48 protein-coding genes (1 of these 48 running past the window's edge) are annotated in these 57,671 nt (G+C 38.7%); 21 read left to right on the plus strand and 27 right to left on the minus strand.

All coding sequences use genetic code 11. From position 1 onward, the window contains the following. The 7 genes from Q1R07_RS04435 to Q1R07_RS04465 all read left to right on the plus strand — a co-directional run. On the plus strand, window positions 1–967 hold a 967-nt coding region (locus Q1R07_RS04435), incomplete at its 5' end, for a hypothetical protein (protein WP_300486386.1). A 181-nt stretch (window positions 968–1,148) separates the two neighbouring features. Continuing rightward, a complete protein-coding gene (locus Q1R07_RS04440) occupies window positions 1,149–1,997 on the plus strand; it encodes a zinc-dependent peptidase (protein WP_300486388.1) in 849 nt (282 codons plus the stop codon). 175 nt (window positions 1,998–2,172) lie between these two features. Then, a complete protein-coding gene (locus tag Q1R07_RS04445) occupies window positions 2,173–3,231 on the plus strand; it encodes an efflux RND transporter periplasmic adaptor subunit (protein ID WP_300486390.1) in 1,059 nt (352 codons plus the stop codon). Window positions 3,232–3,262: 31 nt separating this feature from the next. Beyond that, window positions 3,263–6,340 carry an efflux RND transporter permease subunit gene (locus Q1R07_RS04450; protein ID WP_300486392.1) on the plus strand — a complete coding sequence of 1,026 codons (3,078 nt, stop codon included), beginning with the start codon at window positions 3,263–3,265 and terminating at the stop codon, window positions 6,338–6,340. A 2-nt stretch (window positions 6,341–6,342) separates the two neighbouring features. Continuing rightward, window positions 6,343–7,644, plus strand: coding sequence for a TolC family protein (locus tag Q1R07_RS04455; protein WP_300486394.1), 1,302 nt, complete (start codon window positions 6,343–6,345; stop codon window positions 7,642–7,644). 91 nt (window positions 7,645–7,735) lie between these two features. Beyond that, complete coding sequence (locus Q1R07_RS04460) at window positions 7,736–8,155, plus strand: CBS domain-containing protein (protein ID WP_300486396.1); 420 nt, start codon at window positions 7,736–7,738, stop codon at window positions 8,153–8,155. A gap of 71 nt (window positions 8,156–8,226) precedes the next feature. Beyond that, window positions 8,227–9,246 (plus strand): T9SS type A sorting domain-containing protein, encoded by a 1,020-nt coding sequence (locus Q1R07_RS04465; RefSeq protein WP_300486398.1) that lies wholly within the window; start codon window positions 8,227–8,229, stop codon window positions 9,244–9,246. 55 nt (window positions 9,247–9,301) lie between these two features. Here the strand turns inward: Q1R07_RS04465 and rpe are convergent, their stop codons facing one another. From rpe to Q1R07_RS04480, 3 genes are all read right to left on the minus strand, one after another. Then, the gene (rpe, locus tag Q1R07_RS04470; protein WP_300486400.1) at window positions 9,302–9,964 is read right to left on the minus strand and encodes a ribulose-phosphate 3-epimerase; all 663 of its coding nucleotides are present in this window, start codon (window positions 9,962–9,964) and stop codon (window positions 9,302–9,304) included. Between the two features lie 231 nt (window positions 9,965–10,195). Continuing rightward, window positions 10,196–11,059 carry a sigma-70 family RNA polymerase sigma factor gene (locus Q1R07_RS04475; RefSeq protein ID WP_020212501.1) on the minus strand — a complete coding sequence of 288 codons (864 nt, stop codon included), beginning with the start codon at window positions 11,057–11,059 and terminating at the stop codon, window positions 10,196–10,198. A gap of 225 nt (window positions 11,060–11,284) precedes the next feature. Continuing rightward, window positions 11,285–12,244: a hypothetical protein gene (locus Q1R07_RS04480; protein WP_300486403.1), complete on the minus strand. Its 960-nt coding sequence runs from the start codon at window positions 12,242–12,244 to the stop codon at window positions 11,285–11,287. A gap of 103 nt (window positions 12,245–12,347) precedes the next feature. On the opposite strand from Q1R07_RS04480, the gene Q1R07_RS04485 reads away from it, so the two are divergent. Both Q1R07_RS04485 and Q1R07_RS04490 read left to right on the plus strand, forming a co-directional pair. After that, window positions 12,348–13,109 (plus strand): hypothetical protein, encoded by a 762-nt coding sequence (locus tag Q1R07_RS04485; RefSeq protein ID WP_300486405.1) that lies wholly within the window; start codon window positions 12,348–12,350, stop codon window positions 13,107–13,109. A gap of 3 nt (window positions 13,110–13,112) precedes the next feature. Continuing rightward, window positions 13,113–13,724 (plus strand): CDP-alcohol phosphatidyltransferase family protein, encoded by a 612-nt coding sequence (locus tag Q1R07_RS04490; RefSeq protein ID WP_300486407.1) that lies wholly within the window; start codon window positions 13,113–13,115, stop codon window positions 13,722–13,724. 53 nt (window positions 13,725–13,777) lie between these two features. Here the strand turns inward: Q1R07_RS04490 and Q1R07_RS04495 are convergent, their stop codons facing one another. From Q1R07_RS04495 to Q1R07_RS04530, 8 genes are all read right to left on the minus strand, one after another. Further along, entirely contained in the window at window positions 13,778–14,971 is a 1,194-nt protein-coding gene (locus tag Q1R07_RS04495; protein ID WP_300486409.1) for a DUF4249 domain-containing protein, read from the minus strand. A gap of 150 nt (window positions 14,972–15,121) precedes the next feature. Then, window positions 15,122–16,840, minus strand: coding sequence for a hypothetical protein (locus Q1R07_RS04500; protein WP_300486411.1), 1,719 nt, complete (start codon window positions 16,838–16,840; stop codon window positions 15,122–15,124). Further along, window positions 16,837–18,033, minus strand: a complete 1,197-nt coding sequence (locus tag Q1R07_RS04505) for a DUF4249 domain-containing protein (RefSeq protein ID WP_300486413.1) — start codon at window positions 18,031–18,033, stop codon at window positions 16,837–16,839. Before Q1R07_RS04505 ends, Q1R07_RS04500 begins: the two co-directional genes overlap by 4 nt. A gap of 15 nt (window positions 18,034–18,048) precedes the next feature. Beyond that, window positions 18,049–20,826, minus strand: a complete 2,778-nt coding sequence (locus tag Q1R07_RS04510; RefSeq protein WP_300486414.1) for a TonB-dependent receptor — start codon at window positions 20,824–20,826, stop codon at window positions 18,049–18,051. Continuing rightward, complete coding sequence (locus Q1R07_RS04515) at window positions 20,826–21,575, minus strand: hypothetical protein (RefSeq protein ID WP_300486416.1); 750 nt, start codon at window positions 21,573–21,575, stop codon at window positions 20,826–20,828. The genes Q1R07_RS04510 and Q1R07_RS04515 overlap by 1 nt, the downstream gene beginning before the upstream one ends. Before the next feature lie 174 nt (window positions 21,576–21,749). Then, a complete protein-coding gene (locus Q1R07_RS04520; protein WP_300486418.1) occupies window positions 21,750–23,909 on the minus strand; it encodes a polyribonucleotide nucleotidyltransferase in 2,160 nt (719 codons plus the stop codon). A 154-nt stretch (window positions 23,910–24,063) separates the two neighbouring features. After that, window positions 24,064–24,333, minus strand: coding sequence for a 30S ribosomal protein S15 (gene rpsO, locus Q1R07_RS04525; RefSeq protein WP_300486419.1), 270 nt, complete (start codon window positions 24,331–24,333; stop codon window positions 24,064–24,066). A gap of 107 nt (window positions 24,334–24,440) precedes the next feature. After that, a complete protein-coding gene (locus tag Q1R07_RS04530; protein ID WP_300486421.1) occupies window positions 24,441–24,896 on the minus strand; it encodes a GAF domain-containing protein in 456 nt (151 codons plus the stop codon). A 70-nt stretch (window positions 24,897–24,966) separates the two neighbouring features. Here Q1R07_RS04530 and xrtF point away from each other — a divergent pair, with 70 nt between their 5' ends. The 9 genes from xrtF (at window position 24,967) to Q1R07_RS04575 (ending at window position 34,034) form a co-directional block, all read left to right on the plus strand. Then, window positions 24,967–25,524, plus strand: coding sequence for an exosortase family protein XrtF (xrtF, locus tag Q1R07_RS04535; RefSeq protein ID WP_300486423.1), 558 nt, complete (start codon window positions 24,967–24,969; stop codon window positions 25,522–25,524). Further along, window positions 25,499–25,942, plus strand: coding sequence for an exosortase F system-associated protein (locus Q1R07_RS04540; protein ID WP_300486425.1), 444 nt, complete (start codon window positions 25,499–25,501; stop codon window positions 25,940–25,942). Before xrtF ends, Q1R07_RS04540 begins: the two co-directional genes overlap by 26 nt. A gap of 42 nt (window positions 25,943–25,984) precedes the next feature. After that, window positions 25,985–26,842: an ATP cone domain-containing protein gene (locus Q1R07_RS04545; protein WP_300486427.1), complete on the plus strand. Its 858-nt coding sequence runs from the start codon at window positions 25,985–25,987 to the stop codon at window positions 26,840–26,842. Window positions 26,843–26,845: 3 nt separating this feature from the next. Beyond that, the gene (locus tag Q1R07_RS04550) at window positions 26,846–28,204 is read left to right on the plus strand and encodes an MBL fold metallo-hydrolase (RefSeq protein WP_300486429.1); all 1,359 of its coding nucleotides are present in this window, start codon (window positions 26,846–26,848) and stop codon (window positions 28,202–28,204) included. Window positions 28,205–28,248: 44 nt separating this feature from the next. Then, the gene (locus Q1R07_RS04555; RefSeq protein WP_300486431.1) at window positions 28,249–28,671 is read left to right on the plus strand and encodes a hypothetical protein; all 423 of its coding nucleotides are present in this window, start codon (window positions 28,249–28,251) and stop codon (window positions 28,669–28,671) included. Between the two features lie 66 nt (window positions 28,672–28,737). After that, on the plus strand, window positions 28,738–30,981 hold the full coding sequence (locus Q1R07_RS04560; protein WP_300486433.1) for a TonB-dependent receptor: 2,244 nt from the start codon (window positions 28,738–28,740) through the stop codon (window positions 30,979–30,981). 15 nt (window positions 30,982–30,996) lie between these two features. Next, complete coding sequence (locus Q1R07_RS04565; protein ID WP_300486435.1) at window positions 30,997–31,335, plus strand: cation transporter; 339 nt, start codon at window positions 30,997–30,999, stop codon at window positions 31,333–31,335. A gap of 549 nt (window positions 31,336–31,884) precedes the next feature. Continuing rightward, window positions 31,885–32,430 carry a helix-turn-helix transcriptional regulator gene (locus Q1R07_RS04570; RefSeq protein WP_300486437.1) on the plus strand — a complete coding sequence of 182 codons (546 nt, stop codon included), beginning with the start codon at window positions 31,885–31,887 and terminating at the stop codon, window positions 32,428–32,430. A 293-nt stretch (window positions 32,431–32,723) separates the two neighbouring features. Next, entirely contained in the window at window positions 32,724–34,034 is a 1,311-nt protein-coding gene (locus tag Q1R07_RS04575; protein WP_300486439.1) for a hypothetical protein, read from the plus strand. A gap of 39 nt (window positions 34,035–34,073) precedes the next feature. Here Q1R07_RS04575 and Q1R07_RS04580 read toward each other — a convergent pair whose 3' ends face one another. The 16 genes from Q1R07_RS04580 to Q1R07_RS04655 all read right to left on the minus strand — a co-directional run bounded on the left by Q1R07_RS04580 (window position 34,074) and on the right by Q1R07_RS04655 (window position 52,570). Further along, a complete protein-coding gene (locus Q1R07_RS04580; RefSeq protein ID WP_300486441.1) occupies window positions 34,074–36,464 on the minus strand; it encodes a hypothetical protein in 2,391 nt (796 codons plus the stop codon). Between the two features lie 91 nt (window positions 36,465–36,555). After that, the gene (gene groL / locus Q1R07_RS04585) at window positions 36,556–38,187 is read right to left on the minus strand and encodes a chaperonin GroEL (RefSeq protein ID WP_136402231.1); all 1,632 of its coding nucleotides are present in this window, start codon (window positions 38,185–38,187) and stop codon (window positions 36,556–36,558) included. Between the two features lie 43 nt (window positions 38,188–38,230). Continuing rightward, window positions 38,231–38,506 (minus strand): co-chaperone GroES, encoded by a 276-nt coding sequence (locus Q1R07_RS04590; protein ID WP_300486444.1) that lies wholly within the window; start codon window positions 38,504–38,506, stop codon window positions 38,231–38,233. Window positions 38,507–38,647: 141 nt separating this feature from the next. Continuing rightward, complete coding sequence (gene secG / locus Q1R07_RS04595) at window positions 38,648–39,052, minus strand: preprotein translocase subunit SecG (RefSeq protein ID WP_300486445.1); 405 nt, start codon at window positions 39,050–39,052, stop codon at window positions 38,648–38,650. An 11-nt stretch (window positions 39,053–39,063) separates the two neighbouring features. Further along, entirely contained in the window at window positions 39,064–40,053 is a 990-nt protein-coding gene (locus Q1R07_RS04600) for a tetratricopeptide repeat protein (RefSeq protein WP_300486446.1), read from the minus strand. Between the two features lie 18 nt (window positions 40,054–40,071). Beyond that, on the minus strand, window positions 40,072–40,575 hold the full coding sequence (locus tag Q1R07_RS04605; RefSeq protein ID WP_300486447.1) for an LptE family protein: 504 nt from the start codon (window positions 40,573–40,575) through the stop codon (window positions 40,072–40,074). 4 nt (window positions 40,576–40,579) lie between these two features. Further along, window positions 40,580–41,845 carry a sigma-54 dependent transcriptional regulator gene (locus Q1R07_RS04610; protein WP_300486449.1) on the minus strand — a complete coding sequence of 422 codons (1,266 nt, stop codon included), beginning with the start codon at window positions 41,843–41,845 and terminating at the stop codon, window positions 40,580–40,582. 48 nt (window positions 41,846–41,893) lie between these two features. After that, the gene (miaB, locus tag Q1R07_RS04615; protein ID WP_300486451.1) at window positions 41,894–43,339 is read right to left on the minus strand and encodes a tRNA (N6-isopentenyl adenosine(37)-C2)-methylthiotransferase MiaB; all 1,446 of its coding nucleotides are present in this window, start codon (window positions 43,337–43,339) and stop codon (window positions 41,894–41,896) included. A 130-nt stretch (window positions 43,340–43,469) separates the two neighbouring features. Next, entirely contained in the window at window positions 43,470–44,762 is a 1,293-nt protein-coding gene (locus Q1R07_RS04620; RefSeq protein WP_300486452.1) for an HlyD family efflux transporter periplasmic adaptor subunit, read from the minus strand. A gap of 17 nt (window positions 44,763–44,779) precedes the next feature. After that, window positions 44,780–46,975, minus strand: a complete 2,196-nt coding sequence (locus tag Q1R07_RS04625) for a peptidase domain-containing ABC transporter (protein WP_300486453.1) — start codon at window positions 46,973–46,975, stop codon at window positions 44,780–44,782. A 160-nt stretch (window positions 46,976–47,135) separates the two neighbouring features. Beyond that, the gene (gwsS, locus tag Q1R07_RS04630) at window positions 47,136–48,209 is read right to left on the minus strand and encodes a grasp-with-spasm system SPASM domain peptide maturase (protein WP_300486455.1); all 1,074 of its coding nucleotides are present in this window, start codon (window positions 48,207–48,209) and stop codon (window positions 47,136–47,138) included. After that, window positions 48,206–48,412, minus strand: a complete 207-nt coding sequence (locus Q1R07_RS04635) for a hypothetical protein (protein ID WP_300486457.1) — start codon at window positions 48,410–48,412, stop codon at window positions 48,206–48,208. The genes gwsS and Q1R07_RS04635 overlap by 4 nt, the downstream gene beginning before the upstream one ends. Next, the gene (gene gwsG, locus Q1R07_RS04640) at window positions 48,405–49,373 is read right to left on the minus strand and encodes a grasp-with-spasm system ATP-grasp peptide maturase (protein ID WP_300486458.1); all 969 of its coding nucleotides are present in this window, start codon (window positions 49,371–49,373) and stop codon (window positions 48,405–48,407) included. Before gwsG ends, Q1R07_RS04635 begins: the two co-directional genes overlap by 8 nt. Window positions 49,374–49,378: 5 nt before the next feature. Then, window positions 49,379–50,392 carry a hypothetical protein gene (locus tag Q1R07_RS04645; protein ID WP_300486459.1) on the minus strand — a complete coding sequence of 338 codons (1,014 nt, stop codon included), beginning with the start codon at window positions 50,390–50,392 and terminating at the stop codon, window positions 49,379–49,381. Between the two features lie 56 nt (window positions 50,393–50,448). After that, window positions 50,449–50,655 (minus strand): hypothetical protein, encoded by a 207-nt coding sequence (locus tag Q1R07_RS04650; RefSeq protein WP_300486461.1) that lies wholly within the window; start codon window positions 50,653–50,655, stop codon window positions 50,449–50,451. Between the two features lie 349 nt (window positions 50,656–51,004). Next, window positions 51,005–52,570 (minus strand): vitamin K epoxide reductase family protein, encoded by a 1,566-nt coding sequence (locus Q1R07_RS04655; protein ID WP_300486462.1) that lies wholly within the window; start codon window positions 52,568–52,570, stop codon window positions 51,005–51,007. 348 nt (window positions 52,571–52,918) lie between these two features. Between Q1R07_RS04655 and topA the strand changes: the two genes are divergently transcribed. From topA to gldK, 3 genes are all read left to right on the plus strand, one after another. Then, entirely contained in the window at window positions 52,919–55,441 is a 2,523-nt protein-coding gene (topA, locus tag Q1R07_RS04660; protein ID WP_300486463.1) for a type I DNA topoisomerase, read from the plus strand. Window positions 55,442–55,444: 3 nt separating this feature from the next. Beyond that, complete coding sequence (locus Q1R07_RS04665; protein ID WP_300486465.1) at window positions 55,445–56,596, plus strand: formimidoylglutamase; 1,152 nt, start codon at window positions 55,445–55,447, stop codon at window positions 56,594–56,596. Window positions 56,597–56,759: 163 nt separating this feature from the next. Then, a protein-coding gene (gldK, locus tag Q1R07_RS04670; RefSeq protein ID WP_300486467.1) for a gliding motility lipoprotein GldK crosses the window boundary here: on the plus strand, window positions 56,760–57,671 show its 5' portion. It continues 489 nt past the right edge of the window; 912 of the gene's 1,401 nt are visible here — the first part of the coding sequence; the start codon lies at window positions 56,760–56,762; its stop codon lies beyond the right edge, outside the window.

Here is a 57,671-nt window from a genome sequence, read left to right on the forward strand (position 1 = left end):
ACTCCTGATTTTATTTATAGGTTGCGAGCTGAAAGAGAAAGTTGTAAGCCATACAAAAAAAATAAAAGTAAGGGAAGCGATTCTGGAAAAATGGTTTGATCAAAAGAAACTTTCAACGGCTTCTAACAAAAGGTATTCCGGAGAGGACTTGTCAAAAATGTTCCGGGAAAGTCACGCTTACAAGTCGCGCTGTTTTGAACGTAGGAATACTATTGAATCACCTACTGATAGACATTCAAACCACTGTTTAAAAAGTTTAATTCCGGATCAGAAACGGCTAAATAACGAGTCGCATTGTAACCAACTTAATGACTTGTTTAAGAGTGTTAAATTTAAAAAAGCGATTCGATATTTGAAAATGCCTCAAGTACTGGATGGCGTAAAGGAACAAGGTTTTAATTTGTCTGTAAATGAAAAGAAAAGTCTTGTAGTATCGGAAGTGCCCGAAAAAAATACAGGAAGTAATCATGTCAACTATTCGAAATGTCCCTTATTATTTGGTGGGATACATTGTCATCTTAAAAGCTATTATGCAATGTTTTCGGCTACCGATCTCTTTATGTTGGATAAATTCTATTCCGGACATAATTTTATCAGAAACAATGGAAACCGCGATCCATCACTGCCCGTTCATTTACTGGTTTCTAATATCGGCGTTTATGCGATATCGGCTGATAATCTTCAGACCTTAGAAAAACTAAGAGAAATTTATTCGAATAATGTTAGAAGAAAAAACTTTAGACAAAGTTTAGAAAAGAAGTATAAAAAAATAGAAAATAAGAGTTTTCCTGTAAGAAATTACCAAAATGCATTTTTAGAGTTCTTACACGAAAATGATCTGGAAATTTCGTTGTATAAAGCCAATAATGAGCTAACAAGTTGGCATAAATTAGTACTTAAAGTAGATTCAGGGTCAAAGACAATTGCAAAAAGCACTTATCTAAAACAATCTTGTGATTGCTTGTAAATGGAACTGTTGTAAAGGTGGAAACCATTACAAAGCAACCTTCTTTTTAATCGGATGCAAAATCAATTTTCGGGAAAACAGGGAGTACAAAGAGAAACAATAACGTTTGATAGAAACAAATAAAAATCATTTCTTTGTAAGAATCAGTAAAAACTCCTTTTTAAATTTCTTGATCATTGCTATGAAAGCGCTTTATTTTTTGGTTGCGGCTTCCGCGGAGGAAGATGATTTGATCGTGATGTGGAGTGCTATGGCGATTGTTCTGATGATCTTGTTGGTGTATGGTATCCGATTGGTCGAACTGTTTTATGCCTATTTTTTTAAAAAGCCTTTTTACGTCCATTTTTATCTTTTTCCACAGCAATTAACCGATAAAGAATTGTTTGTGCTACAAACTCAATTTCCGTTTTACCGGAAGTTATCGCCAAAATACCAGGTCTATTTTGAACATCGTGTCAAACGTTTTATCTCAAAATACCAATTTATCGGTCAGCAAGGGCAATCGATCACCGAAGAAGTTAAAGTATTGATTGCTGCAACTTCGGTGATGCTCACTTTCGGGATGCGCAACTACCTGTATACCGTTTTTACTAAAATTGTAGTCTTTCCGTCAAAATATTATTCGGCATTAAATCAGGCGTATCATATAGGGGAATTTAATCCGGCATTAAAAACAATCGCTTTTTCCTGGGAAGATTTTGTCGCCGGTTATCAGGATGCGCACGACAACCGCAATCTGGGATTGCATGAATTTACTCATGCGCTACATTTTCAGTGTGCTAAAAGCAATCATGTGAGCGCCATACTATTTGAAAAAATGTTTGCAAAAATCTTACAGGAATTAAAAAATCCGGAGTATAGTGAGCAAATCCGGGAATCGGGTTATTTTAGGGAATACGCTTTTGAAAACCGATATGAATTTCTGGCCGTATTGTTGGAACACTTTTTTGAAACCCCGGAAACATTCCGCGATCATTTTCCGATAGTATATGATCATATAAAAAAGATGATTAACTTTAGAGAACGCTAAGATAGGGTTGAAAAAACAACAAAAAGATGCCGAAATGTTGTGACTACATTATCAGATATTTAAAATTCTAAAAATAGTGTTAAATTAAATTTAATGTAGGGACGAATACAGCATTTAAAAATTAGCTTTGTTGTTTATACAAATAAAGCAATACAAAAAACTACATTACGATACTATGAAAGGTAAACATATTGTATATCTCGTTCTGATTATAGTGTTGGGCGGAATGATATTCTATCGCGTTTCGGCCAATAAAGAAAAAGGGGATGGCGGTAAAAAAGGCGAAGGTAAAAACGCTACAAAAGTCTCCGGAATTGTGTTGAAACCACAAGTGTTTTCCGATAATTTATCCCTGTCGGGTTCCATTGAAGCGAACGAACAGGTGGAAATCAGAAGTGAAGTTTCCGGAATCGTGGAGAGTATCAATTTTAACGAAGGAACCCCGGTAACACAGGGACAGGTGTTATTTAAAATTAACGATAGCGAACTTCGGGCACAACTGGCGCAGGCCAAAACCCAACAGGCATTGGCTGCCGAAAACGAAAGAAGAGCCCGCTTGTTATTGCAAAAAGAAGCCATCAGTCAGGAAGAATACGATACGGCCAACGCCACACTGCGTTCTACTCAGGCGCAAACGCAACTGATCCAGGCACAATTGGCCAAAACCAGTGTAAAAGCACCTTTCTCCGGAAAAATAGGATTACGGGCGATTTCAAAAGGAACCTATGTAACGCCAACAACCGTAGTGGCGAACCTGGTCAACATGAGTCAGGTGAAAATCACCTTTTCAATACCGGAAAAATACGCAACCCAAATGAAAAAGGATGCGACTATTTCGTTTACGATAGCCGGATCAAAAGATGTCTTTAAAGCCAAAATATATGCCATCGAACCGGGTGTGGACGTTTCGACCCGAACCCTTCAGATGCGCGCACTGGCACAAAATCCGGATGGGAAATTATTACCGGGAACCTATGCCGATGTTGCACTACCGCTGGAAAGCATTAACGATGCCTTGTTGGTGCCAACCGAAGCGTTGATTCCGATTCAGAACGGTAAAAAAATATTTATAGCCGAAAAAGGTAAAGCCAAAGAAGTTGTTGTAGAAACCGGACCGCGAACAGCCAAAGATATCCTGATCACATCGGGCTTGAAAACGGGCGACACGGTATTGACCAGTGGTGTGATGACACTTAAAAACGATATGCCGGTTAAAGTTGCGATCAAAAACTAATGCGAAGCCTCACCTATTAAAGCACTGAAACATGAGTTTATCTACGACAAGTATCAAAAGACCGGTTTTAACGATCGTAATCAACCTGATGTTGATATTGTTCGGAATCATCGGATATACCTATCTGGGCGTACGGGAATTTCCTTCGATCGACCCGGCGCAGATATCCGTTCGAACCAGTTATACCGGAGCTAATGCCGATATTATTGAGTCGCAAATTACCGAACCGCTCGAAAAAGCGATCAACTCGATCGACGGTATTCGAAATATCACTTCCTCAAGTAACCAGGGGAGTAGTAATATCACGATTGAGTTCAACCTTGATAAAAATCTTGAAGAAGCCGCAAACGACGTAAGGGACAAAGTGTCGCAGGCGGTACGAAGCTTGCCACAGGACATCGATGCGCCGCCGGTGGTTTCGAAAGCCGATGCCGATTCGGATCCGATTATTACAATGACGGTTCAGAGTGATAATAAAAACGTACTGGAACTAAGTGATTATGCCGATAACGTGATTGCACAGCGTTTGCAAACCATTCCGGGCGTGAGTAGCGTACAGATTTGGGGACAACGTAAATATGCGATGCGTTTGTGGATCGATCCGGTAAAACTGGCGTCCTATGGTTGTACGGTTTCCGATGTGCGCGAGGCCTTAAACAAACAAAATGTAGAATTACCTTCGGGGAAATTAACCGGCGACAATACTGAGCTTACGGTAAAAACGATCGGGAATTTATCAACCGAAGAAGAATTTAATAAAATTATCATTCGTGCCAATGGTGACAATATCGTTCGTTTGAGCGACGTTGGAAAAGCCTCTTTGGAAGCCGAAAATCTGGAAACAAAACTGAGCGATTCCGGTCAGCCGATGGTTGGTTTGGCGATTATCCCACAGCCGGGAACGAATTATCTGGACATTGCCGAAAAGTTTTATGTGCAATACGACCAGCTCAAAAAAGACTTACCGAAAGATTTTAAACTGAATATCGCCATCGATAATACGGTTTTCGTTAAAAAAGCGATTTTGGAAGTAGCCGAAACCCTGTTGTTATCGGTTATCCTTGTAGTATTGATCATTTATGTGTTTTTCCGGGATTGGGCGATTGCCTTCCGACCGTTGATTGATATTCCGGTATCGCTGGTTGCGACCTTCTTTATCATGTATATTTTCGGATTCTCGGTTAACGTATTAACCCTATTGGCGATCGTTCTGGCAACCGGTTTGGTGGTTGATGACGGTATCGTAGTAACCGAAAATATCTTTAAAAAAGTAGAAGAAGGAATGTCGCCGATTGAAGCGGCTGTAAAAGGTTCGAACGAAATCTTTTTTGCCGTGATCTCGATTTCCATTACGTTGGCCGCGGTATTCTTACCGGTAATTTTCCTTGAAGGATTCGTAGGACGTTTGTTCCGGGAATTTGGAGTAGTGATCGGTGCGGCAGTATTGATATCGGCCTTTGTATCGTTAACGCTAACACCAATGTTAAATGCCTACCTGATGAAAGGTGGCGAACAGAAAAAAACAAAATTCTATAACCTGACCGAGCCGTACTTTGAAAAAATGAACAAAGGCTACGCAGCGTCATTGGTCACCTTTTTAAAGCGCAAATGGCTAAGCTTTCCGATTTTGATTGGATGTATCGGATTGATTGTATTATTCTTTAAAACCTTACAAAAAGAAACGGCACCGTATGACGACCGTAGTTATATCACCATGCGGGTAACCGCACCGGAAGGAGCTACCTACGATTATATGGATCGTTTTATGAGTGAGCTAACCGATTTGATTAATGACTCGGTACCGGAGAAAAAAGTTAGTTTGATCATTACATCACCCGGATTCGGATCGGCTTCTGTAAATAGTGGTGTGGCACGTTTGTCATTAGTAGAACCGGATCAGCGAAAAAGATCTCAAAAAGAAATCACCGATGATTTGTCGAAATGGACGCGTCAGTATTCCGAAGCCAAAGTAGCGGTTTCCGAATCGCCGACCATTGCCGTAAACCGTAGAGGAGGACTTCCGATACAATATATTATTCAGGCGCCGAACTTTAAAAAACTGGAAGAAAAAATTCCGGAATTTATGGACGAAGTGGCCAAAGATCCGACGTTCTCGATTACGGATGTAAACCTGAAATTCAACAAACCGGAGATTTATGTGAGTATCGATCGTGAAAAAGCGGAGAGTATGGGAATTTCGGTTATTGATGTAGCGCAAACTTTACAACTTTCATTAAGTGGTCAGCGTTTTGGTTATTTTATGATGAACGGAAAGCAATACCAGGTAATGGGGCAATTCGACAAAAAAGACCGTAGTGCGCCAATGGATTTGACATCGATGTTTGTTCGTAACAAAGACGGAAAGCTGATTCAATTGGATAACGTAGTGAAAATTGAAGAACAAAGTAGTCCGCCACAGCTTTATCATAACAACCGTTATATGTCGGCTACCGTTTCGGCGGGATTGGCACCGGGTAAAAGTCTTGGTGATGGTATTGATGCGATGGAACGCGTAAAAGCAAAAGTGCTGGACGATACTTTTACAACCGATTTAGGGGGAGAATCCCGTGACTTTGTGGAAAGTAGTTCGAATACATCATTCGCTTTCGGACTGGCTTTACTGCTGATTTTCCTGATTCTTGCCGCGCAGTTCGAAAGTTTTATCGATCCGTTTATTATTATTTTAACCGTTCCGATGGCGGTTGCAGGAGCCTTGTTTTCCCTATGGCTATTTGGTCAGACGTGGAATATATTTAGTCAGATTGGTACGATTATGTTAATCGGACTGGTAACGAAAAACGGTATCCTGATCGTCGAATTTGCGAACCAACTCCGGGAACAGGGTAAGAGCAAATACGATGCGATTGTAGAAGCCGCCGAATCCCGTTTGCGTCCGATTTTAATGACCAGTTTGGCCATTGCATTAGGAGCCTTACCGATCGCGTTATCGTTGGGTGCTGCTTCGCAAAGCCGTATGGGAATGGGAGTGGTAATTGTAGGAGGAACCATCTTCTCGTTAATATTGACATTATTTGTGATTCCGGCGATTTACCTGATGTGGTCGAGAGAGCGTAAACACCGCCCGGAATTTGATAATATTAAAGACTAATTATGAAACATTATCTGTTTGTTATATTCGCAATTGCAACGACAAATCTAGTAAAGGCACAGGAAATTCTGACTGCCAAGGAAGCCGTTGAGATCGCGTTAAAAAACAATTACGACATTCTGATCGCGACAAATCAGGCGAAGATCAGTGAAAAAAATGTAGGGGCTGCCAATGCCGGGATGTTGCCAAGGTTGGATGCAACGTTGACAAAGAATAATAATCAGCAAAATTCAACACAAACGCAGGCTGATGGTACACAAAGAGAATTGAATAATGCCAAGAACAATAGTTTGAACTATGGTGTTACCTTAGGCTGGACCATATTTGATGGTTTGGGTATGTTTGCACGTTATGATCAATTAAAAGAACTTGAAAAACAAGGGGAAACACAATTAAAATCGGCTATTGTGACCAAAGTGGCCGATGTGTTGTCGACCTATTACGATTTGGTACAGCAACAACAAATGCTGGCAACATTGGATACCGCCGTAGTGATTTCAAAACAACGACTACAAACAGCAGATAATCGTTATAAAATTGGAAAGGCATCCAAATTGGAAGTTTTAAATGCTCAGGTCGATCTCAATACTGATGTGACGAATCTGGTCAAGCAAAAGCAATTGTATGCGAATACCATAACGCTGTTAAACGAATTACTCGTTCGCGACCGAACCACGACGTACCGAGTTGAGGAAACGGTTCATATTGATAGCAAATTGGAATTAAAAAATTTGATGAGTCTGGCCGAAAAGCAAAACCCGGATATTCAGTTAGCTATAATTAATAAAAGGGTTGCCGAACTGGATTTAAAACAGGTAAAGGCCAATAGGTATCCTGTGATCAAATTAAATACGGGCTATAATTTTGCCGAAACGGAATCCAGTCTTGGCTTCGTTACCCAATCTTCTTCCAAAGGATTTAACTATGGATTAAGTGCGACATTGAACATCTTTAACGGGTTTTTGCAACACCGCAATGAGAAAATTGCCAACCTTCAGGTCGAAAACACACAATTCCTGTTGGACAAGCAAAAACAGAGCCTGAATACGCAATTAACAACCGTATTTCAATCGTATCTTACCAATTTGGAGTTAAAGGAGTTGGAAGAAAAAAACGAAGACATAGCGCGACAAAATCTGGATATTACGCTGGATAAATTCAAAATAGGAACGATTACTACGATAGAATTCCGAAACGCGCAGTTAAACTACATCACCGCTCGTACCCGTCATAATGCGGCGCGTTATCAGGCGAAAATTTCCGAAGTGGCTTTAAAAGAACTAACCGGGTCGGTTACATTTTAATAGGCATATAGTAGGTGACAGAATATGATTTTTGTCAATGTTTTTGTAATTTTATTGGACTAAATTAGTTCATAATCAAAAACATATAGCTATGAAACATCGTGTTCCTGTATCGTCTATTATGACTAAAAATGTGGTTAAACTCAACCTTACGGACGATTTGACCAAAGCCGAAATGCTTTTCAAAAAAAATAACATCAGACATATCCCGGTGGTAAATGGAAATGCCATTATCGGGATGCTGAGTTATACCGATCTGTTGCGAATTTCGTTTGCCGATGCAATTGACGACGACGACGAAATTATCGATATTACCGTTTATAATATGTTTACCATAGAGCAGGTGATGGCCAAAAAACTGGTTACCATTTCTCCGGATACGACCATTAAAGAAGCAGCCGAAATATTGGCAGCAAAAGAATTCCATGCTTTACCGGTAGTTGAGGGAGATTTACTGGTTGGCATCGTTACTACAACTGATTTAATTAAATATTTAATTAATCAATATTAAATTTTATTAAAAACAATATAATATTCAAAATAATTGTTAATTTTAATTGATCAAACAATTAATTGGATATTATGAAAAAAACTACTCAAAAGAAATTTTTGGCCATGTTAACACTGGCTTTAATGGGACTTACTGCTTCCGCGCAGGGGTTTTATACAAATGGCGGACTCACTACGGGAACGACAACTGCTAACGGTTCGACTACATCACCGACAGGATATACCTGGAGTGAATTGCAATCGGTAGGTGGGGTTTCGAATACGAACCTGGGATTCGGTGCTATTTTTAACAACGCGGCAACAACTAATCTTCGTATAGCGGATAACTTTACAGTGACTTCGACTATGAATTTAACGACTGTGGATTTGTTTTGCTATCAGACAAGTTCTACAGGAACGACACCACCAATTGATCAAATGCGTGTTCAAATCTGGAATGGAGATCCGTCTGTAGTAACATCGACAGTGGTAGCGGGTAATATGACAGCCAATATTTACAATGCTGGTGCCAGTGGGGAAGCCAATATGTATCGTATTGGAAACAATACGCCTGGAACAACACGTAAATTATGGCGTATTAGCGGAAACCTAACAGCTACTCTGGCACCGGGGACCTACTGGATAGATTTTCAGGTGCACGCTACTAATGATTCGTCGATTTTCTTTCCAGCTGTTACAGTACCGGGCTCGCTTAGTTTAGCAGGTTGGAATGCAAAACAGTACAGTGGTACGGCTTGGGCCGGAATTGTAGATGCCGGATCGACGCAGGCGATGGATATGCCTTTTATTCTGAACTATCAGGCTTTCTTAGGTACTGAAAGCTTTGTAACGAATAATAAAATGTTATTATATCCGAACCCGGCCACAAATGTGTTGAATCTTAAAGTGAACTATAATGCGACTCAGGCCGTTCCGGGACGTGTTGAAATTTACGATTTAAAAGGGGCAAAAGTGTTGGATCAGAAATTGACATTGGCAGATGCTGACAATTATCCGGTAAACATTGAAGCGTTAAACAGAGGTGTTTATCTTGTGAAGACTTTTGATGTCGATAACAATGAGATCGTAAAAACAAAACTGGTTAAAGAATAAGATTTATTGATCATTAGATAATAAAAAAGCAGCCCGGAGAGGCTGCTTTTGTTTTTTATAAAGAGGTAATCTTTTTTAAATCGGCAATCGTTGCAATTGGATCGGAAGCCTTAAAAACATAGCTACCGGCCACCAGAACATCGGCTCCGGCCTCGATTAGCTGTCGGGCGTTCTGATTGGTTACACCACCGTCAATTTCGATTAAAGTCGAAGCGTTATTTCGGTTGATGATCTCTTTTAACTGTTTGATTTTTTTATACGTGTTTTCAATAAACGACTGACCTCCAAATCCGGGATTAACACTCATCAGACATACCATATCGATATCGTTGATCACATCTTCCAGCAGTGCCACATTGGTATGCGGATTTAAAGCAACTCCGGCTTTCATGCCTTCGGCTTTTATCGCTTGTAAGGTACGGTGTAAATGCGTAGAAGCTTCGTAGTGAACCGTAAGAATATTGGCACCAAGATCTTTAAAAGTTTTGATATAACGATCCGGGTCGACAATCATCAGGTGAACATCAATCGTTTTATGGGCATGTTTGGTAATGGCTTCCAGAACCGGCATTCCAAAAGAGATATTCGGGACAAAAACGCCGTCCATAATATCAATATGAAACCAGTCGGCCTCACTGTTGTTGATCATTTCGATGTCACGTTGCAGATTGGCAAAATCCGCTGCAAGGACAGAAGGGGCAATTATGTTATGTTTCATTGTGTTGTGTTTGTTTGCAAAGATAGCGAAATGTTGGATTATGATGGTTGACGGATGAAAGAATTGCAAAAGTAGGGAAAGGCTAAAAAAGCAAAACTCCGGTAATCAGCCGGAGTTTCAATCATCAATCAAAAAACGAACAGTTATTGAAACTGTTGTTGCGTTTAATATTTTTAGTACGAATGTTCAATTTTATAAAGATATAATAAACATTCTATTTTTTCCTAATTTTTATCCTAAATATGTTTTTAGGATTTTACTTCTGGACGTATGTTTTAATCGACGGATTGCTTTTTCTTTGATCTGACGCACACGTTCCCGTGTCAGGTCAAAAGTCTCTCCGATTTCTTCCAGTGTCATCGGATGTTGATCACCTAATCCGAAATACAGACGAACCACATCGGCTTCACGAGGTGTTAACGTTTCCAACGCTCTTTCGATTTCCGTACGTAACGATTCGTGAATCAATTCCCGATCCGGGTTTGGTGATTCACCGGAACGCAATACGTCGTAAAGGTTAGAATCTTCTCCTTCCACTAACGGAGCATCCATCGACAGGTGACGACCGGAGTTTTTCATACTCTCCTTAACGTCATTAACCGTCATGTCCAGTTCTTTTGCAATTTCCTCTGCAGAAGGAGCACGTTCGTTAGATTGCTCTAACAAAGCATACATTTTATTGATCTTATTGATCGAACCAATCTTGTTTAAAGGCAACCTTACAATACGGGATTGTTCCGCTAAAGCTTGTAAGATCGACTGACGAATCCACCAAACGGCATAGGAAATGAATTTGAAACCACGTGTTTCATCAAAACGTTGTGCCGCTTTAATTAACCCCAAGTTCCCTTCGTTAATCAAATCGGGTAAAGTCAAACCTTGATTCTGATACTGTTTAGCTACCGAAACCACAAAACGCAAGTTCGCCTTGGTTAGTTTTTCTAAGGCTCTCTGGTCTCCGGCTTTAATTCTTTGTGCTAATTCTACCTCTTCATCAGCGGTAATCAAGTCAACTTTTCCAATTTCTTGTAGGTACTTGTCTAAGGAAGCAGTTTCACGGTTAGTAACCTGCTTGGTAATTTTAAGTTGTCTCATTTAAGAATCTCCTCTTTTTAAGTATTCAGTAATTATACGTAATGGGATGTAAAAAAGTTACAAAATTTTTTAATTTTTTTTAAAACAGCGTAAATTCTTTGTAAAGACTTTGTTTTTAAGGGGTTACTTTTTTTGTAATTATAAACATTGGTCGCCTTTTCCGAATGGAACACTAAAAAAGATCGAAAGGTAGTAGGCTACTTTTCTACATATTGCAATCGGTTTTTAATAATCGATGGCAACCTCGTTTTTTAAACGATCCATATAAAAGTCAATTTTATGTAAGGATTTATTAAAGAATTGTTTGCGATCTTTTGTGCCGGATACATTTAGCGACTTGGAATTTTTAATCTGGTTTAAAAAGAACCGTAATGTTCCGGAGCAGGTTTCGGAATCGTCGGTTATAAGATAACCCAACATGGTATATGGAATGAACAACGATTGTTTCTTATTGTCCGTTAGTAATACATTGTTATTTAAAATTAATAATTCATTATAATAGATATTGTACAACGGATCGTTCAGGCATTTTTTTTCGGCTTTGTATATAATGGCTTTTAAATCGTCGTACAAGGCGATCGCATTTTGAAAACTAACGAGTCCGGATTCGAAAAAATATAAGATTTGTTGTAGCGTACTATTGATGGTCGTGTCGTTCCAGATTTCATGTACTTCAACGGATTCGTATACTTTTTTCAGCGTTTGCGTATATTCGGACAACTGACCGTCAATTGAAAATTTCTCGAAGGATTGCTGATTTTTATTTCCGGTTAGAAGATTGATCCAGACATAGAGCTTGAATTTGGATAATAACGTACCATCTGCCGTATAAAAAAGCGGAATATCTTTGGCCGAGTAATACATTTTTGTTTCGGAAAGAGACGTAAATAATTGTAACTTCTCGGACGAATGTTTGAAATAAGCAATCATATCTTCGATAGAATGAATCTCCCTGGTTTTTTCGACGATTACTTTCTGATCACGAAAAAACAGTTTATCCATAGAGATTTTATAATGCCCACAAAGGGTAACGGTTTCTTCTATGGTAAATTTACTTTTTTGTGAAATCCGCCGATGTGCGGCATCATAGCTAATATTTAAAACGGAGGCGAGCTCGCTAATGAGCGAGGTATGATCCGATAGTTGTTTCCGGATCGCTTTTAAAAGGATCTCCTGTTCTTTCATAATTTGCGATAATCACAAATTTAAAAATTTTAAATAACATTAAGTACAGTTTTACATGTGAAAATTGCAATAGGTTTGACTGTCAATTTTAAACGCTAAAATTATGAAACTACAATTCGTCGCTTTTTTTATCCTGTTGTTTTCAAACACGATTTTGGCACAGGATACAATAACGGTTACTACCGACAATCGACCGGAAGCATTGGCTAGAGAACAAACCGAAAATAAAAGTCCGCGCGACAGTGTTCGCATATTTAGTATTTCTCCGATTCATAGTCGTGTTAAAAAAGTAAACGGACTGACGTTAGGAGCTGGGCATTTCGAAAACACTAGGATCAAACTTCAGGAAGTAAACGGTTTGAACATCGAAGCCAGCCCTATTGCTCTTGCGCTAATTACATTTGGCCTTGGGATTACTATTGAAGGTTTTTTTGTAGCAGTAAGAAAGGATCCTTTTGAGAGTTATTCTTTAACCAGAACTTTTTTAAAACAGGATGGTGATAGACTAAGCACCCGGATTAATGGATTAAATATAAGTTCGGGTGGATTCCTGCAGGGAGGAGCGCAGGTTAATGGTTTAAATATTTGTGTGGTTTCGGTAATGAATAAAATGAATGGTGTTTCGGTTACCGGAGCGATTTTGAGTGCCGGTAAGATGAATGGAATTTCTGTTTGCGGGATTGCAAACATAGCCGAAACCGGAAATGGTTTGCAACTGGCTATTTCGAATGTAGCAAAGGATTATCGCGGATTGCAAATCGGTTTGTTTAACAATGCCAAAAACCTGAGAGGCGTTCAATTTGGATTATGGAATACCAATGGGAAAAGAAGGCTTCCTTTTGTAAACTGGCAATTTAAAAGTTAGACGATGAAAAAGATTCCTATTATACTGATCGTATTCCGGCTCCTTTTGGGACCTGTTATGATTGCGCTGACCTATCGTTTTGGAGCAGCCATACGTTTTGAACTGGTTTTTTTGATGGTTTTAGGTTTGTTATCGGATATTTTCGACGGAATCGTAGCCCGTAAAACGGGTGTGTCGTCAGCGGAATTACGGCGAATGGATAGTCAGACGGATTTGGTTTTCTGGTTGTGTGTGGGATGGTGTTCGTGGTTGTTACATCCGGAAATTATTCTGGAATATAAAATACCGATAGCCATTGTGTTTGTTATGGAAGCGATGACCTACGTGATTAGCTTTGCAAAGTTTGGAAAAGAAACGTGTACCCATGCTTTTTTGTCGAAATTATGGGGATTGACACTACTCACGGTTTTTGTTTCGATTATTGGTTTTAGTTATGGCGGATGGGCGATGAAAACAGCGGTGTTTTTTGGATTGGTATCGCATATCGATGTTTTTCTGATCATTCTGTTGTTGCCCAAATGGACGTATGATGTTCCCAGTTTTTATCATGCGTACTTAATCCGCAAAGGAATAGCTTTTAAAAAGAATGCTCTTTTTCATGAATCGGAAAAATAAAAAAGGCTGGTACAAATGCAATACTAGCCTTTTAATAAAATGGTACACTATTCCTATTCTACCCAGAAAGGAGGCATTATATTAGAGGAAAAAGAGGTGCAATCGCCACATGCTGCGGGCGTTAAAGTATAAGAGATTGGCGCATTTTGAAAATCATAAATAGTCATAAGGTTATTCGCCAGAAAGGCATTTACAGCAGGAGCAGAACATAAAGCACCTCCATAACAATATAAAAATTCTGTGAGATAACAATCTACTTTATAAGGTGGTAATTCCTCGCCCGGAAATAGATCGGCATAGTTAAAATAAATTCGCTTGGATGAAACGGTCGAAACGTCGAAGAAACCAATGACTTTTTCATTTGGATTATTTGCCGATTTAATATTTCCGCGAAGGTATCCGGGTTGATTCGGTGAAAAGATAGTTCCGCCATCGGATATTTTTTTTAAGTTTTTGTAATAATTGTACGCATGTAGGTTTTGTACATATTGCCGTACCAGAATCGTATAGCGGTGACTCATAATATAATTCTGGTTACTGATAAAACGCACCGGGAAATCGACACTGTTTTCTATAGTTTTGCCTTTGTCAAACAATAAGATTTCGGTTGATTTATCGGTACTGTAACAAATTCGGGCTTCTTCCGTACGCGGAACCATCGTAATCGCAAGTTCATACAGACTTGGACCGTGAACAAAGGCTTTAACAGTTATCCATCTTGGTGCGATAACTTTATAACTCTCTTCATATTCATAACGGTAAAATTGCGACGCGTTATTCGGATCAGGACTTTTCGCCCGAATTTCCACACCTCTTATATTGTCGATGGTTGTTACATTGGCGGTTACGTCTTCTAACGGATTGTCTGGTGGTAAAATTTCTTTAGAGGAAACATATTTTTTACCATCGCCGGTAATCACTGTCAGGTGATACTGTTTTCCCGGAACGGCCTGAAATGCATTCACCGACGTATAGGTACGGTTATTTTCCACAAAAGGATATTCATTTCCATCACTGTCGGTTACCGTCACATCGGCATTTTCTTCAAATACCGGTCCGAAATCTTCAAAGCGATAGGTTCGGAACACTTTTACAGTTTGTTTTTCAAGAATATTGGTGATGGTGGCTTCAATAACTACGGCATCTTCGAAAGTGTCTGTTTGCATCTTATACGGATCGGTACAGTTGGTCAGACCTAAACCGATCAGAAGCAGGAATACGAGTTGGAGTACAAATTTTTTTTTCATAACGTATAGGTGTCATTAAAGGGTGAAATATAGGGAATAGAGGAGCCCTGACATTCCGAAAATGGAATATCAATTCTTGATTTACGCTATAGATAAAGTAAGCCGGATTATAGAGCCGGCTTACCTGTAAAATTAAAATTGTATGAGAGATTATGGTATTTCGATATAATCTTTGGTATAAACCGGTTCTCCTTTTTCGGTAAAACCTTCCAGAATAATTTCAAAAACACCTTTGATATCAGAACTGAAAAAAGAAATAGTCATTGGTTCCTGACCAACGTTCAGATTCGGGAACCAGGCCAATTGGTAGCGGTAATCCGGGATTCGCTCCAGATTGTGTGTTCCGTCGTATTTCGGACTGTAATAGGTTTTCTTTTTCTGCGGTCTGTTGATTTCTGTTTTTTTAATAAAATCACCCGAAGCTTTTGTCTGATAGTCGAAATTTTTAGTAATGATATTTACAATACCACTATACATAATTGGCCCATAGATGTACGCCTTATTGACGATGGATATTTTATGAATATTATTGGTGTTGTACTGAAATAATTCATCACTATTCTGAATCAACAATCCATCAACCAGAATCAAAGGATTATCAATAGAACCATCGTTAGTAGCGGTATTTCGTAGGTGTAGGGAATACTTACCGCTATTTTCGCGGAAGAACAGTTCCGGTACTACTTCGGTTACCGTTTCTTTAAAAGAAGAAAAACGGGTGTAATCGTCTAGAAAATAATCTTTTTGCAACGGATGATAAAAAGGTTGCGTACGCGGCGCTATTTCGAGACTATCTCTTTTTTTTGAATAATAGGCATTTTCAATCTGATTGGCTGTAGAGCGTTCTTCGATAGCGGCTTTATAGGCTGGGTTCAGCGTAAAAGCTTCCGGGAAACGCAACTGCGACAAATCGACATTTTGCATATCGGTTAATTGAAGTATGTAGTCGTCATGTTCGGAATCGACCACCTGTATAACAGCGTTATTGGTGTTCGGATAACGGTCGAGAGCGAAAAAGAATTTTCCGTCTTTATCGGTAATGGCCAGCTTCGTTTCAGACGATTTTCCGGGTAGCGATAGTGCAATATTTTTATTATGAACCTCTTGATTGCTTTTTGAAGTGATTTTACCGGTAAGCAATTCGCCTCTTAATTCCGGAATATGTAACGTACCGCTGCCAGCCATAGGTATGTTATTCGCATTCGAAATAAAAGATTGCGGTGTTAATACGGATGGGTTTGTAAGTGCATCTACTTTTCGAACAGAAAGCGAATAAACACCTTTGCTGCCATTGGCTAGAGGATTAATAGTAAGATTGACCTTTTCGCGATTTCCATAGCTTTTTTTATCACTGTTTAGTGCGATAAAATTGCTGGAAACTTTGTCATTGGTGTTTTTAAGTGTCAGACTTTCTTTGGTAATCGGATTTTTTCCTACCAGGAATGGATTGACAACCACCATATCTTGCTGGAAAAATGCAGCTCCGTTATTGTTAAGCATCCAGTTGGTATAGGCAATAAGCTTATAGTTTCCTGTTTTTAATGTAGTAGGGATAAAGAAATCGCCTTGCGCTACACCATTGTCCAAATGTATTTTTTGTTTTAAGACACTTTTTTTATCGGCATCGATTACTTCGATGTACGCTATTTTACTGATAGTGCTGCTTGTATTATTGCCGGCATTAAGGCAATATAGACTATAATAGCAGGATTCACCTGTTAAAAGCATCGTTGTATTGGAATGCACATAAATGCGCTCCAAAGCCGCAACCGTGAGGTTACTTTTTTTAGAACTGCCTTGTGCGATACTGTTATGACTAAAGAAGCAGCTTGCTCCTATTAAAATCAGAGGTAAAATATTTTTTCTCATTCCCAGAATGAAGGTATTACGTTAGACGAAAATGTAGTGCAATCACCACATGGTGCTGGTGTTAGCGTATAGGTAGGGGCATCCTCAAATTTATAGATAACCATCGTATTGTTATTGATATAACCAACTATCGTAGGACCACCACAGAATGGATTCATAGGCGAAAAACAATACTCCAATACCCGTTCGGTACAGTTTACTTTATAAGGAGGTAACGGTTTACCTGGAAACAGATCGGCATAATTAAAGAAAATTCGTTTGGATGAAACCGGTGAAACATCAAAGAACCCGATTACTTTTTCATTGGAATTGTTTACCGATTTTATATTTCCGATAAGGAAACCCGGTTGATTAGGAGACAGTATATTCCCTCCGGAACCCGCTAGTTTTTTTAAGGCTTTGTAATAATTATAGGCATGTGCGTTTTGTACATATTGACGTACCAGAATGCTATAGCGATGACTCATGATATAATTCTGGTTACTGATAAAACGTACCGGGAAATCGACACGGTCTTCTGCGGTTTCGTTAGTGTTTAGCTGTAAAATCTCCAACGATTTATCTGTGCTGTAACAGGTTCTGGCTTCTTCCGTACGCGGTAACATAGTTAATATGGGCTGATTTGGATTTGGCCCGGAAAAGAAAGCTTTTGCGGTAATCCATTTCGGAGCTACAATTTTATAGGTTTCTTCATATTCGAAACGATAATATTGAGAACTACCGCTAGGATTGTAGCTTTTTGCCCGAATTTCAACACCGGTAACGTTATCGATGGTTGCTACGTTGGCAGTTACCTCTTCTAATGGACTGTCTGTTGGTAGAATCTCCTTGGTTGACGTGTATTTTTTACCATCGCTTGTGATTACCGTTAGTTGGTATTGCTTACCCGGTACGGCCTGAAATTCATTAACCGATGTATACACGTTATTGCTTTGCACAAAGGGATATTCAACGCCATCACTGTCAGTTACAAAAACATTGGCATTTTCTTCAAAAGTAGGGCCGAAATCTTCAAAACGGTAGGTTCTGGAAACTTTTATGGTTTGTTTTTGAAGGATGTTTGTAATAGTTGCTTCCACGACTAAGGCATCTTCAAAGGTATTGGTTTCCATTTTATACGGATCGGTACAGTTGGTCAAACCGATACAGATAAGAAATAGCAATGTTAGTCTGGTTAAAAATATTTTTTTCATAACGTATTCGTCTCGTTAAAATCTGAAATTATAAGTAATAGTTGGAACAGGGATCGAGAAGATAGAAGTTTTATATCCTTTAACCTGTCCGTTTTCTGTTACAAAGTATACGGAATACGGGTTGTTACGTCCCAGAACGTTATAAACCGAGATATTCCAGAAACTGTGTGCCAGTTTTTTAATTTTATGGTTGCCTTCAATATTTAGACCGATATCCATACGATAATAGTCTGGAATTCGGAATTCATTTCGATCACTATACAGCGTATATTCTGCATTTCCAAACTGGTACTTTCCTACAGGATAGGTAATAGGTCTACCGGTTTGATAAATGAAATTCATCGATAAGCTGTAACGTTTTGTAAATTTATAATTTAATACGGCACTAAAATCATGTGGTTTGTCAAAATTTGCAGCAAAGAAAGCGCCGTTGTTTACTTTTTCCTCATCAAATGGACTGTCCAGTTTGATCAAGGTTCTGGAATAGGTATATCCAACCCATCCGTTAAGTTTTCCGGTAGTTTTCTTTAGCAATAATTCGATACCATAGGCTTTTCCTTCACCTTGTAATAATTCGGTTTCGATGTTTTTGTTTAGCATGATTTCTGCACCTACTTTATAATCCAGTATGTTGTTCATACGTTTGTAGTAACCTTCTAAACTCACTTCATACATTTCGTCTTTAAATGTTTTGTAAGCACCCAAAGAGATCTGTTGCGCATCCTGCGGTTTTACATTGATATCGGATAATTTCCATACATCGGTTGGCGCCTGTGTCGTGTTACTCGATAAAAGGTGCATGTACTGATACGTTTTATCATAACCGGCTTTGATCGAAAAATCGTCGGTAAAAGCATACTTAATAGCTAATCTCGGTTCGAATCCACCGTAGGTTTTTACGACTTCATTGTTGCCAAACGTTTGGATTTCGGCAACGGTTTCATTGCTTTTTGGTAACCCTTCTTCGTAAATACGTTGGTTGGACGCGCCCAAAGCTGCAAATACAGAATAACGCAATCCGATATTAAAGGATAGCTTGTCATTGAATTTAAAGTTGTCGGCAATATAAAGAGCCGATTCCAGTCCTTGTTGTTTGTCAAGTGCGATAGGAACCAATTTCGAATTTTCGCCGATAGGATCCATGAAACCAGGATTTACACCGTATAGTTTACTGGAGATACCATAATTGAAAGTATGCTTTTTATTATAGTCATAGTTAAACTTCAACTGTGCTTGTGTTTCGTCAATTTTATAACCATAGTTAAACGCTCTCTGGCTTTCGGCTTTATCAAAATCAATATTGAATTTATATTCCGAATTAGTCAGAATTAAGGAACCTTTGTGTTTTTCATTAAAATTGTGATTCCATTTCAAAGTTGCCAGTCTGTTACTGTATTTGTAAATCGAATCCGAAGTGATACTAAAAGCATCACGGCTGTAATAGAAAGTCGCCTCAATATCGTTATTGTCGTTAATTTTATGATTGTATTTTGTAATAATATCAAAGAAATTCGCCTGACTGTTTTTTAAGGATGGCTCGTTAAGCGATTTTAAAATCCAATCGGAATAGGTAGCACGACCACCAACCAATAAACTTGATTTTTCTTTTACAATCGGAGTGGTCACCATTAAATTACTGGTCACAGGTCCAATACCACCTTCTCCGGAGAATTTGGTTGTATTTCCTTTTTTTGTAGAAATATCGAAAACAGATGATAATCTTCCTCCGAATTCAGCCGGGATACTACCTTTATAGATATCGGCTTTGTCGATGGTGTACGGATTAATAGCCGAGAATAAACCGAAGAAATGCGCCGGATTGTATAGCGTGGCATTATCCAACAGGAAAAGGTTTTGATCCTCTTTACCACCACGAACGTTCACACCTGAAGAACCTTCACCAGCCGATTTAATACCCGGAATAGTGGTGGCAATTTTTAGAATATCGCGTTCTCCCAATACGGTTGGAACGTTTTTAAGATCTTTTATGTCGATTGAAGTTACACCGGCGATTGCGGCTTTGGCGCCTTCTCGTTTTTTACCACGTACGTTAACCTCTTCCAATAGGGTAACATTTTCGGTGATGTTTAAGTTAAGTGTACCATTATTGTACATCATAATTTTACGCGTCACTTTTTTATGGGTAAAGGATTCTACTTCCACCACATTTAAACCCGACGGAAGTTGTATACTATAGTGTCCGGTATCATCGGTCATCGCTGTAGCTTCGTTGTTTGGGGTTTTTATGATCACATTAGCAATTGGCTCTCCGTTTTTGGTGTTTTTGATATAGCCGGAAAGCTCAAACGTTTTTCGTCCGCTTACTTTCGCTTCTTTTCCGATTAATGAAACGGAATTGTTTTTAGAATCGCCACCGGTAGCGTCGTCATATTGTTGGTAAAATACAGGATCACCCTGAATCACCACTTCGTCACTTTTACGCGTAGTGGTTTCGCCAAAATAATTGTCGGCCAGCTTGGAATAAATAATACTATTGTTGGTAAGAATCACATTATTCTTATCGACAAAAAAGTTAAGGTCAGTATTACTAAAAACTTCAGTCAGGATCTCATCTAGTGATGCCTGATTAAAATTTTTGGTGATACGAATGTTTTTATAAATCTCCAGCCAGGAGTTGTCGAAATAGAATTTATAGCCAGAGGCCGCTTCTATTTTGTTCAAGGCTGTCGGGACATCAGAATTGTTCAGTTCCAGGGATAATTTTTGTTTTTCCTGAGAAAAGGCAGCCTGACTGTACACGAGGATGAACAGAGCAAGTAAAATTTTCTTCATTACGGATGGTTAGTTTCGAGTAGGGAATTGATTTTGTGGATTAGATCGTCATAGAATAGGTATTTGTTTTCCTTTTCCTGTGATTTGTTTTGACTGTACAAATCGTTAATTTTCTTTTTCAGGTCCGGAAATAAGGCGATAAGATCGCTTTTGGAAGCTATTTTGTGATAGGTGTCATTACGATAGATATAATACTCATTATTGTCTTCAAACTCATTGTATGTGCGGGTGCCATTAACGATTTCCCGTCTGTCTTTATGATGTTTGATATAGAAATTAAAGTTGTTGCCTTTTAGATTTTCTTCATAATAACCTTTTATAAAAGTGATCATTGGGGAAACCTTTTTTCCAAGGTTGACAAACTTTTTGTTGTTGATTGTAAACGCATCTACATTTTGCGGAATAAGCTCGATCCCGATATTTCCGGACTCGAGTGATGGTTTGTAAACCAAATTATCCTGATATAGGTCGTATTTTATCTCTATGTCATAATAATATTGATTTTCATACAATACAGTCGCCTTAAGCGGCGTGTCTGATAAATAATAACGATGCTTCCCGTTTAAAAGAGGATAGGGATTGGTGTGGTAGTAACCATTATTAATGGCTAAGCCTTGTTTGCCAACAAGACTGTCATGCATTTTTGTAATATACCGTTCTTCGGACTGTGCCTGAGTTTTATAAAAACCAAAAAATAGGGTATAAATTATTATAATGCATAATTGTTTGGGTGGGTTTTTGAGGATCATTTATAAAATAAAAGTTTTGATTGATAATATAGCAGACTGCCAAAAGTAGGAATAATATCGAATCAAAAAATTATTTTGAAAACTTTAACATTTTTTCTCACGAAAGGGAAATAAAAGTAAAAGCCCCGATTCAATAAAGGATCAGGGCTTTTTATGAATTAATTTTATAAAAAATTAACCTTGTTGCGGTGTGTCTTTTTTCTCCTCCGGTTTGTTTTCTCTTGGAGGTCTTGGCAATAAAGCTTTTTTAGAAACTTTTGCTTTTTTGGTTTTCGGATCGATACCCATGTACTTCACGTCAAATACATCTCCGATTTTAATTACATCGGCTACGTTTTCAACGCGTTTCCAGTCTAATTCCGAAACGTGAAGTAAGGTTTCTTTACCCGGTACAAATTCTACTACTGCTCCGAATTCAAGAACTTTAACCACTTTTACAGTGTAGGTTTCGCCTTCTACAGGAGAGAAAATAGTATTCTGGATCGAGCTGATCGCTTTTTCCATTCCGGCAGCATTGGTTCCAAGGATTTCGATGATACCCAAATTACCTTCTTCGTTGATAACGATAGTAGTTTCGGTTTCAGCTTGTAAAGCCTGGATGTTTTTACCACCTGGTCCGATAACGGCACCGATGAAATCTTTAGGGATTTCAATTTTAATAATTTTCGGAGCTTTCGGTTTAACGGTAGGGTTTGGCTGTGCAATAGTTTCGGTAATTTTACCTAAAATATGCAAACGTCCGTCACGAGCCTGTTCAAGGGCTTTTTCCATGATATCGTACGCCAATCCTTCGATTTTGATGTCCATCTGACAAGCCGTGATACCATCGGCAGTTCCGGTAACTTTAAAGTCCATATCTCCTAAGTGATCTTCATCACCAAGGATATCGGATAATACAGCCCAACGGCCTGTTTTATCGTCTGAGATAAGTCCCATTGCAATACCCGAAACCGGCTTGCTGATTTGAATACCGGCATCCATCAACGCTAGTGTTCCGGCACAAACCGTAGCCATCGAAGAGGAACCGTTCGATTCCAATACTTCTGATACTACACGGATAGTGTAAGGACAATCAGCAGGAATCATATTTTTTAAAGCACGTTGTGCCAAGTTTCCGTGACCTACTTCTCGACGGGAAGTTCCTCGTAAAGGTTTTGCTTCACCGGTTGAGAATGGTGGGAAATTATAGTGAAGATAGAATCTTTCTTCTCCTTGTTCAGAAGGTAAATCAATAATATTCGCTTCTCTTGAAGTTCCAAGAGTAACGGTAGCTAATGCTTGTGTTTCACCTCTGGTAAATACAGCCGATCCGTGTGTAGAAGGAAGGTAGTTTACTTCGCTCCAGATAGCGCGGATTTCAGTAGTTTTTCTTCCGTCAAGACGTAATCCTAAATCTAAAATTACATTACGAACGGCTTCTTTTTGTGTTTTAGAAAAGTATTTGGAAACCAAATCTCCGTTTTCTGCTAATTCTTCTTCTGTAAACAGGGCGATTACTTCTTCTTTAACAAGGGCGAATTTTTCACCTCTTTCTTGTTTTGAAGTTCCTTCCTGTGCGATTGCATAGCATTTGTCGTAGGCAGCTTCTTTTACTTTTGCATAAATAGCCTCATCATTTTTCTCTTGCTCATACGTACGTACTTCGGTAAGACCTAAAGCAGCACGTAGTCTGATCTGTGCATTGATTTGCGCTTTAATGGCTTCGTGTGCAAATTTGATTGCTTCCACCATTTCTTTTTCGGAGATTTCTTTCATTTCTCCTTCTACCATGGCAACGGAATCCAAAGAAGCTCCGATCATCATATCGATGTCCGATTTTTCTAAATCCTGTTTGCTAGGGTTGATCACGAATTTTCCGTCGATACGACCCACACGTACTTCAGAGATATACGTTGAAAATGGAATGTCGGAAACAGCTAATGCAGCAGAAGCAGCCAAACCGGCTAATGAATCGGGCATCACATTTTCGTCGTGCGACATTAATTGGATCATTACCTGCGTTTCAGCATGGTAATCGTCCGGGAATAACGGGCGTAAAACACGGTCAACAAGACGCATGGTTAAAACTTCGCTATCACTTGGACGTGCTTCACGTTTAAAGAAACCACCCGGAAAACGTCCGGCTGCGGCAAATTTTTCGCGATAATCTACTGTTAATGGTAGGAAATCTACTGGACTGGCAGTACGGGCAGATACAGCAGTAGCTAATAACATTGCATCGCCCATACGAACCACGACAGAACCGTCTGCTTGTTTGGCTAGTTTTCCTGTTTCGATAGTGATTGTTCTTCCATCACCTAAATCGATAATTTCTTGGGTAACCTTAGGAACCATAAAATTAATTTTAATTCTTAATTAGACAAATGGGTTTTAGTTGTGTTGTTGTCGTTGTTGTTGTGTAGTTGTCTAATACCCAATGAAAAACCAAACTTTTTTCTGTCAAAATATACAAAACAAAAAGAGGCGCGCAGGCGCCTCTTTTCAGTGATTATTTTCTGATGTTTAATTCTTTGATAATCTCACGATATCTGTTGATATCTTTTTTCTTTAAGTAGTCAAGAAGACTTCTTCTTTTACCTACCAATTTCACTAGCGAACGCTCTGTGTTATAATCGTGACGATTAATTTTTAAGTGTCCGGTTAAGTGGTTAATTCTGAATGTGAATAACGCAATCTGTCCTTCTGCAGAACCTGTGTTAACTGCATTTCCACCGTGCTTTGCGAAAATGTCCGCTTTAACTTCTTTAGTTAAATACATGCTAATATTATTTAAATGATTATTATGTAGTGAATTAGGAGATGTCCTATTTCGTGTGCAAAGGTAGCTTTATTTTTGGAACTAACAAATAAAAACAGGAAACAATGTTAAAAAAGTTGTGCAACTTCCTGATTTACAAATTCCAGAAAACGCTCGTCTGCCGCTGTGAACGGATCCAGTACATGCGAGTCGATATCGATCTGACCAATATTGACTCCATTTACAAAAAGCGGTACCACGATTTCCGATTTTACCGTAAGACTACAGGCAATATAATTGTCCTGCGCTTTTACATCGGGAACCACAAAATTCTGATTGGAAACCGCCACTTGTCCGCAAATACCTTTTCCAAACGGAATCACAGTATGATCGGTTGCAGCGCCAACATAAGGGCCTAATACCAGTTCTTCCTTATCGCCGTTGCGGAAATAAAAACCTACCCAGTTGTAATATTCAATATGATCCTGTAAAAGCTGACAGATGTTTTTCAATTTTTCATCTCTGCTATCATTGGCATCGGCTACAATTGCCTTTACTTTTGGTTCTAATTCTTGAAATTTCATAACATTCTTTTTGCAAAAGTATTTATTTGAAGCATTTTAATTTTTATATTTTTGTTAAAAATAAAGCGGTTTGAAAAATCTATTCCTCCAGTATAAGCCATTTTTTATCTTTCTGATGAAATTTCTGTTGCTCTATATTATACTTACAGTGGTGTATAAGTTGTACCTCGGTCAGTATGATGCCGAGAAGTTTCAAACCGATGGCGTTACGACTTCAGTGGCTTTTCAGGTCGAAAAAACAATAGGCTTTCTTGGAGAACCGGTAACAACCGCGCCGAGTACTAAGGATGCATCGGTAGTAGTCCTGTTGCGCGACAAACCGATAGTGCGAATCATCGAAGGATGTAATGCGGTGAGTATTATGATTCTGTTCGCGGCTTTTATCTTTGCTTTTTCATCGGGTTGGAAAAAGACCTTCCTATATATTGTTATCGGAATTGCTCTGATTCATGTCCTTAATGTTTTAAGGATTGTTTTATTAACGATAGCTATAGATCGTTATCCGGAGCAGGAGCATTTACTGCACGGAGTGGTTTTTCCGTTGTTTATCTACGGTGTTGTTTTTATATTATGGGTACTTTGGGTTCAGAAATTCTCCGGATATGCTACAAAACGTGTGGAAAAATAAACAAACCATTTTAGGGATTCTGTTAGCGGTTGTATTGTTGGTCGTTATCCGGGCTTTTGAAAACGAACTTTTCTACGATCCGTTTCTGGAGTTTTTTAGAGGGACTTTCCAGAATGCGGTTTTACCAACTTACGAAACCGGGCGATTGGTAGTTAGTCTGTCATTGCGGTATTGGCTCAATACCGGGATATCCTTATTTATTATTTATATTGTTTTTAGAGAAAAATCACTGCTCCAACTTTCCGGGATATTGTATGTCTTCTTTTATATAGTACTATTAATGGTTTTTATCATAATGCTAAGAAGTTCGGAGAAACCGGATTATATGACGTTGTTTTACATTCGTCGGTTCTTGATTCAGCCGTTGTTCCTGCTATTATTCCTACCGGCATTTTACTATCAAAAGAAAAAATCGTAATATTTTTTGTACCTTTAAAGAAATGAAAAATCTATTTAAAGGATGAAAGTTGTTAAACAGTCGGGCGATATCGTGAAATTCGACAGTGAAAAACTGAAACGTTCCCTACAAATGTCCGGAGCCAGTCCGGAAAAAATAGAAGAGATTCTCAATATAATTGTCAATCAGCTTTACGATGGGATGCCTACCCGGAAAATAAACCGCCAGGCTTTTCAGCTATTAAAAAAGACATCAAAAGTACACGCGGCCCGTTATAATCTTAAAGCGGCGGTTCAGGCGTTAGGGCCGGCCGGTTTTTTCTTTGAAAAATATGTGGCGTTATTGTTTCAAAATGAAGGATATGCTGCCAAAACCAATCTGGTTTTAAACGGGAAATGTGTGACACATGAGGTGGATGTGCTGATTAAAAAAGACCAACGGATTGGCATGGTCGAATGTAAATTTCATAGCCGGAATGATATTAAATCGGATGTAAAAGTGCCGATGTATATTTTGTCCCGGTTTAACGATTTGAAAAGTAAGACCCATTCTATTTTTAGTCAGAGTGATACCATTACCCGATGCTGGGTGATTACCAATAACCGTTTTACAACCGAAGCCTTGCAATTTGGACGGTGTTCCGATTTAAAGATGGTTAGCTGGGATTATCCCGAAAAAGAAAGTCTGAAATTTAAAATAGAGGAAAGTGGCCTTTTCCCGATTACCTGTCTGACAACCCTGACGCAAAGCGAAAAGGAAAAATTATTGATCACCGGAGCTTTGCTGGCATCCGATATATCGGATAACAGTCAGTTGCTGGAAGATATAAATGTACATCCGAACCGCATTAAAAACATAATCCGGGAAGCTTCGGCATTATGTGAACACATCGGAAATCAAAGTAAAATTTTTAACGATTAGCGTATGAAAGTTCAGTTTTTAGGTGCCGCCGGTACGGTAACCGGTTCCAAAACACTTATCGAAAGTGATAATGGTACTCGCATTTTGGTTGATTGCGGTTTGTTTCAGGGTGGAAAATTATTGCGGAGTTTTAACTGGAATCCACTATCCGTATTACCTTCAACCATCGATTATGTATTGCTCACGCACGGTCATTTGGATCATTGTGGATGGCTGCCGCGATTGGTTAACGAAGGATTTGATGGAAAAATCTTTTGTACCGGGCCTACCAAGTCGATCAGTAATCTGATTTTGCAGGATAGTGCCAAGATTCAGGAAGAGGAAGCCGAAAAAGCCAATAAAGAACACTATTCAAAGCACGACCCGGCCGAGCCGCTCTACACGGTCGAACAAGCCGATAAAGTACTACCGCATTTTAAAGTCATAGCCATCGATACGCCTTTTGAATTGGAAGCGGGCGTAACGGCGACCTATTTTTATGCGGGTCATATTCTGGGTGCTTGTTCCATTACATTGGAGATTGATGGAAAAAAACTCGTGTTTTCGGGCGATATCGGACGCGACAATGATGTATTGTTGTATCCGCCGGTACATCCGAAACAAGCCGATTATATTTTTCTGGAAAGTACCTACGGAAACAAAAAGCATCCGGACAACGATCCGAAAGCCGAATTGGAAGCCTGTATTAACGAAACCTACGAAAATGGTGGTAATGTGGTGATTCCAAGTTTTGCGGTCGAAAGGGCGCAAAGTATCATGTATCTGATCTGGCAACTTAAAAAAGAAGGGCGAATACCCGATATGCCGTATATTATTGATACGCCAATGGGGATTAAAGTCCTGGATATTTTTACCGACAATGAAAAATGGCACAAACTGAAATGGGAGGAATGTACCGGAATGTGTGAAATGTTTACGATGATCACCAATTATGAAGAAACAATCGAAGCGATCTACGACGATCGTCCGAAGGTAGTAATAGCCGCCAGCGGAATGATCACCGGAGGACGTGTTTTAAGTTATCTGGAACGCTATATCGTCCGACCGGAAACGACCGTTGTTATCGTAGGTTATCAGGCCGAAGGAACCCGTGGTCGAAAATTACTGGAAGGCGAAAAGGAAATAAAAATTTACGGACGTTATTATCCGGTGGAAGCAAAGGTTGTCGAGATTGAAGGCTTATCGGCACATGGCGATCAGGACGATTTGGTAAACTGGCTGTCGGAACTGGAAAATAAACCGAAAAACATATTTCTGGTACATGGCGAAGCCGACAGTTTTACCGAATTAAAAGCGACCATCGAAGCGAAATACGGTTATGAATGTATCATTCCGGAACTGGAACAAAGTATCGAATTATAAAGTCATTAACACAGTACTACAAAAAAAGTACTATTTTTGTGGCAATGAAAATTAAAAAGCACATTAGTATACTTATAGCAATGCTGATATTGGTCTCCAATGTCGGACTCGCTTTTAATGTGCATTATTGCGGTGGTGAAATCGCCTCGGTTTCATTGGCCTACAAATCGGAAATGCCGTGTATGGAAACATCCGATTCGGACAGTTCCTGTTGTGCCGCCACCGAAAAAAAAGACAGCTGTTGTTCCAATAGTAAAGTCGACTTAAAGAAAAGTACTACCGATAATATTATTGTAAAAAGCTTCCAGCTTGACTTGGGTGCTTTTACCATTGCCGATAACTGGAAACCGGTTGTCGATAGCGAAGTGGAGGAAGTAGTGGTAAAAAGCGATATTCCGTCTTTTTACTGCGATAGTAACGCGCCACCACTCTTTAAACTCTACTGCCAGTATATTTTTTACGCCTGATTTTTAATGCTTTGAAATCCTGCGCACGTTGCGCATACCTTACATTCAAACATTAAAAATTAAATTATGCACAAGAACTTTATGTTTTTTCTGCTGCTGTTTGTCAATTTTGTAACAGCGCAAGAAAATGTAACAGGTACGATTACCGATGAACACAATCTGCCTGTAATTGGAGCTTCCGTTACCTGGAAGGATACCACAATTGGAGTAACCACCGACGAAAACGGTGCTTTTAGTCTTCCGTATTCCAAAGACAATCATCTATTGGTGATTAGTTATGTGGGTTATGAGACACAAACACTTGAAATTCACGAACCGAAAGCGGTTAAAATAAATATTAAACCCTCAAAAACACTGGGCGAGGTTGTTGTACAAACCAAGCGAAACAGTCTGCAGAAATCGTATGTTAAAACGGCTAATGTCGTTACGATGAGCAGTAAAGAATTGCTTAAGGCGGCTTGTTGTAACCTTTCCGAAAGTTTTGAAACCAATCCGTCGATTGATGTGAACTTTTCGGATGCGATTTCCGGAAGCAAGCAGATCAAAATGCTGGGATTAACCAGTCCGTATATTCTGATTGCCGAAGAAAACATTCCTTCTGTACGCGGTGCGTCACAAGCGTATGGTTTGTCTTTTACACCGGGAACCTGGGTCGAAAGTATTCAGGTAACCAAAGGAGCCGGAAGCGTGGTAAATGGCTATGAGAGTATCTCCGGTCAGATCAATACCGAATTGATCAAACCTGCGAATGATATTCCGTTTTTCCTGAATGCCTATGGATCGACCGACAGTCGTTATGAGTTAAATACCCATTTTAATAAAAAAATATCCGACAAATGGAGTAGTAGTCTTTTCCTGCATGGAAATGCGCGTGTCGCTAAAAACGATATGAATAACGATGGTTTTCTGGACAATCCTTTGGGAAAACAAATCAACGTGCTCAATCGTTGGCAATATAGTGATGCCGAAAAAGGCTGGGTAAGCTTTATCAATCTTCGCTATATGCGTGATGAAAAACAAACCGGACAAGTAGATTTTGATCCGGATCGGGATAAATTTACCAACAACTATTGGGGTTCCGAAATCAATACCGATAAAGTAGACCTTTCCACAAAAATCGGATATGTATTTCCGGATATGCCGTACCAGAGTATCGGATTCCAGAACTCTTTTAATTACCACAAACAGGAGTCTTATTTTGGGTTTAATCAGTATAATATTCAGCAAAACAGCTTTTATTCCAATCTGATTTTTAACTCGATTATCAGCAATACACTGAATAAATTTTCGACCGGATTAAATTTTACTTCCGATGATTATAACGAATACGTATTTGTAGGATCAGGCATGGATGTGAGTCGTCGTGATAACTCTATCGGAGCTTTTTTTGAATATACCTACGACAATACGGATAACTTTAGTTTGGTTGCCGGAGCGCGTTATGATGTTCACAACCGATTAGGGGCTTTCTTTACACCGCGTTTGCACCTGCGATACAATCCGTGGGAAAAAGCGGTTTTCAGAGCGTCGGCGGGAAGAGGAAAAAGAAGTGCGAATATCTTTGCCGAAAACCAACAACTGTTTGCTACTTCAAGAGCGTTTAACATTCTGAATACAGGTGGAAAAATTTACGGATTGGATCCGGAAATCGCCTGGAATTATGGGGTGAGCTTTATGCAGGGCTTTAGTCTTTTTGGGAAAACAGCTGAGGTAAGCGTCGACTTTTATCGTACCGATTTCGAAAATCAGGCGGTAGTCGATTTATATGCGAGTCCGCAACAGGTATTGTTTTATAATTTAGACGGGAAGTCGTATGCGAACAGCTTGCAATTGGAGTTTAACTACGAATTTTTCAAGCACCTGAACCTGCGTACGGCCTATAAATATTATGACATCCAGACGGATTATTTAAGCGGAGCCAAAGAGCGTCCATTGCAAGCCAAACACCGTGTTTTCGCGAATCTGGCCTACGAAACACATATCAAAGAAAAAGGACAACAATGGAAATTTGACTTTACCTATAACTGGATGGGAGAACAACGTTTACCCAATACAGCCGACAACGCATTATTACGCGACCGTTTGCCGGATTATTCACCGTCATTTTCGGTAATGAATGCCCAGATTACCCGAACCTTTTCCAGTACGTTCGAAGTATATGTAGGAGGTGAAAACATTGGAAATTATAAACAGAAAAAAGCTATTTTAGGAGCGGAAAACCCATTTGGTCCGTCATTTGATAGTTCGATTATCTATGCACCGGTATTCGGACAGATGTATTATGCCGGATTGCGATTTAAAATTAAATAACTAAAATTAGAAACCATGAAAAAAATAATAGTAGTGCTTTTACTGTCGTTGGTAGGATTTGCGGCACAGGCACAGGAAAAGAAAAACAAAAATGGAAAACACGATATTGCTGTAAAAGGGAATTGCGAGATGTGTAAAAAGCGTATCGAAAAAGCTGCTTATGCGGTTCCGGGCGTTAAATCGGCGATATGGACGGCCGATAGTCAGTCGTTACATGTGATCATGAACGAAGAAAAGGCGACGCCGTTACAGATTCAGGAATCGATAGCCAAAGCCGGACATGATGCCGGAGAGGTAAAAGCCAGCGCCGATGATTATGGCAAGTTGCACAGCTGTTGTCAATATGAACGATAAAATTAAAATCCCGATTCGAAAGAGTCGGGATTTTTTTATGAATGAATCGAAATAACGATACTGTGACTAAATCATCATTGTAAAGGACAAGAAGGGAATTGTGTTGCGATGAGCTGTTGAAAATGAATACATTGTGTTTTGTTTTTAAGATGGACGGAGTGTTAAATGATTTTTAAAGTTCGGATATTTTCAGAACTTTTTGTACTTTTGAAATGAGGATAATAGGACGGAAAATAATTTTAAAATTAAAATGGAAGAATATCGGAAATAAAAAACTGGGTAATGCAATTGATCAATTACTAACAGATTTAGAAGCATTCGATTTTAAAGTTGCGACTATAACGAATAGTAGAAAAGATGCAGATTGTGTACATAGTGAAGGTTTTTATTTTTTAATATTCATATCCATAGAACACTAATTCTGATAGAACTGGATGATGAAGGAGAGGCGACCATTGTTTGGGCCGGATCACATCAGGAATATGAAAGGACTTTTAAAAACAATAAAGCCACTATTGAAAAATGGTTGCGTGCTAAAAATTATATCGAATGATAAATACCGATTTTACAATAGAAGAATTTATCAAGAAAGGGGAAATCACTGATGAACTGGAATTGGAACGCGCGTTAATTGCCGACCGAAAACTCCGACTACTGGCAAAAGATAACCTTTATTTTAAAAACCTTAGAAAAAAACTAAGAAATTTAATTGAAGCATACGAACGCAAAGAGTGGTCGGATATAGGACAATTAACGGATGAAAAACTGGCAGAAAGTGCCTTTTGGGAAAACGTAGCGGAACAGGAACGGATTTTTATGGAAAAAAGAAAACAACAAATCCGAAAAGAATTAAAAATCCGGAATCTGACACAACAAGATCTAGGACATCTATTAGGGCATAAAAGCAAAACACATATGTCGGAATTAATGAACGGAATAAAACCGTTTACCTTAAAAGATTTGGTACTGATAAATCAATTGTTGCGGATCGATATAAAAGAATTGATTCCTGTTTTTCTGTCAAAAGAAGACAGGATTCGGGTACAATCGGCAATGGCGAAACTGGGTAAACCTCAGATCAAATTATGCAGCTAGAATAAAATAAAACAGGTACTTCTTCTATAATCTAAACGAGATACCGTTATCCTACTGCAGGAATGAAAAATTAAAATCCCGATTCGAAAGAATCGGGATTTTGTTATAAAAAACATAAAAATACCGGGAATGTAGCCATTCCGACTGCGTTTTCCATGGCATTTTGACTCGAAAAAGGTATATTTGTGACAATAGGTCGGGAGTGATAAAAATCCATTTTAGAGGAGCAATGTTATGGAGAGGGATTTTCGAAACCGACTGCCTATCGCCTGAAAACTCACTTTACTACATTTATGAAAACAACTAACATTTTAGCGACAGGATTGCTGCTGCTAGGGTTTTGTATGCCACAACATTTGCAGGCTCAGGACTTTTTTAAAGACAGGAAACTCAACCTGAACGAAGACGGTTCCAATTATGTAAAATTTACATTCCTTACTCAGGCCTGGTTACGCCATCAGGATTTTAATCCCGGATCGACAATCAATGGAGTAGCGCAGGATAACGGTACCGATATCGGAATCCGCCGCTATAGAGTACAAATGTACGGTCAGTTAACGGATCGTGTTTTTATTTATACCCAATTCGGCGAAAACAACTTTAACAATATGTCCGATCGGAAAGTGGGCTTTTTTGTACACGATGCGATGGGTGACTATGCGATAGACAAAGAAAAGCTGTCTTTGGGTATGGGATTATCGGGTTGGAGTGGACTGGCGCGTTTTGCATCGCCTTCGGCAGGAACGATTCTTGGCGTAGATGCACCCTTGTACCAACAAAGTACCAATGATGTAACCGATCAGTTTTTGCGAAAGCTATCGGTATTTGCCAAAGGAAAACTCGGGAAATTGGATTACCGTATTGCAATGGCCAAACCGATGAACATTCAAAAATCGGCTAACTATAACCCAACTGTTACGACCAATGCCACTTTTTCTTCCGAACCGCCCAATATGCAATGGAACGGTTATTTCCAGTATCAGTTTAAAGACCAGGAATCCAATCAGACGCCTTATATGACCGGAACCTATTTAGGAAAGAAAAAAGTGTTGAATGTCGGCGCCGGATTTATCTATCAAAAAGACGCTATCTGGCGACTGGGAACAACCAATGATACGATTCGTGAAAATATGGTGCATTTGGCGGCAGACGTATATTATGATGCTCCGATAGGCAGTAGAGGGGAAGCGATTAGTGCTTATGGTAGTATCACACATTACGATTTTGGGAAAAACTACACCCGTAATGCCGCGGTGATGAATCCTGCAAATGGTACCAAAGACCCGACTATTTTAAACGGAAGCGGTAATGGTTTCCCGATGTATGGCACCGGAACCATTTTGTATGGTCAAATCGGATACAAGCTAAAAGACAATTTGATCGGAAAAACGACTTTAATGCCGTATGCTTCATTACAACATGCGAATTATGAACGACTCAATCGCGCGATGCAGTTTTACGATGTAGGGGTCAACTGGTTATTGTCCGGACATACGTCCAAATTTACCGTTGCTTATCAAAGTCGACCGGTTTACCATACAAACGGTGATTACCTGGATCGAAAAGGTGCGATCATTGCGCAATATCAGGTGTTCTTTAATTAAGACTATAAAAAAACCGAAGTGCAAGCTTCGGTTTTTATTTTATAACTGGATTGTTTTTTCTTCGGAAATAAGTTCTCCGTCAGAACCAATACCTTCAATCTTTACTTTAATGCTTTTCTGGTTGTAATTCGGAATAGAAAAAAGGAAATCTCCATTTTGATCCGTTCGGACATCCGGAATCCAGTTAATCGTTCCGTAGTTGATAAATCCTTCATCATAATCCTGATAATACGGATTTTTAAAATCTTTCGGATCCTGAGCGGCTCTTTTTACAACGTAGGATTGGGCTTTTGATGCCGCTTTGTCTGTTCCCATATAGCGTTTGGTATAAATACGGATAAAACCGCTTCCTCCTTCCATGCCCATTCCATAGCCACTTTTACTGATATAGATTTCGTCGACCATATCCAATGACATTCCAATAAGCATTGTTAAATCCGGTTGTAAAGGTACATCATCTACAAAAATGGCAGGGGAAGGATTACCTCTCAGGGATCGGGTAATTCGATTGTTAATATAAACAGAACCGTTTTGATAGATCACATCAAAGCCGTTGGCACCGATAAATGAAAGGATTTCGCGATACGAAGCAAAATCACCACTACTGATTTTGTAACCTCTCGCCATGGAATTGTTATACCGGCCTATATTTTTTAAAGGAGGTGGTGTTTTTGCTTTTTTCTTAATAGTCACATTATCCAGCTGAATTGCTTTTTTATTTTGGATTTGAGGTATTGCAAGTGTTTTGGTTTCCGTAACAGCATCGGTATGGCATAGAAAATCTGGTTTTGGAAGCGGTTTTAAAAACGGGCTTTGTCCGTCGAGAACCTGAATTGACATAGGGAGATTTTCGGTCATCCCATTTTTGTTATATAAGGTTAAGGATACGGAAGCCGAATCGTACAAGATAGCATTGTTAAAAATAAATTCGTTTTTATCGTTGATATCCGATTTTTTTCGGACACTATTATAAAAAGAACCCATTTGTACGTAGTAGTCACCTTTATTGGTGATTTTTTTATTGATTGTTCCTTTAATGGTGACTCCAACTTCAGATTTATAGGTTTCGGTCGGAATGGGAGACTTTGATATCGTTTCAAAATCGTATTTTGGTTTTTGTGTGATCAGATACGTATCCAGTTCGTAGTGTTTTCCTTTTGAAAAATCGGAAAGATAATAGGACGTATTGGCTATCATAGGGTTGTCCAGATAGGACGAAAATACAAAGTTGTCGTATAAGGATCGTGCATTTCCGATAGCGGCTGTTTTTTCGGGTAACACAGATATGCTTAGACTGCCAAAAGGAATAGTGGACTTGCCTTTAAAATAGAGCGTGTCATTTCGGGTTTCCGACAGGGATATTGTTGCTTTTTTGACCAGATCATACGGTTTAAAAATAAGACGCTCGGCTAACTTTTTATTGTTGGCATCAATCAGTACCAAAGTATTGATTCCGTTGTAAAAATGTTGGTTATCGATGGTGAATGTATCTTCCGTTGTACCTTTTTTAAGCGTCAATTTTTCAATCAGAGACACTTTTTCGTCCTGTTGGATTATAAGCGAAAGCGCTACATCAGAATTGGACGGACTTGAGGTTTTGAGTGTTAAGAAAGCTCTGTCGGACGATGTATAATTATTGATACTAAATGTGAAATTCGAGGTTTTAAAAGTCGGTAATGCAAAAGTTTGTGTGTTGTTTCCGATGGTAAAAACCGCTTTGTAAGGCGCGTTGTAAGTTTGAAGTAAGTCAAATCGGCCGATACCTTTTTCATTAGTCGAAAAACTGGTTACCACAATTCCTTTGGCATTTATGACAGAACCGTTTTTAACGGCAATGGGATTTCCGTTACAATCCGTTATTTTAATAGCAATCGTGTTTGAGTTGTTTTCTAAGAAGACACCGCCTTCAGGGAAGAATTGTACTGTAAGCGCCTTCAGGTTCGCAACGGTATTTGTGTTGACAGTAGTTGCATCAACGGGATTTAAGATCGTAATGGGGTATACCGTGGATTCATCTTCCTGAAAATTATTCATAAAGTTAGTATACGCCCTGATATAATACTTTCCGGATTTAATTTTTTTATCTGGTCGGATATAGCCTTCGAAGGTTCCATAGCTGAGATAGTACAATTCTGATTGTATTTTTAGGCCTTGTTCGTCTAGTAAATCTATATAGATATTGGTTGTTTTGGTCGATGGTATTTTGCTTTTCTCTTCGATAAAATAGCCTTTAAACCAAATGCTTTCCTCATTCAGATATACCGTTTTGTTGAGATGCAAGTGAATTTTTTCCCGATCGGATTTAAAATAATTACTGTAGCTTGTTGTAATCTCTTTTTCGCGTTCGGTACCCGTTGTCGTTTGCGCCTGACTGCCATAGTATGTCATCATGACAAGAAAAATCATAAAGTAAGGTAATGATTTAGTCATAGTAGGTTTTTTCTCATTTTTGTGAAAATAAATATACAAAAAAAACCGTCACAATTTGTGACGGTTTTTTAAGATCTATTTTTAAGAAATTTTACATCATTCCCGGCATTCCGCCACCCATTGGCATTGCGCCAGCAGCGTTTTCCTCTTTAATTTCAATTAAGGCACACTCTGTAGTCAGGATCATACCCGATACCGAAGCAGCATTTTCAAGAGCTACACGGGTTACTTTTTTCGGATCGATAATTCCGGCTTTTAGCATGTCTACGTATTCGTCTGTTTTAGCGTTGTATCCGAAACTGTCTTTACCTTCGGCTACTTTGGCTACAACAACTGAACCTTCCAATCCAGCGTTTTCAACAATAGTACGTAACGGCGCTTCAACAGCACGGGAAACAATCTGAACTCCGGTTGCTTCGTCGGCATTATCGGCTTTAATATTAGCTAAAACCGTTTTAGCACGTAATAAAGCAACACCACCACCGGCAACAATTCCTTCTTCAACTGCAGCGCGAGTTGCATGTAAGGCATCATCCACACGGTCTTTTTTCTCTTTCATTTCCACTTCAGAAGCAGCACCAACATATAATACCGCTACACCACCTGCCAGTTTCGCAAGACGCTCCTGTAATTTTTCTTTGTCATAGTCGGATGTAGTCGTTTCCATCTGAGCCTTAATCTGGTTCACACGGTTTTTAATCATATCCGCTTCACCGGCACCGTTAACAATAGTTGTATTGTCTTTGTCGATGGTTACTTTTTCACACGTTCCCAACATATCCAACGTTGCGTTTTCAAGGTTGTATCCGCTTTCTTCAGCGATAACGGTTCCACCTGTCAGGATGGCAATATCTTCCAACATCGCTTTTCTTCTGTCGCCAAATCCCGGTGCTTTAACCGCAGCGATTTTTAAGGCTCCTCTTAGTTTGTTTACCACCAAAGTAGAAAGTGCTTCACCGTCTACGTCTTCAGCAATGATCAACAATGGTTTACCCGATTGTGCCACTGGCTCTAGGATTGGTAATAACTCTTTTAAAGACGATACTTTTTTGTCGTATAAAAGGATATAAGGTCTTTCTAATTCCACTTCCATTTTCTCCGGATTGGTCACGAAGTAAGGCGATAAATACCCTCTGTCGAACTGCATTCCTTCTACTACATCCACGTAAGTGTCGGTACCTTTTGCTTCTTCAACGGTAATAACACCTTCTTTTCCAACTTTTCCGAAAGCAGTAGCGATTAAATCACCAATTACATCGTCGTTGTTGGCAGAAATTGAGGCAACCTGTTTGATTTTATCTGTTGAGCTACCTACTTCCTGTGCTTGTTTCTGAAGATCGGCCACAATAGCTTCTACCGCTTTGTCGATACCTCTTTTTAAATCCATTGGATTGGCACCAGCCGCTACGTTTTTAAGACCTTCTTTTACGATAGCCTGTGCTAACACCGTTGCAGTAGTTGTACCGTCACCGGCTAAATCGTTTGTTTTTGAAGCCACTTCTTTTACCATTTGCGCTCCCATGTTTTCCAAAGTGTCTTTTAATTCCACTTCTTTCGCCACAGAAACCCCATCTTTTGTTACAGTTGGTCCACCAAATGATTTGCTGATGATTACATTACGCCCTTTAGGACCTAAGGTTACTTTTACTGCGTTTGCCAATGCGTCCACACCGCGTTTTAAACCATCGCGTGCTTCAATATCAAATTTTATATCTTTTGCCATTTTATGTCTTTATTTTAATTTATTATTTCGTTTAGGGTACCTATTAGATGATCGCCAAGATATCATCTTCTCTCATGATCAGGTAATCTTTACCGTCGAATTTTAAATCGGTTCCAGCATATTTTCCGTATAAAACAGTGTCACCAACCTTAACAGTTAGCGGTTCGTCTTTTTTACCGTTTCCTACAGCTACCACAATACCTTTCTGAGGTTTTTCCTTAGCTGTATCAGGGATGATAATACCGGAAGCAGTTTGCGTTTCAGCAGCTGCAGGTTCCACGATAACGCGATCTGAAAGGGGTTTGATGTTTAATGCCATAATGCTATGTTATTTTATGTTATTATTATTTAGATGCAATTTACTTTTCAGAAAGTATGCCAATTGCTAAAACTGACAGTTTTTTGTAAAAAAAAAATGCCAGCACTGACAGGCTGGCATTTTTCTAGCGATTGCTATATCTTATTTTTTAGCTTCTTCTGTTGGAGCTGCCGGAGCTGCTGCGTCAGTCGCTGCTGGAGTTTCTGTTGCTGCTGCCGGAGCCGCTGCTTTATCAGCTGCAGGTTTTGCCGGAGCTGCTGCTGCTGGAGCTGCTGCTGCTGGTGTACTATTGTCAATTAATTTAGAACCATTGTCACCCATACTTCCTGTAAAGCTTAAGCTGGATAATAAAATCAATACGATTAAGGCTGTAGCCAATGTCCAGGTACTTTTGTCAAGGAAATCATTTGTTTTCTGAACACCACCCATCATTTGAGAACCACCAAGGCTTGATGATAATCCTCCACCTTTAGGGTTTTGAACCATGATAACCACAATAAGTAAAAAACAAACGATTGTTATTAGTACTAAAAAAACTGAAAACATATTTTAATTTTTTAATTGTTATTTTGTTGTAATATCTTAATATCCGAAATTCGGTCTGCAAAGAAATGACTTTTTTCTGGATATTTCAAAATTAATATTTCATAAGCTTGAATTGCTTTCTGATATTTTTTTTGTTCAAGGTAAACTTTTGCCAGTGTTTCGGTCATCAGGTAGGAGGTGTCCTGCGAGGATTTCTCAATGTTTACGGGAGCTGATGGCGTATTTTTGACAGGCGTTATTTTTGGATTTGTCTCAATAAATTTGTCGATCAAATCTAATTTTTTCTTTTTCTCCGGATCAATTTCTTCTAAATCGGCTGGTTTTTCACGGTCGATAGGGCTGAATTTGGCCAGTTGTAACCATTCCTGGAACGAATGTTTTTCTTCTTTTGAGAATTCCAACGGTTTACCGATCTCCAGTTTTTCTGTAGCCGATTCAATTCCTGACGGTTCTGTTACGACCGGTTCCACTTCCGGTAATTCGGTTTCTACTATAGCTTCCGGTTCGGCTACGCGTATAGACGAACGGATGGATTGCTCCAACGCTGTTTCTACTTTGGGTTGCTCGGTAACGGATACTTCCGGTTCGGGCGTTTCTAGTTCCGGTTCGGCTTCTTTAATAGAAGAGCGAATGGATTGTTCCAACGGATCGACTTCCGGAACCGTTGTTTTGTCTTCTTCCGGTATAACAACTTTATACTGGTTGACAATGATATCGTGGATTACGGCTTCTTTTTCCTCAAAAAAAGCCTGCTGGATTGCGGTGAAATTATTTGAAGTAATAAATTCAAACAGTATACTCCGGTCAGTGGTATAAGCGGCTGTCTTTTTTAACTCCTGATTATAACGAAAACTGTTTTCATCGTAAAGCCCTTTAAGGTGAATTGCACGAGCCGCCTGAAAATAGGGGAACTGATGCAAAACCGCCTCCAGTTCGACCGTTTGCCGGGACTGGATGTTTTGGGGTTTGTTGAGTAAATAGGTTAAATCGTTTACGTTCAAAATAACAGTTTTAGAGTGTTACCACTTTGCTAGTGACTGGTTGAATACATCCTGAGTAATCCTTTCGAAAACAACATTCAGGGCTTCCGATAAACGGGAACCTACCAATTGCTCATTTCCTGGGAAATCATAATAGAACGAGAATCTTTTTTCGAAATCATCGTCCGATTTATTTTTATTGGTGAAACGTACGTTTACAGTGATCGATAGTCTGTTCTGATCGGCACCCTGATTGGCGTTCGAGCCCATAGGTGTGATACGGTAGTCGGTGATTTCACCTTCATAAATCAGATCGCCACCGGTATTGGTAAGACTCAGGTTTGTTTGATTCTGAATAATCTTTTGCAGTTCGAGTGTAAAAATTCGTTCGATACCCGGTTCAACCAAAGCGGCATTATTTTGAAAATAATTTACCTGAAATGTTTTGGCGTCTATTTTTCCGGTTCCGGTAAAATTATAAACGGAACAGCCGGTTAACAATAACAGGATCGGGACAATTAATATGTATTTAATAGCTTTCATTGTGTTACAAATCGAATTGCTTGATTTTTCGGTATAAAGTTCGTTCGGAAATTCCAAGCTCGTCTGCGGCGGCTTTTCTTTTTCCTTTATTGCGTTCCAGTGCTTTTTTGATCAGTTCAATTTCCTTTTGATCCAGTCGAAGGGAATCTTCTTCCTCAACCGCTTCGGCGATCAGATAATTTTCATCGTCATCGTCGTCAAATTCTTCCTGAATACTTTCCGAAGGCATCGGAATCACTTCCAGACTGGTTTGTTTTTCAAACGGAATTTCAGTTTCTTCGGCAGCACCATAAATGCGTTGGATCAGGTTTTTATTACTTTCCTGAACCTTGTTGGTATTCCCGTTTTGCATTAGTTCCAGCGTCAGTTTTTTCAGATCGTTCAGATCGCTTTTCATGTCGAAAAGAATTTTGTAAAGGATTTCCCTTTCGGAACTGAAATCGCTGTCGGCTTTTTTCTCGCTGATGACTGAAGGCAGATTGCTACCTTCCATCGGTAAATACGATTGTAAAGTGGCGAGTGAAATATCGCGACTGGTTTCCAGTACGGAAATCTGTTCGGCTACATTTCGCAACTGACGGATGTTTCCACTCCAGCGGTATTTGGTAAGCCATTGTACGGCACCTTCGTCTAATTTTAAAGGTGGCATTTTGTATTTATGAGCAAAATCGGATGCAAATTTCCGGAAAAGCAGGTGAATGTCCTCTTTTCGTTCGCGTAGGGGTGGAAGGTTGATTTCTACGGTACTCAAACGATAATACAAATCCTCACGGAATTTTCCTTTTTCGATGGCGCTAGTCATGTTGACATTAGTAGCCGCCACAATACGTACATTGGTTTTTTGCACCTGAGAAGAACCTACTTTGATAAATTCCCCGTTTTCAAGTACCCGTAACAAACGCACCTGAGTGGTTAGCGGTAATTCGCCTACTTCATCAAGGAAAATCGTACCACCGTCGGCCACTTCAAAATAACCTTCACGGGTTGCGGTTGCACCGGTAAATGCTCCTTTTTCGTGTCCGAACAATTCACTGTCGATCGTTCCTTCCGGGATCGCACCGCAGTTCACGGCGATATATTTCCCGTGTTTTCTATGGGAAAGGGAATGGATGATTTTCGGAATACTTTCTTTACCTACACCGCTCTCACCGGTTACCAATACCGAAATATCGGTTGGGGCAACCTGTATGGCTTTTTCGATGGCGCGATTGAGTTTCGGATCATTTCCGATGATTTCAAAACGCTGTTTTATGGCTTGGACGTTTTCCATGACAGAGGTTGTTTGGGTTATATTGATAGAATGGACCGGTTTACAACATTAATTCATGTCGGAATAACCGGTTGCTTCTCCTATTAGCGTTGCGGTAGTGCAATCGTTGATTTTTACCATAACAAAATCACCTACTTTGTAGTTTTCTTTAGGGAAAACAACCACCACATTCTCCGAATTTCTTCCGGACCAATGGGCGTCAGATCTTTTGGATGGTTTTTCGATTAGCACTTCTACCGTTTCGTTTAGGAAACGAGATGTTCGTTTATGACTCAGTTTTTGTTGTAAATCAACAATTTCCTGTAAACGACGTTTTTTAACTTCTTCCGGAACGTCATCCTCCATTTTACGAGCGGCCAGTGTTCCCGGTCTTTCGGAATAAGCAAACATATAACCGAAGTCATATTCTACATATTCCATAAGGGTTAAGGTGTCCTGGTGATCTTCTTCCGTCTCCGTTGGGAAACCGGTGATCATGTCCTGTGAAATGGAACAACCCGGAATAATGGTTTTGATTTTATCGACCAATGTCATGTACTCTTCACGAGTATGCTGACGGTTCATTTCCTGTAAAATTCGTGTACTTCCGGATTGTACCGGTAGGTGGATATAATTACAGATATTAGGATGCTTAGCGATGATATGCAATACTTCTTCGTGCATATCCTGTGGATTGGAAGTCGAAAAACGGAAACGCATTTTAGGATGTGCGATGGCACACATATCCAATAACTGGGCAAAATCTACCGCGGTTGCTTTTTGCATTTCGGTTGCTTTTTCAAAATCTTTTTTCAATCCGCCACCATACCATAAATAACTATCCACATTCTGACCTAAAAGTGTTACTTCTTTAAAGCCTCTACTGGCCAGATCGTTGATTTCTTCGAGGATACTTTGCGGTTCACGGCTACGTTCGCGACCACGGGTAAACGGCACTACGCAAAACGTACACATATTGTCACACCCTCTTGTGATCGACACAAAAGCGGTGATTCCGTTACTAAGTAAACGCACAGGAGAGATGTCACCATAGGTTTCGTCTTTAGACAAAATAACATTGATGGCATCGCGACCTTCGTCTACCTCTTTTAAAAGGTTTGGAATATCTTTATAGGCATCCGGGCCAACCACCATATCCACGATTTTTTCCTGTTCGAGGAATTGACTTTTCAGACGTTCGGCCATACAGCCCAAAACGCCCACTTTCATACCCGGATTTATTTTTTTTACGGCATTGTATTTTTCAAGACGTTTTCGCACGGTTTGTTCTGCTTTGTCCCGAATAGAACAGGTGTTTACCAGAACCAAATCGGCTTCTTCCAGTTTTTGGGTTGTATTATACCCTTCGTTGGCCAAAATTGAGGCAACGATTTCACTGTCGGAAAAATTCATGGCACAGCCATAGCTTTCGATAAAAAGCTTTTTGGAATTTCCTTCTTTATTTTCGAGAACAAGACTGGTTCCCTGTTTGTTTTCTTCAATAACCTTTTCCATATAGCACTATAGAGTGTAAATCTTCATAATCTGCAAAGATAGTATTAAATTTTATTTTCTGACAAGATGGCATATTTGTTTAACACAGATTTTCGATTGTGCTGAAAAAGACCTGAAATGGCTATTTTGACTATCTTCTGAAAAGATCCCGGAACTGATATAACAAGCGTTCCAGTAAGCGAAGGTCTTCGGTGATGATATCGGCCGTTCCACCCATTTCCTGTTGAAAGGTGATCTTTTTATGATAGGAGGTGTTTAAACCTTTCGGAAGGGAAACGTCAATCAGTAAAAGGCCATCTTTGTCGGGTGTTAGTGAAATGGATTTTACTTTTCCTTTAACGATACCGAATTCGCGATCGGGATAATTCAGTAAACGGATATTGACATCCTGATTGGGTTTTAATTTTCCGGCATTGACGGTTCGCGCTTTTACTTTACCTATATATTGTGTCGAAGATTCCGGAATTACGGTAAAAACATTTTCACCCACATTGATAGTTTGATTTTCTTTCCAGATTTGCAAATAGGACACTTCGCCAGGAATGGACGAACGAAGTACATACGCCAAGTCCCAATCGGCAATAGCTTTTCGCAATTGGTTATAGGATTGCGCCATATTCCGGAAAAAGATAATCTGGTCTTTGGTCTCGTTAATTTTAGTCGTTTTACTACTGCGATTGAGTTCGTTTAACGACGAATGCAATTGAGAGATCTGAGAGTTCAGACTTTTTATGTTTTTTTCATTTTGCAGGTAATCAATATTTTTAGTTTCCCATTCCTGTAATGCGATCACACCATTGTCGAATAGTTTTTTATAGCGTTCCAGTTCTTTTTTCTTAAGCTGTAATTCGGTTTGGGCAATCGAGGCCTGTTGTTCCAAAAGTCCTAAGCGTTCTTTTAGCTGAATGGCTTCATACCGTTGTGCATTGTTTTCAACGCTATACGGTTGTAAGTCTTTATTCAGTTCGTAGTTGGCGTAGTCTTTTTCGAAAAGAGCAAAAACACTGGAAATATCCCCCAATTGTAGGGCGTTTAATTTTTCAAACGGAAATTTAAAATCCGGATTGATTTTTAAGGTATCGGTAATGCTTTTTAAAAGAAAAACATCCGGATAACTGGCGGTATTTTCAATAACGGCCAAAGGAGTATCTTTTTTAACTTTGCTACGATCCGGAACCAATATTTTTTCGATTCGACCCGAGGTTCGGGCGATCAGTTTTTCGGGCGGTGTTTGGGTTGTTATGGAAATTTCGGTAGTCACGATATCCGGATAACGGACAAACCAGGACAGGATTAACATTAACGATAGGATAATGAAAATTACAATATTGCCCCATCGGATCATCCAATGTGGTACCTGCGATAGTATTTCCTGAACTTCTTCGCTTCTTAACTTTATATCTGTACTTCTATTTTGAGGCATTTGATCGATTTTTTAGTTTAATTACCCAGTTGCAATTGGTTTTTAACCAAACGGTAGTAATTTCCGCGACTGTCTACAAGTTCGTCATGGCTTCCGACTTCAATAATCCGTCCTCTGTCCAGTACCACAATCTGATCGGCATTCATAACGGTACTTAATCGGTGGGCGATAACCACTACGGTTTTATCCCGGAAAAAGAGATCCAGTTTTTGCATGATTTCCCGTTCGTTATTGGCGTCCAGTGCGGAAGTTGCTTCGTCGAAAAACAGCATTTCAGGATTTTTATAAACAGCACGGGCGATCAGTAAACGTTGTTTTTGTCCGGTACTCATTCCGGTACCTTCCATTCCTATTTTCGTATTATAACCCAACGGAAGTTCCTCGATAAATTCCTGTATGTTGGCTACATCGGCGGCATATACCAGTCGCGCTTTATCTACTTTATCGGCACCAAGGGCGATGTTGTTCGCAATCGTATCATTAAAGATATAACCTTCCTGCATGACACATCCAATATGCGAACGCCAGGTTTTTTGGGACATATTTTTAAGATTGGTTCGACCTAAAAAGATCTCTCCGGAATTCGGGTCGTAAAACTTCAACAAAATTTTCATTAAAGTGGTTTTTCCGCTACCGCTAACTCCAACAATGGCGGTTACCTTTTTGGCCGGAATGGTCAGGCTTACATCTTCCAGCACCGGCATATCGGAACCGGTATATCGGAATGAAATATTTTTGATATGTAAGGTTTCGTCTTTTGGGAAATCGTGTATTTTTTCATCTTCATCCTGAGTTTCATCGTCTTTTTCGTGTATTTCCGATAAACGAGCCAGTGAAATCTTCGCATCCTGTGCTTCCCGTATAAAGCCGATCAATTGTAATATAGGGCCGTTTAAACTTCCTACAATAGAACTGATCGCCATCATCATCCCCAGTGTAATGGCTCCGTCGATAACCAATTTGGCCGAAAGGAAAATGATCAGAATGTTTTTTAGTTCGTTGATAAAATTGGAACCGATCGACTGTGTTTGTTCCAATACAAGACTTTTCATAGACACTTTAAACAAGCGCGCCTGTATATATTCCCAACCCCATCGTTTTTGTTTTTCGGCATTGTGCAGTTTAATCTCTTGCATTCCATTGATTAGCTCAATTACTTTACTTTGCTCCTGACTGACTTCCGAAAAACGCTTGTAATCGAGATCCTCCCGTCTTTTCAGGAAAAGCGTCACCCATAGGAAATAGAAAAAACTACCGATAAAGAAAATAGCAAAAATCGTCAGATTGTAATATGCCAAAACCGCCCCCATGATGATCATGTTTACAAAAGAGAATAATACATTCAGGGAAGACGTCGTTAATATCCGTTCGATTCGGTGATGATCACTAATACGTTGCATAATATCCCCGGTCATTCGTACGTCGAAAAACGAGATTGGCAGGTTCATCAGTTTGATAAAGAAATCCGAGATCAGGGAGATATTGATACGGGTCGAAAGATGCAGTAAAATCCAACTTCGGATAAACTCCAGTCCGGTTTTTCCAAAAAATAAAAACAACTGCGCAAACAAAACCATATAGATAAAATGGATGTTTTGATTCTGGATACCCACATCGACCACACTTTGGGTTAAAAAGGGGAAGATTAATTGCAAGCAACTTCCGGCCATTAATCCAATGATCAATTGAACGAGGAATGTCTTATAACGTAATACGTATCTAGAAAGCAGTCCGAAGCCAAAAGCTTTATTATTGGTGTCGGATTCGAATTCATTCTGGTAAAACTTTGGGGTAGGCTCGATTAGCAGGGCAATACCTTCTTCGGTGGTTTCGGTCACATTATTGCCGATCCAGAATTTAAGAAATTCCTCTTTATCGTATTCCAAAAGTCCGTGTGCCGGATCGGAAACATAGAGTTTGTTTTTCTTTACCTTATAGAGAACCACGTAATGGTTGTTGTTCCAATGTAAAATACAGGGAAGCGGTACATCCTGTAGTTTTTCCAGTGAAATTCGCACACCCAGCGTACGGAAACCGATTCTTTCGGCGGCATCACTCAGCGATAACAGATTACTTCCTTCCCGGGTTGTTTCGGAAAGTGCTCTTAGTTTCTGAATATTGATAACCTTTTTGTAATGCTTGGCAATTATTTTAAGACATGTAGGACCACAGTCTTTGGAATCGGCTTGTTTATAGAATGGGAATTGCGACATTATTTGTTAATGTTAGTTACAATGATGCATAATGCGATTGTGTGTATGTTCGTTTTGTAGATAATTCTCGATATTCACAAATATATAAATATTGTTAAGGAAAGTTTTAAATTTATTTTTTTTATTCAAAAAGTTAAATAGTAACTTTAAAGTTGGCTTTTTATATGCCATAATATTTTATGGCATTTTGCTTTAATCGGTTTACACTCCAATCCGACCATTCATTTGTATAGGGATTATATCCGCATTTTAATGGTTTTGAATACGGATTTTTAGGATTTTGAATATAAGCACGACAATCAGTACAAATGTGACGAAACTCACAATCTTTACATATATCGATACGGTCCTTATTGATTTCCCAGTATTTTTTAAGGTTAGGATTACTTAATACATCTTCCAAAGATGTATTTTTGAGATTTCCAAAAGTATCCTTTGTAGAAGGGCAGTTTTTTAGATTACCCTTTTTGTCAATAGCTAATTTTCGATTGAGGCAAGTATTGTTTTTTTGGGATTCGGTAAAAGTTTCGATATTTATACTGAAAGTGCTATGATGTATTATCCCACAATGTTTTTCAGATGTGATTTTATCCTTGATGGCTACTACAACACTAAAACCGTAGTTTTCATCTTGTATGATTTTATTGTCCGGTGAAGAATGAATGGTTATGCTTCTTATTTTTTTATTAGTAAGAGCCCATTTGGCAAGTTCGTCATAAGGTAAGTCGTTAGAGTATTTAATGATTAGATCGGCTGCTTTGAGAAAACTTAAATTAATTTCATGTATTATGGCATTTAAAAAAGACATTTTTACTTCATCAAAGCAACGTATTTGAATATACCTGCAATTTGTAGGAATTAAAAAAGTATTGATAATTGTTTTTAAATCATGGTTAGAGTTTCTGTCGAAGTCCAATATTGTATTTGAAATTGTAGCAGGATAATCGAATTCAAGATTTAATTTCGGAAAACGAGTCACTTCATCTTTAGAACAATAAAATATAAATTCATGAAATTCTAATAATTTTAAATAGGTTTTAAAAAGGCTCAGGTCTTCGTTATTAAGTTCTTTTTTTACTGTTTTCAAGTTAAGTATTCCTTGCTCATCAAATAAAGAAACCAAACTGTTAGGTATAAAAACATATTTGTTTCTTTGAAGATCACAAATAATAGCCCTGTTTTTACCCATAACAATCTGACAGTCTGTAAAAAGTTTTAAAAAATCTTTTTTCATTGCAGTTTAGATAAGTCAATTATTTTTGATAAAGGCTTGTAAAACGGAACAGCATTAGTAGCTTTAGTACCAAAGTGACCAAACTCTATAGAATGATTTTGTTTTTTAGAGATGAGTTCAATGTCCCAATATTTTGCTATAAAAGGATATTTTTCGGGATGGTTTTTTAGATCTCTTAATAAATTCTCTTTATGATTATTCATGAATAAGTAATTTTTGTGCAATCAAACGTTCTATATAATAATTACAATGTCTGCTTAACCACTGAAATTGGCCAATTGGATTGACCTCTAAAAAATAGTATTCATTTTTTGGAGTATATATAATGTCAAATGAGCCGCAATTCAGATTTAATTTTTGCATTAATTTATGAAGTTTCTTTTCTAAATTATTGGGTAGTTTGTAGGGTATACATCTGTTGGGTTTATTGTAATCGTAGTTTCTGAAATCTGTTTTTGTTTTTTCATTTTGTTGGCTAAATATTGCCATGCTTTTAAAAATCCCATTGAGGTAGAACGATCGAATCTCATATTTTTTATCAATATATTTTTGAAAAAAAGAAGGCATAAAATAATAAGGGTCTTTAGGGATGTCTTCTAGTGTGATTAATTTTGTATGTGTTGAAAATTCAACAATATGATCCTCTTGAGTAAAAATTATAAATGGATTTTTGATTGGCTTGGTGATTACTTTTATGTTTTTGGATACAAAGTCAAGCAATTCGATTGAGCTTTCGGTAATTAAAGTAGGTGGAATCTTGATATTCAGTAATAAAGCCTGATAAAGCATATCTAACTTATTCGCAAAATTGTCTTTAAATGTATTGATGGCATTTGTAGAAATAGTACCTTCTAGAAATTCTCGTATAGGCTGTATCGTTTCTCTGTGAACTTTATTCTGAATGTTTGAATACTTGCCATTTTGGTGAAAAGGAGCGGTTAGTTGGCCTCTTCTATACCATGAGGAGTAGCTCTCATTCATGTTTATGCCATTTATCGTTATCGATAATTTGTTTTTATTATCCATTTCAAGACCGAATGTGTTAATAGGATAACTGTCGAAAAATGTATTGATAATTATTGTACTATCCAGATGATATAACCAGGATAAAACATCGTCAGTACTATAATCATCACGTTCCGATTGAATTAAAATTTGTTTCATACCATTTATCGGCAGTCCCAAAAGCCGGAAAAAAGTTTAAATCCATATTTTAGTTCATACTCTTTTTTTTTAGCATCAACCATTGTTGAAACAATAAACATTTTCTTCCTCATCGCATTTACGGTATCTAAATTTATGTTTTTTATATGCTCTAAAGTAGCAGGATTTAAAAGATAAGCTCCAGTTAATTTGATTTTGTTACAGTAATAAGGGAAATTTGACTTATAGCGATAGGCATTATCATAGATGAGACCTACGTCTCTCGGATGGATATTACCTTTTTTGATTTCGCTTAATAATGTTTTTTTAAGGAGATAATAGGAGCAAGGATTGTGGACAAGAATGATTTGTGCCCATACTGTGGATAAACTTTCTTCTTCAGAGTTCATATAGAATAGTTCTTTATGTTTTTTTCGCTGCTGATATAAATCCAGATATGATTTTCCAATTTCACGGAAGATAGAGTTGTCTTCGATGCCAATTAGTTTATCACCCGGAAATCCTTTATTTTTTATATATTCATGAAGCTTTTGGGTGGTTTTATATACAATGTTATGGTATTTTGGTTTCCGTTTGTCCAATTGATCTTTAATAGCGAGATAATAAATAGCATTTCGATAATCAAAGTCTATTCGCGCAATATATTTTTTTCTGTTTAGACTATACTTTTTGGTGAGCGTAGTGTCTTTTTTTAATTTTTGCAACTCTTTTTTAAAGAGCGGATAATAATTTAAATGTGCTATTTTTAACCCCTGTTCAAAACCTTGTTCAATATAAAAACGATAAGGCCTTTTTTCGAAAAGAGCGATTTGAGCTGCGTTGACCAAATCTTTAACATATATAAAGTTATATTCTTTAAAAATCTGATTGTAATAAAATAGAGCGCTATCTATTTTGTGTTCCATAAAGTAAAGTTCCTCGGCTTTATTTATCAAGGTATGATACTTGGTATAATCATTGGATTGCGAAAAAGCAAGGCAAGAATAGAAAACAAACAATAGTATCGTTTTTTGTGTCATAACAAGCTATTTAAAACTGACAACGTTAATGTTTCAACGTTATCAGTTAATTAATGCTAACATTCTCTATACCAAAAATCCCGGGCAGCACCGCCTCCATCAACGGATCCGGTTTCATTTGTACGATAATCATAACAATCCGGATTGCCACCTCCATAGGTCGTAGCTACTTTTACTCCTCCAATAATTTTAAACGCATTTTGGATTTCACTTTCTTTAAAGGATTGAAATTTATCCTGTTCTAAACTTTCTAATTTTTTCATGATGTATAAATTTTAATGGATTATTTTTTTAAAATAGATTCATTGGATATATTATCAGTGATAATAAACATTCAGGAATAGACTTAAACTTTTGCTAATGTCTCCTGTCCCAAATGTGGTGATTCGTTTTAAGTATTTATTAAAAATAAGCTACGCAAAGACACGCAACAAAACACGCAAATACACTCATTAGCAGTATAAAGCGAAAATTAAGCTATAGAAGTAGCTAAAAGAAAAAGATAATAAACAAAGAATCCTACAAACCACGTCATGTAGTTTGTAGGATTCGAAAGATAAAATAGTGCTGTTTTTTTAAATAAAAAGTGTTTTAGGTTAAATACCGCTGGCTTTAGTTTACAGTAACTAAAATATTGGTCTCTCGAAATTGCTCAATCATTTCATCGGCAAATAGGATAAATTCTTGTGTTTTGTACTCATTCGGATAATAATAGCTATTAATAAAGGTAGCCGGGGTGTATAAAATCCCGTTGGTATCACACCAATTACGATGGGATTGTAGTAATTGCAACTTGTCCGGACTTGGATTCCCGGATTTGTTTTCCCATTTCGAAATATCCTTTTTGTCAAACCAGTCCTTTAACAGGAGCAAAGCCTGTTTTGGGTTATGAGAATAGGCATCCAATACCGCTAATGCAATTTTGGTCGATAGCATATCGGGTTTTTCATACGGAACACTAAAAATAAACTGGATCTGGATGTCCGTTCCGTATTTTTCCAATAGCGTGTAATAGGCTTTAAAAGCATCGGTGCAATAGCCGCAGAGAGGATTTGTTACGGCCTGAATCGTAAGAACCGGATTATCGGAACCAAATCGTACATGATGCTGTTGCGGGATACTAGTATTGTTGGTCAATTGTTTCTTATATAATAAGGAGGTAAAAAGACCGTAGTTTCGTTTGAATTTAAAGAAATCCATTTCACTTTTCTTTAAAGCGATGTTTTTTTCGATCAGCGCTTTCGTATAGTTTATTCCTAAATGCACCAGTGTTATAAATAATAAGGCTTTGATCCAGTAGGCGGCGTTAAAAGTGAAAATGAGTGGAGCTGTAAAAACAAAGCCCATTTCGAGAACAAGTAGCAAAGCGGTTGCCAGACAAAGGGCGCACCATTCTTTTAAAACGTATGCCTGACTGTATAATGAATACAAAAGTGCCGGTATTGCGGCGAATAAAGCTATCGAAAAAAAAGTCGTATCAAAACCGATAAAAAGCAATACCATCAATTGGGATACAAAAAAGACACCGGTAGCAGTACTAAGTGAAATCAGGCCTAAAAAGCGAACTTTGGAATTGATGATGTTGGAACAACTCCCTTTTTCATTTAATGTGCTACACAAAGTGGCCGTAATCGTGTCCCGAATGCCCAGTTCTTCTTTTGTGATCAGCCAGCTTATATAAATGCCGATAATTGCCAACAAACCGATGACTGTTGCTATAAGCGAAAAGGGATAGAGCAACGTCAGTAGCGTTAAAGCAGCGGCGATTCCTAAAAAGACTAATGTTTGTCTGTTTTTGGTATTTGATGGCGCCGTATTCTTTTCTACAACAATAATCGTCCCGGACCAAATCTTTTTAAAGTCGGCATAGCTATACTGTTGTAGTTTCTTTTCCGTGCTCTTACAGCTAATACGGTTTTGGGTTTTATGTGCCGAAACAAAAATGCTTTTACCTTCTATATTGATTAAAGTCAGGAAAAACTCAGGAAGTTGTTCCAGTGCTTCAATAGGAACGGTGGCTGCCAGGTTTTCAATACCAAAATAGTCGAATGTATCCGAAACCGACCGAAAGCTAGGGTAATCCTCGTGAGATAATAGTTGAAGATTCAGATCCTCTTTGTTTAAAAAGTGTGAATTTTTGAGTAGAAAATCATTTATAAGGTTTATGAAAGAGGGCATATCGTAGTTTTTTTGGTAAGAAATGTGAATACTTTTCTCAAAAATCATCATAAAGTGCGTTTGTCCAAAATTTTAAATGTTAATTTTTTTAACTTTTTCGATTATTTATAAACAAAAGTGGTGATAATGTGTGAAATGTTTTCTCGTTGTCGTTTTTAGAAGTCTGAGGATAAATGGTGGTTTGATTTTTTAAATCAGGTGGTTTAAAACGATTGTTGGAATGGAATAAATGCTGTTGTTACGGATCGTTATTAACAAAGAAATGGGAATAAATAAATAGGTTTTAAAAAATCAAAAAATGTAATATTTAAAAAAATCATATACTTTTGCGGAACAAACAGAAGAAGTATGGCAAAGAATTTAGTGATTGTGGAGTCGCCTGCCAAGGCAAAAACGATAGAAAAATTTCTAGGAAAAGACTACCAGGTGGAATCAAGTTACGGACATATAGCGGACTTGCCATCAAAAGAAATCGGTGTGGATATTGATAACAATTTTAAACCGAAATATGAAGTTTCTTCCGATAAAAAAGCGGTAGTTAAAAAACTAAAAGATCTTTCCAAGTCAGCAGAAATTGTTTGGTTGGCTTCCGATGAGGACCGCGAGGGAGAGGCTATTGCATGGCACTTGGCGGAAGAACTAAAATTGGATCAAAGCAAGACAAAACGTATCGTTTTTCACGAAATCACTAAAACAGCTATTCAAAAAGCAATTGAAAACCCGAGAGGTATCAATTACGATCTTGTAAATGCGCAACAGGCGCGACGTGTTCTGGATCGTTTGGTTGGATATGAATTATCGCCGGTTCTTTGGAAAAAAGTAAAAGGCGGTTTATCAGCCGGACGGGTACAATCGGTTTCCGTACGTTTAATAGTAGAACGCGAACGCGAAATCCAGGACTTTAAAGCAGAAGGATCGTATAGTGTTTCGGCCGAATTTGCTAATGAAGCCGGAAAAACATTTAAAGCAAAACTGCCACATAATTTCAAAACGAAACAAGAAGCCGAAAACTTCTTAAAACAAAATATCGGATCGGACTATAAAGTTTCCGATCTGGAAACAAAGCCGACCAAAAAATCACCGGCTGCGCCATTCACCACTTCGACTTTACAACAGGAAGCGGCTCGTAAGCTGTATTTCCCGGTAGGGGTAACGATGATGTTGGCACAACGACTGTATGAGGCCGGATTGATCACTTATATGAGAACGGATAGTGTAAACCTGTCGCAGGAAGCCATGACAGCTGCCGAAGCGGAAATCATCCGTTCCTATGGAAAAGAATTCAGTAAGCCGAGAAACTATGCGACCAAAACAAAAGGAGCGCAGGAAGCACACGAGGCCATCCGTCCTACGGATATGTCGTTGCATTCGGTAAATATCGACCGTGATCAGGCGCGTTTATACGATCTGATCTGGAAACGTACGTTGGCATCGCAAATGAGTGATGCGCAGTTGGAGCGAACCAATGTGAAAATTGTCGCAAGTAACCACAAAGAAGTATTTGGAGCGGTAGGTGAAGTATTGCTTTTTGAAGGTTTCCTAAAAGTATACCTGGAGGGGAATGACGATGAGGAAGAAGAACAGGAAGGAATGCTACCGGCTTTAAAAATCAATGAAAAGTTAACCAATAATTATATTACGGCAACCGAGCGTTTTACGCGTCCGCCGGCACGCTATACCGAAGCATCACTGGTAAAGAAACTGGAAGAGTTAGGTATCGGACGTCCGTCGACGTATGCGCCGACTATTTCGACGATCATCAACAGAAATTATGTTGAAAAAGGAAGTTTTGAAGGTCAGGAACGTAAATATGCCATGTTAACATTGAAAGGTGGTAAAATCGCTGATCAGGAATTAAAAGAGAATTTTGGCTCGGATAAAGGGAAATTGGTTCCAACTGACATCGGAATGATCGTAAATGACTTCCTTGTTAAGAATTTTGAAACTATTTTAGATTATAACTTTACAGCCAAAGTAGAGCAGGATTTCGATGAGATCGCTGCCGGAAACGAAGATTGGGCAACCATGATGCGTGTTTTTTACGATCACTTCCATCCAACCGTGAAAAATGTAGAAGAAAATGCCGAAAGAGAATCCGGTGAACGTATTTTGGGTGTCGATCCGAAAACGGGAAAACAAGTAAGTGTTCGTTTGGGTAAATTCGGACCGATGGCACAAATCGGAGATGTGGACGACGAAGAAAAACAATTCGCCAGTTTACGACCGGAACAGAATATTGGAAACATTACATTAGAAGAAGCTTTAAACTTATTTTTATTGCCTAAAAATCTGGGTACCTATAAAGGAGAAGAGGTAGAGGTGAATAATGGCCGTTTTGGACCGTATGTTCGCTTCGGAAGTGTCTTTATTTCTTTGCCAAAAGGAGAAGAACCATTGGATGTTTCGTTGGATAGAGCAGTGGAGTTGATCAAAGAAAAAGAACAAGCCGATGCACCGATCGGAACCTATAAAAACGAACCGGTACAAAAAGGAGTGGGGCGTTTCGGGCCGTTTATTAAATGGAATGGAATGTTTATCAATGTAAATAAAAAATACAATTTTGATAACCTGTCTCAGTCGGATATCGTAGCATTGATCGAAGAAAAACTGCAAAAAGATATCGATAAAGTAGTTCACAATTGGGAAGAGGAAGGCATCCGTGTTGAAAAAGCACGTTGGGGTCGTTCGGTAATCCTGAAAGGAAAAGTGAAAATCGAACTTTCAAAAGATGTGGATGCGTCGAAGTTGACATTGGATGAGGTGAAGGAGATGATCGAGAAAAAAGCGCCCGCCAAAAAGACGGCTGCCAAGAAAACCACAGCCAAAAAAGCAACCACTAAAAAAGCAACCACAACGGCTAAAAAGAAATAAGAAATGGCATTTGATTATATTCAACCGGTTGATGCCGAATTTTTAGAATTTATTCAGGGATTAAACGTTCAGACCTTAGGTCGGAAAGTGGTCTTTCATACCGAAACGGAATTCCCTAATATAGAGAATGCAGCAATAGCTATTATTGGTGTTGTTGAAAACAGAGGATTTGCCGGTCATAATGATACAATCGAGCTAACCGCGATCCGAAAAGCGTTTTATCAGCTGTTTCCGGGAAACTGGGGCGCAGAAATTATCGATTTAGGGAATGTTGTCGCCGGAAGTTCTTCCGAAGATACCTATTATGTATTGAAAACAGCCGTTGCGCATCTGATTAAGAATAAAGTAATTCCGGTAGTAATCGGAGGTTCTCAGGATCTGACTTATGCCATCTATAGAGCATACGACCAGTTGGAGCAAATGGTAAACCTTGTTGCCATCGACAATCGTTTTGATTTTGGAAAAGAGGAAGAACAATTGGCCGGTCATTCGTATTTAACGAAAATGATCGTTGAAGAACCGAACAACCTCTTTAATTATAGTAATGTAGGGTATCAGACCTATTTTAACTCGCAGGAAGAAATCGACCTGATCGAGAAATTATATTTTGATGCCTATCGATTAGGAGAGATCAGTAATAATTCGACTATTGCAGAGCCGGTTTTTCGCGATGCCGATTTAGTCAGTCTGGATCTGACTTCGGTCAAATCGAGTGCCTCGGGTAACTTTACCCAGTTTATGCCAAATGGTTTTAATGGTAAAGAAATCTGTATTCTTTCCCGTTATGCGGGGATTAGTGATAAGGTGTCTGCTTTTGGTATTTTTAATCATAATAGTACCGAAGCAGAAGCGATGCTGATTGCACAGATTTTATGGTATTTTGTGGAAGGATATCATTACCGTTCGAAAGAATATCCGTTTGGAAGTCGGGAGGAGTATTCCCGCTATATTGTGCCGTTGGAAGACGAAGAATTGATTTTCTATAAAAGCGATAAAACGGACAGATGGTGGATAGAAATACCCTTTTTAACAAGTTTTAACAATAAATTAAAAAGAAACACGTTATTACCTTGCACATATGAGGATTATTTGGGCGCAACAAACCATGAAATCCCCGAAAGATGGTGGAAGGCGCAACGTAAAAATATGGTTTAATTAACGTGTTCGTAACGTTGAATGTTTAAAAAACGTTTATTTAAACCCTAAATTGTGTTTTATTGTTTTTTTTAAGTTTTTTTTAATAAAATTTTTGTTTTTTAGAAAATAAATAAATAGGTTTACGCCCTTAAAAATATAAATACTATTAACCCAAATTTATATGAAGAAGTTCATTGCATTAACAGCTGTTGTATCCTTATTTTTCAGCTGTGGTTCTAACGACAGAGGTGAGCTAGTAGGAGTTAAAGGAAAGAAATGGCATCCGGAAAAGCCGTATGGTATGACTTTGGTTCCTGGTGGCGCTTTTATCATGGGTAAGTCTGATGATGATTTAGCCAACGTTCAGGACGCACCGACAAAAACGGTAACAGTTCGTTCCTTTTACATGGATGAGACGGAGATTACGAATAGTGAGTATCGTCAGTTTGTCGAATGGGTAAAAGATTCTACAATCCGTGTTCGTTTAGCTATCTTGGCTGATGAGCAGGGTATGAAGCCAGGTTCTGGAGGAAATAAAGGTGGAAGTATTGGAGATTTCGCTTTTAGTGACCAGGATCCTGCAAAAATGTCTGCATACGACAAATACATGTATGAGAATTATTACAGTGTAGGAACTGATGAGGATCCTTATGCTGGAAGACGTCTTAACAAAAAAGTAAAGTTACATAAAGACCCGCAAAAATACCCGGATGAGTATTATGTTGAGGTTATGGATTCTTTGTATTTGCCTGCAAGCGAGTCGTATAACGGTTTGAGAACTTTCGATGTTTCGAAGTTGAAATTCCGTTACACCTGGATGGATATTCAGGCGGCTGCTAAAGATAAAAGCACTACAAGTAGCAGATCTAAAAGAAGTAAATTTATCAAAACTGAAAATCAGTTAATCTATCCGGATACTACCGTTTGGATTAAAGACTTCGCGTATTCGTATAACGAACCAATGCACAATGACTATTTCTGGCACCAGGCTTATGGGGATTATCCTGTAGTTGGAGTTAGCTGGAAACAAGCGAAAGCATTTTGTGCTTGGAGAACGTTAAACAAAAACTCCTACATCAAAAAGAAAAAAGGA

Origin of the sequence: Flavobacterium sp. (genome assembly GCF_030146175.1) — a bacterium.
Taxonomy (GTDB): domain Bacteria; phylum Bacteroidota; class Bacteroidia; order Flavobacteriales; family Flavobacteriaceae; genus Flavobacterium.

Bases quoted from the DNA above. Each gene is read 5' to 3' on its own strand.
- Q1R07_RS04575 (WP_300486439.1), top strand. From the start codon at position 32,724: ATGAAAACAACTAACATTTTAGCGACAGGATTGCTGCTGCTAGGGTTT.
- Q1R07_RS04480 (WP_300486403.1), bottom strand. From the start codon at position 12,244: ATGAAAGAACAGGAGATCCTTTTAAAAGCGATCCGGAAACAACTATCG.
- Q1R07_RS04495 (WP_300486409.1), bottom strand. From the start codon at position 14,971: ATGAAAAAAAAATTTGTACTCCAACTCGTATTCCTGCTTCTGATCGGT.
- Q1R07_RS04620 (WP_300486452.1), bottom strand. From the start codon at position 44,762: ATGCCTCAAAATAGAAGTACAGATATAAAGTTAAGAAGCGAAGAAGTT.
- Q1R07_RS04610 (WP_300486449.1), bottom strand. From the start codon at position 41,845: ATGGAAAACGTCCAAGCCATAAAACAGCGTTTTGAAATCATCGGAAAT.
- gwsS (WP_300486455.1), bottom strand. From the start codon at position 48,209: ATGAAAAAAGATTTTTTAAAACTTTTTACAGACTGTCAGATTGTTATG.
- Q1R07_RS04590 (WP_300486444.1), bottom strand. From the start codon at position 38,506: ATGGCATTAAACATCAAACCCCTTTCAGATCGCGTTATCGTGGAACCT.
- Q1R07_RS04550 (WP_300486429.1), top strand. From the start codon at position 26,846: ATGAAAGTTCAGTTTTTAGGTGCCGCCGGTACGGTAACCGGTTCCAAA.
- Q1R07_RS04650 (WP_300486461.1), bottom strand. From the start codon at position 50,655: ATGAAAAAATTAGAAAGTTTAGAACAGGATAAATTTCAATCCTTTAAA.
- Q1R07_RS04560 (WP_300486433.1), top strand. From the start codon at position 28,738: ATGCACAAGAACTTTATGTTTTTTCTGCTGCTGTTTGTCAATTTTGTA.
- Q1R07_RS04505 (WP_300486413.1), bottom strand. From the start codon at position 18,033: ATGAAAAAAATATTTTTAACCAGACTAACATTGCTATTTCTTATCTGT.
- Q1R07_RS04625 (WP_300486453.1), bottom strand. From the start codon at position 46,975: ATGTCGCAATTCCCATTCTATAAACAAGCCGATTCCAAAGACTGTGGT.
- topA (WP_300486463.1), top strand. From the start codon at position 52,919: ATGGCAAAGAATTTAGTGATTGTGGAGTCGCCTGCCAAGGCAAAAACG.
- Q1R07_RS04450 (WP_300486392.1), top strand. From the start codon at position 3,263: ATGAGTTTATCTACGACAAGTATCAAAAGACCGGTTTTAACGATCGTA.
- Q1R07_RS04570 (WP_300486437.1), top strand. From the start codon at position 31,885: ATGATAAATACCGATTTTACAATAGAAGAATTTATCAAGAAAGGGGAA.
- Q1R07_RS04510 (WP_300486414.1), bottom strand. From the start codon at position 20,826: ATGAAGAAAATTTTACTTGCTCTGTTCATCCTCGTGTACAGTCAGGCT.
- secG (WP_300486445.1), bottom strand. From the start codon at position 39,052: ATGTTTTCAGTTTTTTTAGTACTAATAACAATCGTTTGTTTTTTACTT.
- Q1R07_RS04655 (WP_300486462.1), bottom strand. From the start codon at position 52,570: ATGCCCTCTTTCATAAACCTTATAAATGATTTTCTACTCAAAAATTCA.
- Q1R07_RS04665 (WP_300486465.1), top strand. From the start codon at position 55,445: ATGGCATTTGATTATATTCAACCGGTTGATGCCGAATTTTTAGAATTT.
- Q1R07_RS04555 (WP_300486431.1), top strand. From the start codon at position 28,249: ATGAAAATTAAAAAGCACATTAGTATACTTATAGCAATGCTGATATTG.
- gwsG (WP_300486458.1), bottom strand. From the start codon at position 49,373: ATGAAACAAATTTTAATTCAATCGGAACGTGATGATTATAGTACTGAC.
- Q1R07_RS04605 (WP_300486447.1), bottom strand. From the start codon at position 40,575: ATGAAAGCTATTAAATACATATTAATTGTCCCGATCCTGTTATTGTTA.
- Q1R07_RS04490 (WP_300486407.1), top strand. From the start codon at position 13,113: ATGAAAAAGATTCCTATTATACTGATCGTATTCCGGCTCCTTTTGGGA.
- Q1R07_RS04460 (WP_300486396.1), top strand. From the start codon at position 7,736: ATGAAACATCGTGTTCCTGTATCGTCTATTATGACTAAAAATGTGGTT.
- miaB (WP_300486451.1), bottom strand. From the start codon at position 43,339: ATGGAAAAGGTTATTGAAGAAAACAAACAGGGAACCAGTCTTGTTCTC.
- Q1R07_RS04485 (WP_300486405.1), top strand. From the start codon at position 12,348: ATGAAACTACAATTCGTCGCTTTTTTTATCCTGTTGTTTTCAAACACG.
- Q1R07_RS04540 (WP_300486425.1), top strand. From the start codon at position 25,499: ATGCTACAAAACGTGTGGAAAAATAAACAAACCATTTTAGGGATTCTG.
- Q1R07_RS04580 (WP_300486441.1), bottom strand. From the start codon at position 36,464: ATGACTAAATCATTACCTTACTTTATGATTTTTCTTGTCATGATGACA.
- Q1R07_RS04500 (WP_300486411.1), bottom strand. From the start codon at position 16,840: ATGAGAAAAAATATTTTACCTCTGATTTTAATAGGAGCAAGCTGCTTC.
- Q1R07_RS04520 (WP_300486418.1), bottom strand. From the start codon at position 23,909: ATGGTTCCTAAGGTTACCCAAGAAATTATCGATTTAGGTGATGGAAGA.
- groL (WP_136402231.1), bottom strand. From the start codon at position 38,187: ATGGCAAAAGATATAAAATTTGATATTGAAGCACGCGATGGTTTAAAA.
- Q1R07_RS04475 (WP_020212501.1), bottom strand. From the start codon at position 11,059: ATGAGACAACTTAAAATTACCAAGCAGGTTACTAACCGTGAAACTGCT.
- Q1R07_RS04635 (WP_300486457.1), bottom strand. From the start codon at position 48,412: ATGAATAATCATAAAGAGAATTTATTAAGAGATCTAAAAAACCATCCC.
- Q1R07_RS04465 (WP_300486398.1), top strand. From the start codon at position 8,227: ATGAAAAAAACTACTCAAAAGAAATTTTTGGCCATGTTAACACTGGCT.
- Q1R07_RS04515 (WP_300486416.1), bottom strand. From the start codon at position 21,575: ATGATCCTCAAAAACCCACCCAAACAATTATGCATTATAATAATTTAT.
- Q1R07_RS04440 (WP_300486388.1), top strand. From the start codon at position 1,149: ATGAAAGCGCTTTATTTTTTGGTTGCGGCTTCCGCGGAGGAAGATGAT.
- Q1R07_RS04455 (WP_300486394.1), top strand. From the start codon at position 6,343: ATGAAACATTATCTGTTTGTTATATTCGCAATTGCAACGACAAATCTA.
- Q1R07_RS04530 (WP_300486421.1), bottom strand. From the start codon at position 24,896: ATGAAATTTCAAGAATTAGAACCAAAAGTAAAGGCAATTGTAGCCGAT.
- Q1R07_RS04645 (WP_300486459.1), bottom strand. From the start codon at position 50,392: ATGACACAAAAAACGATACTATTGTTTGTTTTCTATTCTTGCCTTGCT.
- Q1R07_RS04565 (WP_300486435.1), top strand. From the start codon at position 30,997: ATGAAAAAAATAATAGTAGTGCTTTTACTGTCGTTGGTAGGATTTGCG.
- rpsO (WP_300486419.1), bottom strand. From the start codon at position 24,333: ATGTATTTAACTAAAGAAGTTAAAGCGGACATTTTCGCAAAGCACGGT.
- Q1R07_RS04545 (WP_300486427.1), top strand. From the start codon at position 25,985: ATGAAAGTTGTTAAACAGTCGGGCGATATCGTGAAATTCGACAGTGAA.
- rpe (WP_300486400.1), bottom strand. From the start codon at position 9,964: ATGAAACATAACATAATTGCCCCTTCTGTCCTTGCAGCGGATTTTGCC.
- Q1R07_RS04445 (WP_300486390.1), top strand. From the start codon at position 2,173: ATGAAAGGTAAACATATTGTATATCTCGTTCTGATTATAGTGTTGGGC.